Annotated in this window: 52 protein-coding genes (2 of these 52 only partly in view); 38 read left to right on the forward strand and 14 right to left on the reverse strand. The window is 38.9% G+C overall.

Annotation, left to right across the window (positions count from 1 at the left end; all coding sequences use genetic code 11):
* From infB to nlpI, 6 genes are all read left to right on the forward strand, one after another.
* Positions 1-968: the 3' portion of a translation initiation factor IF-2 gene (gene infB, locus AC2INI_RS02385; protein WP_122036673.1), read on the forward strand. Its footprint begins 1,708 nt before the window's first position; 968 of the gene's 2,676 nt are visible here — the last part of the coding sequence; its start codon lies off the left edge, out of view; it ends in the stop codon at positions 966-968.
* Positions 969-1,080: 112 nt separating this feature from the next.
* Positions 1,081-1,488: a 30S ribosome-binding factor RbfA gene (gene rbfA / locus AC2INI_RS02390; protein ID WP_486305261.1), complete on the forward strand. Its 408-nt coding sequence runs from the start codon at positions 1,081-1,083 to the stop codon at positions 1,486-1,488.
* The gene (truB, locus tag AC2INI_RS02395; RefSeq protein ID WP_122036675.1) at positions 1,488-2,444 is read left to right on the forward strand and encodes a tRNA pseudouridine(55) synthase TruB; all 957 of its coding nucleotides are present in this window, start codon (positions 1,488-1,490) and stop codon (positions 2,442-2,444) included. The genes rbfA and truB overlap by 1 nt, the downstream gene beginning before the upstream one ends.
* A gap of 163 nt (positions 2,445-2,607) precedes the next feature.
* Positions 2,608-2,877: a 30S ribosomal protein S15 gene (rpsO, locus tag AC2INI_RS02400; protein WP_060992441.1), complete on the forward strand. Its 270-nt coding sequence runs from the start codon at positions 2,608-2,610 to the stop codon at positions 2,875-2,877.
* Between the two features lie 351 nt (positions 2,878-3,228).
* A complete protein-coding gene (pnp, locus tag AC2INI_RS02405; RefSeq protein WP_122036676.1) occupies positions 3,229-5,358 on the forward strand; it encodes a polyribonucleotide nucleotidyltransferase in 2,130 nt (709 codons plus the stop codon).
* 110 nt (positions 5,359-5,468) lie between these two features.
* Entirely contained in the window at positions 5,469-6,428 is a 960-nt protein-coding gene (gene nlpI / locus AC2INI_RS02410) for a lipoprotein NlpI (RefSeq protein ID WP_122036677.1), read from the forward strand.
* Positions 6,429-6,531: 103 nt separating this feature from the next.
* Here nlpI and AC2INI_RS02415 read toward each other — a convergent pair whose 3' ends face one another.
* From AC2INI_RS02415 to AC2INI_RS02425, 3 genes are all read right to left on the reverse strand, one after another.
* A complete protein-coding gene (locus tag AC2INI_RS02415) occupies positions 6,532-7,410 on the reverse strand; it encodes a U32 family peptidase (RefSeq protein ID WP_122036678.1) in 879 nt (292 codons plus the stop codon).
* Positions 7,411-7,419: 9 nt separating this feature from the next.
* The gene (gene ubiU, locus AC2INI_RS02420; RefSeq protein WP_122036679.1) at positions 7,420-8,421 is read right to left on the reverse strand and encodes a ubiquinone anaerobic biosynthesis protein UbiU; all 1,002 of its coding nucleotides are present in this window, start codon (positions 8,419-8,421) and stop codon (positions 7,420-7,422) included.
* Positions 8,422-8,638: 217 nt separating this feature from the next.
* Positions 8,639-10,666 (reverse strand): sensor domain-containing protein, encoded by a 2,028-nt coding sequence (locus tag AC2INI_RS02425; RefSeq protein WP_486305262.1) that lies wholly within the window; start codon positions 10,664-10,666, stop codon positions 8,639-8,641.
* 218 nt (positions 10,667-10,884) lie between these two features.
* Here AC2INI_RS02425 and ubiT point away from each other — a divergent pair, with 218 nt between their 5' ends.
* Positions 10,885-11,403, forward strand: coding sequence for a ubiquinone anaerobic biosynthesis accessory factor UbiT (gene ubiT / locus AC2INI_RS02430; protein WP_122036681.1), 519 nt, complete (start codon positions 10,885-10,887; stop codon positions 11,401-11,403).
* The gene (locus tag AC2INI_RS02435; protein WP_486305263.1) at positions 11,393-11,896 is read left to right on the forward strand and encodes a GNAT family N-acetyltransferase; all 504 of its coding nucleotides are present in this window, start codon (positions 11,393-11,395) and stop codon (positions 11,894-11,896) included. The genes ubiT and AC2INI_RS02435 overlap by 11 nt, the downstream gene beginning before the upstream one ends.
* Before the next feature lie 46 nt (positions 11,897-11,942).
* Here the strand turns inward: AC2INI_RS02435 and AC2INI_RS02440 are convergent, their stop codons facing one another.
* Positions 11,943-12,407 (reverse strand): hypothetical protein, encoded by a 465-nt coding sequence (locus AC2INI_RS02440; protein WP_486305264.1) that lies wholly within the window; start codon positions 12,405-12,407, stop codon positions 11,943-11,945.
* Between the two features lie 167 nt (positions 12,408-12,574).
* On the opposite strand from AC2INI_RS02440, the gene AC2INI_RS02445 reads away from it, so the two are divergent.
* From AC2INI_RS02445 to deoD, 10 genes are all read left to right on the forward strand, one after another.
* On the forward strand, positions 12,575-12,976 hold the full coding sequence (locus AC2INI_RS02445; protein ID WP_486305265.1) for a DNA polymerase III subunit psi: 402 nt from the start codon (positions 12,575-12,577) through the stop codon (positions 12,974-12,976).
* Entirely contained in the window at positions 12,966-13,412 is a 447-nt protein-coding gene (gene rimI / locus AC2INI_RS02450; protein ID WP_122036685.1) for a ribosomal protein S18-alanine N-acetyltransferase, read from the forward strand. Before AC2INI_RS02445 ends, rimI begins: the two co-directional genes overlap by 11 nt.
* An 85-nt stretch (positions 13,413-13,497) precedes the next feature.
* Positions 13,498-15,078, forward strand: a complete 1,581-nt coding sequence (gene prfC, locus AC2INI_RS02455; RefSeq protein ID WP_486305266.1) for a peptide chain release factor 3 — start codon at positions 13,498-13,500, stop codon at positions 15,076-15,078.
* 216 nt (positions 15,079-15,294) lie between these two features.
* Positions 15,295-16,071: a TatD family hydrolase gene (locus AC2INI_RS02460; RefSeq protein ID WP_486305267.1), complete on the forward strand. Its 777-nt coding sequence runs from the start codon at positions 15,295-15,297 to the stop codon at positions 16,069-16,071.
* 199 nt (positions 16,072-16,270) lie between these two features.
* Positions 16,271-17,527 (forward strand): NupC/NupG family nucleoside CNT transporter, encoded by a 1,257-nt coding sequence (locus tag AC2INI_RS02465; protein WP_122036689.1) that lies wholly within the window; start codon positions 16,271-16,273, stop codon positions 17,525-17,527.
* A gap of 273 nt (positions 17,528-17,800) precedes the next feature.
* Positions 17,801-17,971, forward strand: a complete 171-nt coding sequence (locus AC2INI_RS02470) for a XapX domain-containing protein (protein WP_122036690.1) — start codon at positions 17,801-17,803, stop codon at positions 17,969-17,971.
* Between the two features lie 265 nt (positions 17,972-18,236).
* Positions 18,237-19,013: a deoxyribose-phosphate aldolase gene (gene deoC, locus AC2INI_RS02475; RefSeq protein WP_122036691.1), complete on the forward strand. Its 777-nt coding sequence runs from the start codon at positions 18,237-18,239 to the stop codon at positions 19,011-19,013.
* Positions 19,014-19,128: 115 nt separating this feature from the next.
* Positions 19,129-20,460: a thymidine phosphorylase gene (gene deoA, locus AC2INI_RS02480; RefSeq protein ID WP_122036692.1), complete on the forward strand. Its 1,332-nt coding sequence runs from the start codon at positions 19,129-19,131 to the stop codon at positions 20,458-20,460.
* Between the two features lie 10 nt (positions 20,461-20,470).
* Positions 20,471-21,691 (forward strand): phosphopentomutase, encoded by a 1,221-nt coding sequence (locus AC2INI_RS02485; RefSeq protein ID WP_122036693.1) that lies wholly within the window; start codon positions 20,471-20,473, stop codon positions 21,689-21,691.
* A 71-nt stretch (positions 21,692-21,762) separates the two neighbouring features.
* Positions 21,763-22,479: a purine-nucleoside phosphorylase gene (gene deoD / locus AC2INI_RS02490; RefSeq protein WP_105054054.1), complete on the forward strand. Its 717-nt coding sequence runs from the start codon at positions 21,763-21,765 to the stop codon at positions 22,477-22,479.
* Positions 22,480-22,545: 66 nt separating this feature from the next.
* On the opposite strand, the gene AC2INI_RS02495 is transcribed toward deoD, so the two are convergent.
* A complete protein-coding gene (locus AC2INI_RS02495; protein WP_122036694.1) occupies positions 22,546-23,142 on the reverse strand; it encodes a YtjB family periplasmic protein in 597 nt (198 codons plus the stop codon).
* Positions 23,143-23,275: 133 nt separating this feature from the next.
* Here AC2INI_RS02495 and serB point away from each other — a divergent pair, with 133 nt between their 5' ends.
* The gene (gene serB, locus AC2INI_RS02500; protein ID WP_486305268.1) at positions 23,276-24,244 is read left to right on the forward strand and encodes a phosphoserine phosphatase; all 969 of its coding nucleotides are present in this window, start codon (positions 23,276-23,278) and stop codon (positions 24,242-24,244) included.
* 73 nt (positions 24,245-24,317) lie between these two features.
* Here serB and AC2INI_RS02505 read toward each other — a convergent pair whose 3' ends face one another.
* Positions 24,318-25,400: a phosphatase PAP2 family protein gene (locus AC2INI_RS02505; protein ID WP_486305269.1), complete on the reverse strand. Its 1,083-nt coding sequence runs from the start codon at positions 25,398-25,400 to the stop codon at positions 24,318-24,320.
* Positions 25,401-25,626: 226 nt separating this feature from the next.
* On the opposite strand from AC2INI_RS02505, the gene AC2INI_RS02510 reads away from it, so the two are divergent.
* Genes AC2INI_RS02510 through AC2INI_RS02575 form a run of 14 tightly spaced genes read left to right on the forward strand, consistent with a single transcriptional unit; the run spans position 25,627 to position 37,061 of the window.
* Positions 25,627-25,842 (forward strand): Flp family type IVb pilin, encoded by a 216-nt coding sequence (locus tag AC2INI_RS02510; protein WP_486305270.1) that lies wholly within the window; start codon positions 25,627-25,629, stop codon positions 25,840-25,842.
* A gap of 13 nt (positions 25,843-25,855) precedes the next feature.
* Positions 25,856-26,293, forward strand: a complete 438-nt coding sequence (locus AC2INI_RS02515; RefSeq protein WP_486305271.1) for an A24 family peptidase — start codon at positions 25,856-25,858, stop codon at positions 26,291-26,293.
* 7 nt (positions 26,294-26,300) lie between these two features.
* Positions 26,301-27,113, forward strand: coding sequence for an RcpC/CpaB family pilus assembly protein (locus tag AC2INI_RS02520; RefSeq protein ID WP_486305272.1), 813 nt, complete (start codon positions 26,301-26,303; stop codon positions 27,111-27,113).
* A 5-nt stretch (positions 27,114-27,118) separates the two neighbouring features.
* On the forward strand, positions 27,119-28,423 hold the full coding sequence (locus AC2INI_RS02525) for a type II and III secretion system protein family protein (RefSeq protein ID WP_486305273.1): 1,305 nt from the start codon (positions 27,119-27,121) through the stop codon (positions 28,421-28,423).
* Positions 28,420-28,890, forward strand: coding sequence for a hypothetical protein (locus tag AC2INI_RS02530; protein WP_486305274.1), 471 nt, complete (start codon positions 28,420-28,422; stop codon positions 28,888-28,890). Before AC2INI_RS02525 ends, AC2INI_RS02530 begins: the two co-directional genes overlap by 4 nt.
* A 33-nt stretch (positions 28,891-28,923) precedes the next feature.
* Positions 28,924-30,159: a CpaE/TadZ family protein gene (locus AC2INI_RS02535; protein WP_486305275.1), complete on the forward strand. Its 1,236-nt coding sequence runs from the start codon at positions 28,924-28,926 to the stop codon at positions 30,157-30,159.
* Between the two features lie 5 nt (positions 30,160-30,164).
* The gene (locus AC2INI_RS02540; protein ID WP_486305276.1) at positions 30,165-31,448 is read left to right on the forward strand and encodes a TadA family conjugal transfer-associated ATPase; all 1,284 of its coding nucleotides are present in this window, start codon (positions 30,165-30,167) and stop codon (positions 31,446-31,448) included.
* Positions 31,449-31,450: 2 nt separating this feature from the next.
* The gene (locus tag AC2INI_RS02545) at positions 31,451-32,368 is read left to right on the forward strand and encodes a type II secretion system F family protein (protein ID WP_486305277.1); all 918 of its coding nucleotides are present in this window, start codon (positions 31,451-31,453) and stop codon (positions 32,366-32,368) included.
* On the forward strand, positions 32,368-33,243 hold the full coding sequence (locus AC2INI_RS02550; protein WP_486311220.1) for a type II secretion system F family protein: 876 nt from the start codon (positions 32,368-32,370) through the stop codon (positions 33,241-33,243). The genes AC2INI_RS02545 and AC2INI_RS02550 overlap by 1 nt, the downstream gene beginning before the upstream one ends.
* Positions 33,236-33,979, forward strand: a complete 744-nt coding sequence (locus AC2INI_RS02555) for a hypothetical protein (protein WP_486305279.1) — start codon at positions 33,236-33,238, stop codon at positions 33,977-33,979. Before AC2INI_RS02550 ends, AC2INI_RS02555 begins: the two co-directional genes overlap by 8 nt.
* A 4-nt stretch (positions 33,980-33,983) precedes the next feature.
* Complete coding sequence (locus AC2INI_RS02560; RefSeq protein ID WP_486305280.1) at positions 33,984-34,469, forward strand: TadE/TadG family type IV pilus assembly protein; 486 nt, start codon at positions 33,984-33,986, stop codon at positions 34,467-34,469.
* Positions 34,444-34,992 (forward strand): tight adherence pilus pseudopilin TadF, encoded by a 549-nt coding sequence (gene tadF, locus AC2INI_RS02565; protein ID WP_486305281.1) that lies wholly within the window; start codon positions 34,444-34,446, stop codon positions 34,990-34,992. The genes AC2INI_RS02560 and tadF overlap by 26 nt, the downstream gene beginning before the upstream one ends.
* Before the next feature lie 2 nt (positions 34,993-34,994).
* Entirely contained in the window at positions 34,995-36,383 is a 1,389-nt protein-coding gene (locus AC2INI_RS02570) for a TadE/TadG family type IV pilus assembly protein (protein ID WP_486305282.1), read from the forward strand.
* A 15-nt stretch (positions 36,384-36,398) separates the two neighbouring features.
* Positions 36,399-37,061: an OmpA family protein gene (locus AC2INI_RS02575; RefSeq protein ID WP_486305283.1), complete on the forward strand. Its 663-nt coding sequence runs from the start codon at positions 36,399-36,401 to the stop codon at positions 37,059-37,061.
* A 46-nt stretch (positions 37,062-37,107) separates the two neighbouring features.
* Here AC2INI_RS02575 and AC2INI_RS02580 read toward each other — a convergent pair whose 3' ends face one another.
* The 3 genes from AC2INI_RS02580 to AC2INI_RS02590 all read right to left on the reverse strand — a co-directional run bounded on the left by AC2INI_RS02580 (position 37,108) and on the right by AC2INI_RS02590 (position 41,582).
* Positions 37,108-38,445 (reverse strand): ATP-binding protein, encoded by a 1,338-nt coding sequence (locus AC2INI_RS02580; protein WP_486305284.1) that lies wholly within the window; start codon positions 38,443-38,445, stop codon positions 37,108-37,110.
* 1 nt (position 38,446) lies between these two features.
* A complete protein-coding gene (locus AC2INI_RS02585) occupies positions 38,447-39,127 on the reverse strand; it encodes a response regulator (RefSeq protein WP_486305285.1) in 681 nt (226 codons plus the stop codon).
* A 109-nt stretch (positions 39,128-39,236) separates the two neighbouring features.
* On the reverse strand, positions 39,237-41,582 hold the full coding sequence (locus tag AC2INI_RS02590) for a PilZ domain-containing protein (RefSeq protein ID WP_486305286.1): 2,346 nt from the start codon (positions 41,580-41,582) through the stop codon (positions 39,237-39,239).
* A gap of 114 nt (positions 41,583-41,696) precedes the next feature.
* Here AC2INI_RS02590 and radA point away from each other — a divergent pair, with 114 nt between their 5' ends.
* Positions 41,697-43,076, forward strand: a complete 1,380-nt coding sequence (radA, locus tag AC2INI_RS02595) for a DNA repair protein RadA (RefSeq protein WP_486305287.1) — start codon at positions 41,697-41,699, stop codon at positions 43,074-43,076.
* A gap of 193 nt (positions 43,077-43,269) precedes the next feature.
* Entirely contained in the window at positions 43,270-45,354 is a 2,085-nt protein-coding gene (gene fusA / locus AC2INI_RS02600) for an elongation factor G (RefSeq protein WP_122036714.1), read from the forward strand.
* Positions 45,355-45,494: 140 nt separating this feature from the next.
* On the opposite strand, the gene AC2INI_RS02605 is transcribed toward fusA, so the two are convergent.
* The 5 genes from AC2INI_RS02605 to mutS form a co-directional block, all read right to left on the reverse strand.
* A complete protein-coding gene (locus tag AC2INI_RS02605; protein ID WP_486305288.1) occupies positions 45,495-45,734 on the reverse strand; it encodes a VF530 family protein in 240 nt (79 codons plus the stop codon).
* A 112-nt stretch (positions 45,735-45,846) separates the two neighbouring features.
* Positions 45,847-47,124, reverse strand: a complete 1,278-nt coding sequence (locus AC2INI_RS02610) for a cytosine deaminase (RefSeq protein WP_486305289.1) — start codon at positions 47,122-47,124, stop codon at positions 45,847-45,849.
* A gap of 10 nt (positions 47,125-47,134) precedes the next feature.
* Positions 47,135-48,376: a cytosine permease gene (codB, locus tag AC2INI_RS02615; RefSeq protein ID WP_486305290.1), complete on the reverse strand. Its 1,242-nt coding sequence runs from the start codon at positions 48,374-48,376 to the stop codon at positions 47,135-47,137.
* A 428-nt stretch (positions 48,377-48,804) separates the two neighbouring features.
* Complete coding sequence (locus tag AC2INI_RS02620) at positions 48,805-50,481, reverse strand: AMP-binding protein (protein WP_122036716.1); 1,677 nt, start codon at positions 50,479-50,481, stop codon at positions 48,805-48,807.
* Between the two features lie 223 nt (positions 50,482-50,704).
* Positions 50,705-53,239, reverse strand: a complete 2,535-nt coding sequence (gene mutS / locus AC2INI_RS02625; RefSeq protein ID WP_486305684.1) for a DNA mismatch repair protein MutS — start codon at positions 53,237-53,239, stop codon at positions 50,705-50,707.
* A 140-nt stretch (positions 53,240-53,379) separates the two neighbouring features.
* Here mutS and AC2INI_RS02630 point away from each other — a divergent pair, with 140 nt between their 5' ends.
* The 3 genes from AC2INI_RS02630 to alaS form a co-directional block, all read left to right on the forward strand.
* Positions 53,380-53,877 (forward strand): CinA family protein, encoded by a 498-nt coding sequence (locus AC2INI_RS02630; protein WP_486305291.1) that lies wholly within the window; start codon positions 53,380-53,382, stop codon positions 53,875-53,877.
* Positions 53,878-54,017: 140 nt separating this feature from the next.
* Positions 54,018-55,061, forward strand: coding sequence for a recombinase RecA (gene recA / locus AC2INI_RS02635; RefSeq protein ID WP_122036719.1), 1,044 nt, complete (start codon positions 54,018-54,020; stop codon positions 55,059-55,061).
* Positions 55,062-55,305: 244 nt separating this feature from the next.
* Positions 55,306-57,671, forward strand: partial view of an alanine--tRNA ligase gene (gene alaS / locus AC2INI_RS02640; RefSeq protein ID WP_486305292.1) — the 5' portion only. Its footprint extends 214 nt past the window's final position; the window shows 2,366 of its 2,580 coding nt (coding positions 1-2,366); it begins with the start codon at positions 55,306-55,308; its stop codon lies off the right edge, out of view.

Here is a 57,671-nt window from a genome sequence, read left to right on the forward strand (position 1 = left end):
TTGTTGAATCTCGTCTAGATAAAGGCCGTGGCCCAGTTGCTACTGTTCTTGTTCAGTCAGGTACACTAAACAAAGGCGATATCGTTCTTTGTGGTCAAGAGTACGGCCGTGTTCGTGCAATGCGCGATGAAAACGGTAAAGACATCGAATCAGCAGGTCCATCTATTCCTGTAGAAATTCTTGGTCTTTCTGGTGTTCCTGCATCAGGTGACGAAGCAACAGTTGTTCGTGATGAGCGTAAAGCGCGTGAAGTTGCTAACTACCGTCAAGGTAAATTCCGTGATGTTAAACTAGCTCGTCAACAAAAAGCGAAACTAGAAAACATGTTTGCAAACATGGAAGCTGGTGAAGTTGCTGAATGTAACGTTGTACTTAAAGCTGACGTTCAAGGTTCTGTTGAAGCAATCGCTGATTCACTACTGAAACTGTCTACTGATGAAGTAAAAGTTAACATCATTGGTTCTGGTGTTGGTGGTATTACTGAAACTGATGCAACACTTGCAGCAGCATCTAATGCAATCCTTCTAGGCTTCAACGTTCGTGCTGATGCGACAGCTCGCCGTACAATTGAAAACGAAAACTTAGACCTTCGTTACTACTCAATCATCTACCAGTTGATTGACGAAGTTAAACAAGCGATGGGCGGTATGCTTGCTCCTGAGTTCCGTCAAGAAATCATTGGTCTTGCACAAGTACGTGAAGTATTTAAGTCTCCTAAACTTGGCGCTATCGCTGGTTGTATGGTTACTGAAGGTACTATTAAGCGTAATAACCCAATTCGTGTTTTACGTGACAATATCGTAATTTACGAAGGCGAACTAGAATCACTACGTCGTTTCAAAGACGATGTTGCTGAAGTTAAAAATGGTTACGAGTGTGGTATCGGCGTTAAGAACTACAACGATGTTCGCGCTGGCGACCAAATCGAAGTATTCGAAATCATCGAGATTCAACGTACTCTTGATTAATTGACTATAATTACTTCTATTATTCAATGAAATAATGGAGTAATCGGTTGTTAAATACACCATGGGGGGCTGGTAATTACCACGCCCCCCATCTTTCTAAGTGAGAAATGATATGTCAAAAGAATTTAGCCGCGCACAACGTGTGTCGCAACAGTTACAAAAAGAATTAGCGGTAATCTTGCAACGTGAAGTTCGTGATTCACGTATCGGTATGGTTACTATTTCAGATGTTGAAGTATCTCGTGACCTTGCTTACGCAAAAGTGTTCGTTACTTTCTTCTGTGTTGGTGAGCAAACACCAGAAACATGCCTAGCTGCATTGAAAGAGCATGAAGTTCCAGTTCGAATGATGCTTGGTAAACGTATCCGTCACCGTCTAACTCCTGAAGTTCGTTTTACTTACGACAATACTCTTGTTGAAGGTATGCGTATGTCTAACTTGGTAACAGACGTGATGAATACCGATAAGCGTAAAATGGCTGAATCAGGCCGTACTGAATCAGACGAAGGGGAAGAGTAATGGCTCGTCGTCGTAAGGGTCGTCCTATTGATGGCGTTATCTTAATTGATAAACCGGCAGGAATTACGTCGAACGATACATTGCAAAAAGTAAAACGCATCTACTTTGCAGAGAAAGCGGGCCATACTGGTGCGCTTGATCCTCTAGCTACAGGTATGTTGCCTCTTTGTTTTGGTGAAGCGACGAAGTTTTCTCAGTTTTTATTAGACTCAGATAAACGCTATCGTGTGGTAGCGAAGCTTGGTGAACGTACTAATACGTCAGATTCTGATGGTGAAGTGGTTCAAACTCGTGAAGTGAAGGTTGATCGTGGTCAGCTTGAGCGTTGCATCGCTAAGTTTCGTGGTACAACAGATCAAATTCCATCAATGTTTTCAGCGTTAAAGCACGAAGGTCGCCCTTTGTATGAATACGCACGTGAAGGCATTGAAGTACCTCGTAAATCTCGTAAAATCACGGTTTATTCAATTGAATTAATTCGCTTTGAAGGTCATGAAGTTGAGATGGAAGTGCATTGTTCTAAAGGCACTTACATTCGCACAATTACAGATGATCTAGGTGAGATGTTAGGCTGTGGTGCTCATGTAACCTATTTACGTCGTACGGGTGTATCAAATTACCCATATGAGAATATGGTAACGATTGAGTATCTTGAAGCTTTACTAGAACAAGCTCATCGTGAAGATATTGCACCGCGTGAGTTACTTGATCCGTTACTAATGCCTATGGATTCAGCAGTTCAAGATTTACCTGAAGTAAACATGATCCCAGAATTGGCTGATCATGTTTTACATGGACAACCAGTTCAAGTGTTTGGGGCTCCTCAAGAGGGGATCGTACGAATGACTTCGGGTGAAGAGCGTTTATTTATTGGTATTGGACATATTGATAATGACGGTCGTGTTGCACCAAAGCGTTTAGTTGTTTTCCGAGATGAAGTCGAAGAAGATAAATAAACACTCTTGAGTGTCTTGATTAAGAAAGAGCAAAGGCCTTGTGGTTTTTGCTCTTTTTTTTATTGCTTTATTATTGTTCATCCGTATAATTCGCCCTTCGCGTAGTGGCTGAATCAGAGATTGGCTGCTACATATATTAAACAACTCTTATCAGGAGAGCATTATGTCTCTGAATGCAGAAACTAAAGCAGCAATCGTTGCAGAATACGCACAATCTGAAGGCGATACAGGTTCACCAGAAGTACAAGTAGCACTACTTACTGCTTCTATCAACCACCTTCAAGGTCACTTCGCTAATCACAAGCACGATCACCACAGCCGTCGTGGTCTATTACGTATGGTTTCTAGCCGTCGTAAGCTTCTTGATTACCTAAAAGGTAAAAACAGCGAGCGTTACCAAAATCTAATCAAACGTCTAGGCCTACGTCGCTAATTTGCGATGTCTGTAAAGACAGTTTGACAAAAAGGAGCGTTTATCGCTCCTTTTTTTGTATCTGCAATAAACACATAGCTTGGTATAACTCTCCTTTTTCATTTCTGAACCTCGCATATTGCCCTAATTGGGGTATACTATGGCCGTTGAAATCGCAGTGTGCGTTTTTAACTCTATAATTTTGTTCATCTATTACAGTCACCGAAGTCGGCCACTAGGTCGCGACTATTACAAGTTATCTTTTATTAAGTAAATTTGTACTAGTCGCGATTGGTAATAGATTGAATTATCACTTAAATTTTCTTAATTTCAGCCAGAAATGGTTTGAGCGTTAAGAATAAAGGAAAAATAATGTTCGCGAATCCAGTCGTAAAATCATTCCAGTACGGTAACCATACCGTAACTCTTGAGACGGGCGTAATGGCTCGTCAAGCAACTGCTGCTGTTATGGCAAGCATGGACGATACTTCAGTATTCGTTTCTGTTGTTGCTAAAAAAGACGCAGTACCAGGTCAAGATTTCTTCCCACTAACAGTAAACTACCAAGAGCGTACATACGCTGCTGGTAAAATCCCTGGTGGTTTCTTTAAGCGTGAAGGTCGTCCTTCAGAAGGCGAAACTCTAACGGCTCGTCTAATCGACCGTCCAATTCGTCCACTTTTCCCAAGTGCGTTTAAAAACGAAGTTCAAGTTATCGCTACGGTTGTTTCTATCAACCCTGACGTAAACCCAGATATGATCACTATGATCGCAACGTCTGCTGCACTTTCTATCGCTGGTGTACCATTCAATGGTCCTATCGGTGCTGCACGTGTTGGTCACATCAATGGTGAGCTAGTTCTTAACCCATCAAACACTGAGCTTGAAAATTCTAAACTAGACCTAGTTGTGTCTGGTACAGAAGGCGCAGTATTAATGGTTGAATCAGAAGCTGATAACCTATCTGAAGAAGAAATGCTTTCTGCTGTTGTATTTGGTCACGACCAACAACAAGTAGTAATTAAAGCTATCAACGAATTTGCTGCTGAAGTTGCTACTCCTGCTTGGGATTGGACTGCTCCAGAAGTAAACGCTGAGCTTAAAGCACAAGTTGCTGAGCTTGCAGAAACTCGTCTTTCTGAAGCGTACCAAATCACTGAGAAAATGGCGCGTTACGAGCAAGTTGGCGTAATTAAAAACGAAGCTGTTGAAGCACTTCTAGCTCAAAATGAAGAACTAGACGAGCGCGAAATCCGTGGCATGCTTGGTTCTCTAGAGAAAAACGTTGTACGTAGCCGCATCATTGCTGGTCACCCACGTATCGATGGCCGTGAAAAAGACATGGTTCGTGCGCTAGACGTACGTACTGGTGTTCTTCCACGTACACACGGTTCTTCTCTATTCACTCGTGGTGAAACTCAAGCACTTGTTACTGCAACGCTTGGTACACAACGTGATGCGCAAATCATCGATAGCCTAATGGGTGAGAAGAAAGATCACTTCCTTCTACACTACAACTTCCCTCCATACTGTGTAGGTGAAACTGGTTTTGTTGGTTCTCCTAAGCGTCGTGAAATTGGTCACGGTAAACTAGCTAAACGTGGTATCCAAGCGGTTATGCCTTCTGTTGAAGAATTTCCATACACAGTACGTGTAGTATCGGAAATCACTGAATCTAACGGTTCATCTTCAATGGCTTCTGTATGTGGTACTTCTCTAGCACTTATGGATGCTGGTGTTCCAATTAAAGCATCTGTTGCTGGTATCGCTATGGGTCTTGTTAAAGAAGGCGACGATTTCGTTGTTCTTTCTGACATCCTTGGCGACGAAGATCACCTAGGTGACATGGACTTTAAAGTAGCAGGTACTAATGCTGGTATCACTGCACTTCAAATGGACATCAAGATCGAAGGTATCACGAAAGAGATCATGCAGATCGCTCTAAACCAAGCACAAGGCGCGCGTAAGCACATCCTTACTGTTATGGATGAAGCAATCTCTGGTGCTCGTGAAGATATCTCTGAATTCGCTCCACGTATCCACACAATGAAAATCAGCTCTGATAAGATCAAAGATGTTATTGGTAAAGGCGGCGCGGTTATTCGTGCTCTTTGTGAAGAAACTGGTACAACTATCGAAATCGAAGACGACGGTACTATCAAAATCGCTGCGACTGAAGGTGCTGCTGCACAAGAAGCAATTCGTCGTATCGAAGAGATTACAGCTGAAGTTGAAGTAGGTAAGATCTACCCAGGTAAAGTAATGCGTATCGTTGATTTCGGTGCATTCGTTACAGTTCTTGGTCCTAAAGAAGGTCTAGTACACATTTCTCAAATTGCTGAAGAGCGTATCGAGAAAGTAGCTGACCACCTACAAGTTGGTCAAGAAGTACAAACTAAAGTACTAGAGATCGACCGTCAAGGCCGTATCCGTCTAAGTATCAAAGAAGCAAATGCTGAGCTAAACCCAGCAGCTGCTGCAGAAGTTAAAGACGCAGAATAATCTGATTGATTACAGTCTTTTGATTTAAAGCGTGTTATAAAGGGAGCAGAAATGCTCCCTTTTCTTTTAACTGTAGTTAGAAGAAGTCAGCTTATCATAGGAGAAAATGAGTGAATTGGATTCGAGTTGCGTTAGTAGGCGCAGTATTAGTTATATCAGGATGTGCATCAAACTCCTCTGGATGGGGCACTCCACCAATGGCGGTTCCTTTGCAGCCAAGTATTCAGCAAGAGATCCAGCTGTCTCGTTTGGACCAACTGTTATTACGACCAGATGTCGATAATATTACTCGTGCAAAAATGTTCTATGAACGTGGTTTAATTAATGACAGTTTAGGTCTACGTGATTTAGCTCGTGTAGACTTCACCCAATCTCTTAATTTAAAGCCAGATCAAAGTGATGTTTTTAATATTTTGGGTGTGTATTACACGCAAAATACTGACTTTGATGGTGCTTATGAAGCATTAGATTCTGCATTAGAACTCGACCCAACGAATCAATTTGCAGAGCGTAATTTAGCTATCGCCCTTTATTATGGCGAGCGTTACGATCAAGCTTATGAGATAGCAAAGAAACATTATAATGATGCACCAACAGACCCATATCGTGCGATTTGGCTCTATTGGATAGGTCTTGAAATTGATCCTATTGCAGCAACAGAAGAATTTAAAGTTCAGTATCAACAACGAACTGACGGTGATTTTGGTTGGGAGTTAGCTGGCGTTATTTTAAAAGAAACATCAGAAGATGAATTTTTAAAAACAATACTTAGTACTACCCGCAATAATGTTGCTTTAGCTGAAAAGTTGACAGAAGGTTACTTCTATCTTGCTAAGCGTTATCAACACGAAGGTGATTATCCAAATGCAATTGCTCTGTATAAATTAGCAATGGCGGGTAATGTCTATGAGTTTGTTGAACATCGTTATTCATTTGTTGAGCTTGGTAAAATTTACCAATCATTACGAGCGATACAAGAAGAGAAACTGAAACAGCAACAAGCGTTAGAAGTAAAATCAGCGCCAGAACAACCAGAAAAAGAAGTGTTAAAAGACGAAGCGACCGAATAATAGTCGTTCGACTCAGTTAAATAAAAAGCCCTTACTTATACTCTTAGTTTAAAGTGTATAAGTAAGGGCTTTTTGTTATCTTAATAACGCTATTTGGGCGATATTATAACTGTATATCAAGGCCAGCAATGTTATGCCAATAACCATTACAGTGACGAGCATCTTTTAAAGAGAATTTTTCTAAGCCTGTTTCATTGGCTTTAAATTTAGAAACTTCACTGAATGTTTCAACACTTAAAGGACTTAATCGCACAACATCAACCAGTTCATTCATACTTGGTAGATCGTTAATTAAGTTGTAGCAATAACCCGATTGAGTTTGAATGCCGTTTAAGGTGAAGACTTCTTGTCCCTCTTGGCTGTTTACCGTGATGCCATTTGGGTACTTAATACAGCAAGTCTCACATTCATCTTTGGGTTTATTTTCCGCTCTTGCGGTAAAGCAGCGAGCTGAATATGCTAATGGCAGATAACCATAGCTGAACACCTCAGTTTCAAACTTATCGCGGATCCCAAGGTCGTCACATTGAGTTAATACGTTCTGTAACCATTCACGTGATAGTTCAACAGGCATACACCAACGAGTCATACCTTGCTTCAAAAATAAGTTTAAGGTTTGAGCGTTATAACAGTTAACCGCTGGTCCAACGACGAAAGGAACTTTGCTTTCTGAAGCTAATTGAATCGCTGAAACGTCATTAGCCTCAATAATGAAATCACCATTATCAATGTACTTTTTCATGGCATTGACTTCACTTGGGGCTTCTAAGAGCGCCATAGTCGATAAAACGACTTGCTTGCCAGAGTCAGAAATATCTTTAGCAATAGCAAACCAATCTTTTGGTTTCATTTCACGACGTTTTGAACAAACACTCTCGCCCAAATAAATAATATCTGCTTCACTGCTTATCGATTTCAGATAAAAAGATTCAATATTCTCTTTAGACCAAAAGTATAAAAGTGGACCTAATGCATATTTCATAATGTTCTCCTATTGCCACTTCTTATGATAAGCACCAAGGGTTGTTTGAGTCCCCTCAGATACATTTGCCAGAGTTGCATCCCATTTAGGTTCAACAGAATAACCTTCAGGATTTGCTTTATAATGATCAATGGCTGCTCGCCAAGTTCGCGTTACTTGTTCGACATAAGCAGGACTACGTTGACGACCTTCAATTTTTACAGAGGCCACATTAGCAGCGAAAAGTTCAGGCACAAGAGATAAGGTATTTAAACTGGTAGGCTCTTCTAATGCATGGAATGTTTTTCCTTCTACATCAAAGCGGCCCTTACAAAGTGTTGGGTAACCTGCATTCTCACCTTCACCATAACGATCAATAAGAATATTATTCAATCGTGATTCAAGGCCATTTTCTGTTTCTTGCCAACGAACATATTTTGCTGGAGAGCAAGCACCAACGGTATTTGGTGATTCTCCTGTCATATAAGAAGATAAGTAACAACGACCTTCAGACATGATGCATAAGCTACCAAAGGCGAAAACTTCTAAATCCACATCAGAGGTTAGATTGCGTGATAGTTGTTTTACCTGATGGATTGAGAGAACTCGTGGCAAGACAACACGCTTGATATTGAAATTCTTTTTATAGAAATCAATCGCAGCAACGTTGGTTGCAGAAGCTTGAACTGATAAGTGTAGTTCTAAATCTGGATAAGTGTTCGCCGCGTATTCTAGAACCCCAATATCTGAGATAATTAATGCATCAATCCCCATAGCTGCCGCATTATCGACGGCTTTAGTCCAACGGCTAAATCCATCTGGGTGAGCAAATGTATTTAAAGCGACGTGAATGTGCTTATTATGGTCGTGAACGTATTGCACTGCTTTCTCAAGCTTTTTACCGGTGAAATTTAAACCTGCAAAATGGCGAGCATTAGTATCGTCTTTAAAACCGATATAAACCGCATCGGCACCGCAATCAATTGCGGTTTTTAGAGCAGGTAAATTACCAGCTGGGCAGAGGAGTTCCATAAGAATACCTAGTTACAAAAATCTGATGCTCTATGATAATGATAAGATAAATTTGAAACTTGATTTAAGGCAGGTTTTTTGTTCTTTTGTTGTCTTAATAAAGCCTTGGCATTAAATAGTATTAAAGATGACTTTTTTTGATTTAATTTTACATAATAGGTTGTAATACCTAGAAAGTGGCAGGCACTATCTAGGTGTTAAGTAGGCAAGTATTTGATTATCTTGAACGTTTATTTTGTACTAATAGCGCTTCAATCTCATGTTTTGGTTGAGGTTTGTGGAAGTGGAAGCCTTGAATGGAATCACAGTTTAAACTTGATAGCAGCATCGCTTGTTGTCTTGTTTCTACACCCTCAGCAACGATATCCATGTTCAAGTTTTTACCTAAATTAATCACATTTTCAATAATAGTAATTTGTTTGGGTAGTGTATCTATTTCATTAATGAAACCACGATCAATCTTTAATTCATCGAGTGGGAAGCGAGCAAGGTAAGCTAAAGAGGAATAACCAGTACCAAAGTCATCAATAGAAAGGGTAAACCCAAGTTTTTTAATCGCATCAAGCATTTGAATGGCATGCTCACCATCACTCATTACTGCGCTTTCTGTTAACTCGAGAGTGATGTCGTTTGGATCCACTTGAGTTGTTTTTAATAGTCGCTCCATATATTCAAGCAACAGAGGGTTGCCAAATTGTTCTGGTGACAGGTTGATGGCAATTCTTCCCGGTAAAATACCTTGGCTTCTCCATTCTTTAACTGTCTGGAATACTTCACGCATAACCACTTTGCCTAGCGTTTCAATCAAGCCTGAACGCTCAGCAACGGGAATAAATCGAGCAGGGCTGATATAACCTTCTACAGGGTGCTTCCAACGCACAAGAGCTTCAGCACCATTGATTCTGAAATCACGAGCACTTACTTTTGGCTGATACCATACTTCAAGGCCATTGTTTTGTAAGGCTTTTTGTAATTCAATTTCTAACCATAAACGCATTCTTGCTTCTTTGTTCATTTGGTCATGAAATTTGATTAATCGATTTCGGCCACGATCTTTGGCTTCGTACATTGCGGTATCTGCATTTTGTAGCAAGCTTCGAGCATCTGTCCCATCGGTTGGGTATTGAACGCTACCAATAGAACAAGCGAGTCGTTTAGAGAAATGAACCAGGTCAAAAGGTTGATTGATCAGCTTTATTATCTTTTCAGCCAGTTGTTCAAGGATTTGGTTGTGTTCAGGCTTTGGAAAAAGAATACCAAACTCATCTCCGGCTAGATGACCAACCACTGCGTGTTTTGGAAGTAATTTCTGTAAGCGAGTTGAAATTTCTTTTAATACTCTATCGCCAATGTGATGGCCTAAAGAGTCGTTAATGTTTTTAAAGTTATCGATGTCCAAATAGAGCATGAAAAAGGGAACATCTTCTTTAATCATTTTTTCAATAACGTGAGTAAAACCGTGTCGGTTATAGATCCCCGTTAATAAATCAATTTGGGATGCGGCAACTTGGCTTACAACTGCAGTCTGTTTTTTATTTTCTTTTACAATAACTAAATGAGCAGGGCTACCTAAAATGTGTGTTTCTTCAACGGTTAAGGTTAGCTCTATTCGCGTACCACAATTAACGGTCGTTCTCACAATTAATTGTTGTTCCGACGCTAGAGTGATAATGGCTTCTGATAATGATTGGTTTTTATTTGCAGGAGTTAACAGTTGCTCAATACTTTCACCGATAAATTCACTGGCTTTATTAAAACCAAGTACTTTAGCTGAGGCGGTATTTGCGGAGACAATAATGTCACCTTCAATTAAGAAGACCGCGTCATTAAGCAGTTCGGTGAGTTTATGATATTTTGATTCACTCTCTTTCAAAGAGCTAAGTAGTTGCTGCCGCTCAGAGGTATCGACAGCGTGAAAAACAATATAGGTATTATTATCTTGTTCAATAGGGAATAGACTGAAATGAAGACTGGTATCAAAGCGGTGGTCATCGAGAGTGATTTCAGCTTCAATTTTCTCTCCATTTAGCGCTCTATTATAATACGCTTTAAGTGACGAGTAGAAATGAGCTCCTAAAATATCGCTATCAGATCGACCGTATAACTCTTCTCTATTTAATCCACTGATTTCGCAGTAACGATTATTTACGGTCACATAGTTATGATCCGAGTCCAAAATAGCAAACAGAAATGGACTATTATCTGTCAGTAAAGGAAGCCAATGTTGTATTTGAGAAAGAGACATAGTGTTACCGCTTTTTAGTAAAAAGAAGACCAATAACTTCCAGAATTAATAATAATCATCAGTATTTATAAGTCGAACAATAAAATATACATTGAATGAATCCCTATTTTCTACCTTAAATTGTAATAAGTGCTTTTTTTGATAAGAAACAGGTTAGATATCGGGCAATCAATTTATACTTGCTTACAGTTATCGACCAAATGTAATGGAAATTAAGCGTGATTAATCAAATTCGTTCAAAAATAGTAAAAAATGCGGCATCGATCTTAAAAACACCGGCAAAGTTAGTTCCTGTTTCAATGCAACAGAAGGTATTGCTTGAAGGGTTAAAACAAGTATTTCATGAAGCGCTTGAAGATGGTGATTTTGAGTTTTTAGAAGATAAATGGTTAAAAGTTTCAATTACTGATCTCGAATTGCACTGGTTTATCAGTTATCAAGATGAAAAGCTGATAGTCTCAGGCAACATCGAGAGTGATGATGTGAGCTTTAGCGGACAGTTAAATGATTTAATCTTGATTGCTGGCCGTAAAGAAGATCCTGATACTCTATTTTTCCAACGTCGCTTGAAAATTGAAGGTGATACAGAGCTTGGGTTAGAAGTGAAAAACTTGATGGACAGTGTAGATCTTGATTCATTACCAAAGCCTTTAAATCAAGCATTAATGACGTTGGCTAATTTTGTCCAACAGGGCTTGCAGAAGCCTGAAGTAAAAGAGACGATAAATGCTTATTAGAACTGAAGCTCCAGCGGATATTTTAACGATTGATCGATTAGTTCGTACGACATTTGAAACAGAAGCAGAAGCTAGCTTGGTCATGTCCTTACGTGAAAATAGCCATTTAACTTTATCATTAGTGGCTTGTACGGATGAAGGTGAAGTGATTGGACACTGCTTGTTTAGCCCTGTAATGCTTAATGGTGAAGATCTTAATTGGCAAGGGCTCGCTCCTTTGTGCGTTAAAGAAGAATACCAAAAACAAGGCATAGCCCAGGACCTAATTAAAGAGGGGTTAGAAACACTGACCGAACTCGGTTACCCTGTTGTTGTTGTGTTAGGTGATCCTGCCTATTATCAACGCTTTGGTTTTGAAACGGCCAAAAATCATGATATGGAATGCAAATGGGAAGTGCCAGAAGAGGCATTTATGATTAAAGCGTGCTCACCCGAATTCATAGAAGGGAAAGCAGGCTTGATCGAATACTGCCCTGAGTTTGATTTACTATAATGAAGTCATGGAATGCTCATATTTACTAATGGGCATTCATTTTTATTTATCGTTTTAGTCCCCAGACCTCTATCTTTGCTTTTTTGACGACACCTGCGGTGTTTAAGGCTAAGCTTCCCCAGCTTTTATATTCTAACTCAAGAAAATCAAATTTCGCTTTTTCTGAACCTGGAAGCTTGTAAACTCTGGTCGACATGCCTTTGGTTAAGGTACCTAATGTACTTAATTTTTTAGTCGCCCCATCCGTCATAGTGACATTCATGCTTTTAATGTTTACCGTACCTTGGACACACTTTACTTTTATTTTTGAAAACTTTCTTTCGCTGACAAAAGCAAGAGGTTCAACGGTATCTGTTTCTTCTTCAAAGTTAACTACTTTATCGCTGATTAAAACCCATTCATTTTCATTGGCATAGGCAGTATTTACAGAGGCGACATTAATCAATATTACCAATAGTAAAAACGTGATTAATGAGCAAATACCAGCAGCGGTGAGTAATTGTTTTTTCATGAATATGGCCTTAAGTCAGTCGGGTCGCAGAGACTATAAAATGAAGATAATGCCAAAGTCAGGGGGAGGTCAAATCCATCAGATGTTTATTATTTAAGACACTTCAAGTGGCATCAATACTGGAATGTTGATAGTATTCTTCCCCTTAGATTGACAGGTGAATTGATATGCCACAGCAAGCGTTACAGTTTTTAAATGAAATGAATATTTCGGTTTGGCAAGTTCGTCAACCTGAATTCTTTCCTGCATTAGAAGCAAGCACAATATCGCTACCTGAAACTTGTCAGTTGTTATTTGTAGCTCCTGCTATTCCTACTGAACGTGATGCTTTTCTCTTTGGAAAGGTACTTGCGAGTATGAAACTATTACCAGAGCAGGCGTTATTTCTTCCTTCTGAGTCGTTAGAGTATTTAGCTGAGCATCATTTAACATGGTGTTGGTTCTCAGGTGTGCCTGTTACTGAATTGGAAGAAGTAAAAGCATTAAGTTCACCGCTTCTTTCTGAAATGCATGCTAATACCCAATCACGACGCGATTTATGGCGACAAATTTGTTCTTATGACCATTAATATTCAATGCATTTCTGATGCTCACCTAGATGATATTTGGCGAATTGAAAGAGCGGCACATTCACACCCTTGGGCTGAATCAATGATCCGTGATTTGAATAGTCGCTGCGCGCAACACCGAGTGATGCTAGAAAACGATCAAGTTGTTGGCTATTTCTATGCTCAAAATGTGGTGGGAGAAGTCACTTTACTTAATATAGCGATAGATCCTGCGTATCAAAGAAAAGGGTTTGGTCGTAAATTGACGGAGTTTTTTATTGATATGTGTATGGAACAAAGCGCTGAGTCTGCTTGGCTTGAGGTGCGTGAAAGTAATGTTAACGCGATTTCTTTATATGAATCTGAAGGGTTTAATGAAGTGACTCGACGCCACGATTACTACCCAACAGCTAATGGTAAGGAAGATGCCATTATCATGAGTTATATATTCTTTTAATTCGGCGCTTTAGATAATCAACGTCTTTGAGTATAATCTCGCCTAATTACATCCTTTCTGAAATCTTACAGGATTATCAACGCTTATGTCTTTTTTACAAGAAGTGGGTAAACGCAGAACGTTTGCCATCATTTCTCACCCGGATGCGGGTAAAACAACCATTACTGAAAAAGTATTATTATTCGGAAACGCGATTCAAAAAGCGGGTACGGTAAAAGGTCGTGGTTCAAACCAGCACGCAAAATCAGACTGGATGGAAATGGAAAAAGAACGTGGTATCTCGGTAACTACGTCGGTAATGCAATTTCCATTTAACGGTTGCCTAGTTAACCTTCTTGATACTCCTGGACACGAAGATTTCTCGGAAGATACCTACCGTACATTAACAGCGGTAGATTCATGTCTAATGGTTATCGATGCGGCGAAAGGTGTCGAAGACCGTACTCGTAAACTAATGGAAGTAACACGTTTACGTGACACACCAATCGTTACGTTTATGAACAAATTAGACCGTGAAGTACGTGATCCAATGGAAGTGCTTGATGAAGTAGAAAGCGAGCTAGGAATGGCTTGTGCACCTATTTCATGGCCTATCGGTTGTGGTAAAGAGTTTAAAGGTGTTTATCACATTCATCGTGATGAAACGATCTTGTATGAATCAGGCCATGGCCATGAGATCCAAGAAGTTCGCACCATTAAAGGCTTAGATAACCCTGAATTGGATGCTGCAGTAGGTGCTGAACTGGCTGCAAGTGTGCGTGAAGAGTTAGAGCTTGTTATTGGCGCATGTCCTGAGTTTGATCTTGAATTATTCTTAGCGGGCGAGCTAACACCGGTTTATTTTGGTACTGCACTAGGTAACTTTGGTGTTGACCATATGCTAGAAGGCTTAACTGAGTGGGCTCCAGCACCACAAACTCGTGAAGCGGTAGAGCGTTCAGTAGAAGCTACAGAAGAGAAGTTCTCAGGCTTTGTATTTAAGATCCAAGCAAACATGGATCCTAAACACCGTGACCGTATTGCTTTCATGCGTATCGTGTCTGGTACTTATACTCAAAGCATGAAAATGAATCACGTCCGTACAGGTAAGAACGTTAGTATTTCTGATGCAGTAACCTTTATGGCAGGGGATCGCTCTCGTGCTGAAACGGCTTATGCAGGTGACATTATTGGTTTACATAACCATGGTACGATCCAAATCGGTGATACGTTCACGCAAGGTGAAAACTTGAAGTTCTCAGGTATTCCAAACTTTGCCCCTGAACTATTCCGTCGTATTCGCCTAAAAGATCCACTAAAACAAAAGCAACTGCTAAAAGGCCTTGTTCAACTTTCAGAAGAAGGTGCTGTACAGGTTTTCCGTCCACTACAAAACAATGATTTGATTGTTGGTGCGGTTGGTGTACTTCAGTTTGATGTGGTTGTTTCTCGTTTGAAATCTGAATATAACGTTGAAGCTATTTATGAAGGTATCAGTGTCGCAACCGCTCGTTGGGTTGAATGTACCGATGGTAAAATCATGGACGACTTCCAACGTAAAAACCAAACTAACCTAGCGTTAGATGGTGGCAATAACTTAACGTATATTGCACCGACGATGGTTAATTTGAATTTAGCGTCTGAGCGTTTCCCTGAGGTTCAATTCAGAGCAACTCGCGAACACTAATTAGCTATTTATCAAATAAATGAAACGGAGTCTTAATGGACTCCGTTTTTGTATCTATAGTTTACTTAGTCGCTGTTTTTAGTTTTGAAGTTAGAGGTGAGTTATGTGGAAAATTATTAAACAATGGATTAAAAAATATGATGCATGGTGCGAGTCTCTTGGCTTAACACCTGAAAATAAGCGCAGCTGTGTACCATATAAAAAAGAAGGTGAATAATGTCATTTGAATTTATTGACTCTCATTGTCATTTGGATTTTTCTCCTTTTTCTGAAAATGAACCGTATTATCTTCAAAAAGCTCAAGCGAAAGGCGTCAGCAAATTTATTGTTCCTAGTGTTAATCAATCTAATTGGGCTAACGTTGTCTCCTTATCACGTCAGAATGCATCAATTTATTATGCTTTAGGCATTCATCCTCTCTTTATCTCAAATGATCATCAATCTGAATTGGCCTCATTAAAGCTATTTGTCAACGAACATAGAGATAAGTGTGTTGCTGTTGGTGAGTGCGGCTTAGATTTTTGGGATAAAGAAAGTAATCGAGATATTCAAATTGATGTCTTTAGAGAGCAGTGCCTATTAGCCAAAATCCACCAACTTCCTTTAATTGTTCACAGTCGAAAAAGCCACGATCATGTTTTTAAAATACTGCGAGAAATAAAACCAGAGAAAGGGGGCGTTATCCATGGCTTTAGTGGCAGCTTGCAACAAGCAGAACAATTCATTTCTTTGGGGTTCTTGATTGGTGTTAGCGGAGTGATCACTTATGAGCGTGCAAAAAAAACAAGAGAGGTGATTGCTCAAATACCACTTGAGATGATTTTATTAGAAACTGATTCTCCAGATATGCCAATTAATGGATTTCAAGGGGAGCCCAATTCGCCAGATAAAGTGCTAAGTATCTATGAATACTTGTGTTTGCTTAGAAAAGAATCAAAGCAAACGGTTGCAAAAGCTGTTTATAAAAATACCACCTCTTTGTTTGGGATTTGAGTTATTTGTCATTACTTTAGGTGTAATTGATGAATATTTAGATTTCAATTAGTGATAAGAGTCACAATTATGAGTGAATACATGATGTACGGACGACGAATGTGTGACAACAGCATTACTTTATTGGTGCTTCAGTGAGTATAATCGCCCCCGCTAATTTGAAACACGCCAACAATCAATTTTAGGGAAACTTTTAACTATGAGCCTGTTAATGAGCTTGGTTGGGATTGTAGCACTGCTTGCTTTTGCAGTACTTCTATCTGATAACCGCAAAGCAATCAATCTACGTACTGTCGGTGGCGCTTTTGCCATTCAATTTCTTTTAGGTGCATTCATACTTTATGTACCTGTGGGTCGTGATGTACTTTTAGGTGCATCTGAAGCGGTTGCTAATGTAATAAACTACGGTAACACAGGTATCGAATTCTTATTCGGTGGCCTAGTATCGGGTAAAATGTTTGAATTATTTGGCGGCGGCGGTTTCATCTTCGCACTGCGTGTTCTTCCTGTAATCGTATTCTTTGCATCATTAACTGCGGTACTTTATTACCTTGGTATTATGCAAGTCGTGATTAACTTCCTAGGTGGTGCTCTTCAAAAAGCACTAGGCACTTCTCGTGCGGAATCACTTTCTGCTACTGCGAACATTTTCGTTGGTCAAACAGAAGCACCTCTAGTAGTTCGTCCATTCATTCCAAAAATGACTCAATCTGAATTGTTTGCAGTAATGTGTGGTGGTCTTGCTTCTGTTGCTGGTGGTGTACTTGCTGGTTATGCTTCTATGGGCGTGCCTCTAGAATACCTAATCGCGGCATCATTCATGGCTGCACCTGGTGGTCTTCTATTTGCTAAAATTCTTAAACCAGAAACGGAAACTCCGGTTGATCAATTTGATGCTTTAGAACAAGAAGGCGCAGACAAACCTGCAAACGTAATTGATGCCGCAGCTGCTGGTGCAGCAACAGGTATGCAACTTGCGTTAAACGTAGGTGCAATGCTTCTTGCATTCATCGGTCTAATCGCTCTAATCAACGGTATCCTTGGTGGTGTTGGTGGTTGGTTCGGTATGCCAGACATTACTCTAGAGCTTATTCTTGGTTACATCTTTGCTCCAGTTGCATTCATTATCGGTGTGCCGTGGGAAGAAGCGACAATCGCAGGTTCATTCCTTGGTCAAAAACTGGTAGTTAACGAATTCGTTGCTTACCTAAACTTTGCACCGTACCTAGCTGAAGGCGCTGAAGTAGTTCTTTCTGAGAAAACAAAAGCAATCATTTCATTCGCATTATGTGGTTTTGCTAACCTTTCTTCTGTAGCGATTCTACTTGGTGGTTTAGGTAGCCTTGCTCCTGAACGTCGTCATGATATCGCTAAGATGGGTATGAAAGCTGTTGCTGCTGGTACATTATCAAACTTAATGTCTGCAACAATCGCAGGTCTATTCCTATCTCTATAATCATTATAGAGTAAGTTAGATACCTAAAAACCCGCATTCAATGCGGGTTTTTTTATATCTATAGAAAAGAAAAAATTGTGATGTCTGAATGAATCGTTTTCACACTTTTTAGGTAAAAAGTTTGAGATGCAAACCGATTGCGTTACTCGTTAGAAACATAAGCAGTAAATTAACTTGGTATAATGTGAGGCATAGTAAAGAGAAACACAGCTAGATTATCAAAAATAAACTATGTTTAATGCATACATATAATGAGAATCTAGAGAGTTAATTATGAATGAAGTTCTATTGTCTATATTTGCAGGTTTGATTGTTGGCGTTGTTTTTTCAGCAATTAAATTACCTATTCCAGCACCACCTGTTTTATCAGGAGTGATGGGGATTGTCGGTGTTTACGCCGGTGCAGTCGGTTATCAATGGATAATTGAACGTTTCTTTTCATAATCTCTGTGTCTTTATATGGAAACATGGTTTCACTAGTGACACTAGAGAAGTATTGGTAAAATGAACCATGTTTCAACGGCGTCTCATGATGAGATGTTAGAGCGGTACTCATTCATACTATTGAAGTAAGTACTGGCGGCAAAATGGATATTGATTGGGCGTTATGCGCTCAAGTCTTCAGGGAATCAAGTCCGCTCATTTGCTGTTGAACTTAATATATGAACAGCAAAACTATCAAAGAATTTATTCTATTTTGGAGATAACAATGAGCGATTTAAAAGCAGCGGCACTACGTGCATTAAAATTAATGGATCTAACGACGCTTAACGATAACGATACAGATGAAGCGGTAATCGCATTATGTAAGAATGCGAAAACAGCAGTAGGTAATACAGCAGCTGTTTGTATTTACCCGCGCTTCGTACCTATCGCTAAGAAAACGCTGCGCGAGCAAGGCACACCAGAAGTACGCATTGCAACGGTAACTAACTTCCCACACGGTAATGACGATATTGCTATCGCTGTTGCTGAAACTAAAGCCGCTGTTGCTTACGGTGCTGATGAAGTTGATGTGGTATTCCCATACCGTGCATTGATTGCTGGTGACGAAACAGTAGGTTTTGAACTGGTTAAACAGTGTAAAGAAGCGTGTGGTGATGTTCTGCTTAAAGTAATCATCGAAACGGGTGAGCTAAAAGAAGAAGCATTGATCAAAAAAGCGTCTCAAATCTGTATTGAAGCAGGCGCTAACTTCATTAAAACATCAACAGGTAAAGTGCCAGTTAACGCAACACCTGAATATGCACGCATGATGCTAGAAGTAATTCGTGATATGGGCGTAGCTAAAACAGTTGGCTTTAAGCCTGCTGGCGGCGTTCGTACTGCTGAAGATGCACAAGCATACCTAGCAATGGCTGATGATATTTTAGGTGGCGATTGGGCTGATAACATGCACTACCGTTTTGGTGCTTCAAGCCTACTGACTAATCTTTTAAATACATTAGAAGTAACAGAAGAAACAGCTGACCCATCAGCTTACTAGTTTCTCGTTACTTGATTTATAGCTAAAAAATAAATCGACTTAGGTGAGGCATTACCGTCTCACCTACCTCAACCCTACCTATATAAATTACCCAACCAAGATTGGGGAGGCACTAATGTATCTACCACAAGAGATTATTCGCAGAAAACGTGACAATAAAGTACTAACAACAGAAGAAATTAACTTCTTTATTCAAGGGGTTGCAAAGAATACCGTGTCTGAAGGTCAAATTGCAGCTTTTGCAATGGCGGTCTACTTTAATGAAATGACAATGCCAGAACGTATCGCATTAACGTGTGCAATGCGTGATTCAGGCATGGTGATTGATTGGAGTCACATGAACTTTGACGGACCTATTGTTGATAAACATTCAACAGGTGGCGTTGGTGACGTGACTTCATTGATGCTTGGCCCTATGGTGGCTGCGTGTGGTGGCTATGTTCCAATGATCTCTGGCCGTGGTTTAGGTCACACTGGCGGTACTCTGGATAAACTTGAATCTATTGCTGGTTACAACATTATGCCAAGCAATGAGATTTTTGGAAAAGTAACTAAAGAAGCTGGTGTGGCGATTATTGGCCAAACAGGTGATTTAGCTCCTGCTGATAAACGTGTGTATGCCACTCGTGATGTAACAGCAACTGTTGATAATATTTCATTGATCACGGCCTCTATCTTATCTAAGAAATTAGCGGCAGGTTTAGACTCGTTAGTAATGGATGTTAAAGTCGGTTCTGGTGCATTTATGCCAACTTACGAAGCATCTGAAGAGTTAGCAAAATCTATCGTAGCAGTAGCAAATGGAGCTGGAACTAAGACAACGGCACTGCTTACTGATATGAACCAAGTATTGGCCTCTACAGCCGGTAATGCATTAGAAGTACGTGAAGCGATTCGTTTCTTAACTGGTGAATATCGTAATCCTCGTTTATACGAAGTAACGATGGCACTATGTGCTGAGATGCTAGTAATTGCTAACTTAGCAAAAGATGAAAAAGAAGCTCGAGCTAAATTACAAACGGTATTAGATAATGGCAAAGCAGCAGAATGCTTTGGTAAAATGGTATTTGGTCTTGGTGGTCCAAGTGACATTATTGAAAATTACGATAACCACTTAGAAAGCGCACAAATTATTAAACCTGTATTTGCAGATAAAGCCGGTTTCGTTAATGCAATGGATACTCGTGATTTGGGTATGGCAGTTGTAGGTATGGGCGGTGGCCGTCGTGTTGCAACCGATACTATTGATTATGCGGTTGGTTTAAGTGATATGATCCGTCTTGGTCAAACAGCAGATACAGAACAACCACTAGCGATGATCCATGCTCGCAGTGAAGAACAATGGCAACAAGCCGCGGATGCTGTAAAAGCAGCAATCGTGATTAGTGATGAACAACCAGAAATGACTCCGGAAGTTTATCGCAAAATTCGCCCTGAAGATGTGTAAGGAAGAAAACATGAAACGTGCAATAATTTTAGTACTAGATTCATTTGGTATCGGTGCCGCAGGCGACGCTGAAAAATTTGGCGATGTAGGTTCAGATACTATGGGTCATATTGCTGAGCAGTGTGATAAAGGCCTAGCTGACAACAGTAATCGTCAAGGACCTTTAACTCTTCCAAACCTTTCTAAGCTTGGTTTAGCGATGGCGGGTAAAGAATCAACAGGTCAATTTGCAGCAGGTTTAGATGCGAACGCTGAGATCATTGGTGCTTACGGCCATGCGGCTGAATTGTCTTCAGGTAAAGATACGCCTTCAGGTCACTGGGAAATCGCCGGTGTTCCAGTATTGTTTGATTGGGGTTACTTTTCTGATAAAACAAACAGCTTCCCTAAAGAACTGACTGATCGGATTCTTGCTCGTGCAAATCTTTCTGGTTACCTAGGTAACTGCCATGCATCAGGAACTCAAGTACTTGATGATTTGGGCGAAGAGCACATGAAAACAGGCATGCCTATTTTCTATACCTCTGCCGATTCAGTATTCCAAATTGCCTGTCATGAAGAGACATTTGGTTTAGATAATTTGCTAACGCTTTGTCAGATTGCTCGTGAAGAACTTGCTGATTACAATATTGGCCGTGTAATTGCGCGTCCATTTGTTGGTGAAGGCAAAGGTAAATTTGAGCGTACAGGTAATCGTCGTGATTTATCACTAGAGCCACCGGCAACTACCGTGCTGCAAAAATTAGTTGAAGAGAAGAATGGCCACGTTCATTCAATTGGCAAGATCTCTGATATTTACGCAGGTTGCGGTATTACTCAAAAAACCAAAGCGACAGGTATCCCTGCATTGTTTGATGCGACTAAAGACGCGATTGAAACGGCAGGTGATAACACTATCGTATTTACTAACTTTGTCGATTTCGATTCAGCGTATGGTCATCGTCGCGATGTGGCAGGTTATGCCGCAGCATTAGAATATTTTGATGGTCGTCTTCCTGAGATCATGGATATGCTAAAAGAAGATGATATTCTTATTCTAACGGCAGATCACGGTTGTGATCCAACATGGCCAGGAACCGATCATACACGTGAACATATCCCAGTGATTGTTTATGGTCATAAAGTACCTGCTGGCTCATTAGGGCGTCGTGATACATTTGCAGATATTGGTCAAACCTTAGCAGAGTACTTTGAAACCTCTGATATGGAATATGGAAAATCTTTCCTATAAAAAATGATAAGCAGTAGGGCCCTCTCTACTGCTTTTTTCTATTTAACGTTAAATAAGCAAGGATATAAATTATGGCTACTCCACATATTAATGCTGAAATGGGTGATTTTGCAGACGTAGTACTGATGCCTGGTGACCCAATCCGCGCAAAATACATTGCTGAGACATTCCTTGATGATGTAGTTCAAGTATGTGACGTTCGTAATATGTATGGTTTTACGGGTACTTATAAAGGTCGTAAGATTTCTGTTATGGGCCACGGTATGGGTATTCCATCATGCTCAATCTACATGACAGAGTTAGTAAAAGATTTTGGCGTTAAAAAAGTGATCCGTGTAGGCAGCTGTGGTGCTGTGAATGATGGCATCAAACTACGTGATGTTGTTATCGGTATGGGCGCATGTACTGATTCAAAAGTGAACCGCATCCGTTTTAAAGATCATGACTTTGCAGCGATTGCTGATTATGAAATGGTTCGTAACGCAGAGTTAGCAGCTCAAGCACGTGGTATCGATGTAAAAGTAGGTAACCTTTTCTCTGCTGAGTTGTTCTATACGCCAGATCCAAGCATGTTTGATCTTATGGACAAATACGGCATTGTAGGCGTAGAGATGGAAGCCGCAGGTATGTACGGTGTGGCTGCTGAATACGGTGCAAAAGCATTAGCAATTTGTACAGTATCGGATCACATTAAGACCGGTGAGCAAACAACATCAGATGAGCGTGCAACGACGTTTGATGAAATGATGCTAATCGCACTAGATTCAGTATTACTTGGCGATAAATAATATCAATTGCTAAGTTAACGCTTAGATATAAAAAGGCGATGAGGGTGACTTCATCGCCTTTCTTTTTTATGATTTTCCACCAAATAAAGTAGTGATAGGTTTATTTGAGTTTTTACGTTTTCGAAGTAGAGCCATAATGAGCATTCCCGACACTAAACTTATCGCTAACATACCAAACATTAAGCGATCACTTTTACGGTAATGATGATTAGCAAATCCTGTCAGGGTTGATTTCTCAAAGGTAATCCTTAAAAAGCCCATTAGATGATTATCTTTTGTGATTGGCTCTATTAACTGTTGGCGGCCAATACCATCAATAGAAAGTGGGGTGTTTAATCCTGTAATTTGAGAGGCAGTAAGTGCATTGTCACTTTTAGCTAAAATGCCGCCTTCCGCATCATAAATCGTTGCATCGAATACTAGAGGCTCTTTGGCTAAATTGTTAGCCAGTTGCAGTAACCCTTCATGATTATCTTGTTTGATATTATCAACAGAAAAGAGGGCAGCTTGGCGAGTCATTGTTCGACTTAAATCTTGTAACTGTTTATTTTGAATGACTTGGTTGCTGTCACTGATAACGGTACTGTTGATTAAAATAAAATAACTGAATGCCAAAAGAGAAAGTAACATTATACTTTTGGTGACAAAATTTTGAGAAAGCATCGTTAGCACCACAAAAATAAGAATGACGGAATTATACCCAAATTTAAAAAAAATAGCAGTTTATGTCTTAACAGGCTTGCTCAATGTAGTTTCAATCGGTATTTTTGAGACAGGATGAGTAAGGAAATAAATCATGGATACGATAGCGCCATTTTCAATTAAGAAGCAAGCCACATTAGTTAGCCGCTTTAGAACATCAGTAACAGCCTCTCAGTTAGAGATAAAGAGTGTTGGATGGGTCATTTATGGGCCACACCTTTCACCTCTTCATTTTAAAGATATCGACTTTTTTGTTGGTATGACAACCACCATCGTTAGAACCTGGAAAGTTGGCAATTATGAAGTTGCTGCCATTGCTGGTGATATTACGCCTGAATATAAAATCATTGTTGATGAACTAGGCTTAGATTACGTCGAGATCAAAGATATTCCAGATCTTTCAACGCCAGGGATCATTCTTTTTGATATGGATTCGACAGCAATAGAGATCGAATGTATTGATGAAATTGCGAAACTAGCAGGTGTTGGTAAGCAAGTATCAGAAGTCACAGAACGAGCAATGCAGGGTGAACTCGATTTTAAAGAAAGTTTGCTTCAACGTGTAGGAAGCTTGGCAGGTGCAGATGAAGCGATCCTTGCTAAAGTTAAATCTGAACTTCCTTTTATGCCTGAAATTAGAGAACTGGTCGCAACGATGCAGAAGTATGGTTGGAAAGCGGCAATTGCTTCTGGCGGCTTTACTTATTTCTCGGATTATCTAAAAGAAGAATTAAATTTAGTACACGCACAATCTAATCAACTTGAAATCCTTAATGGAAAGCTGACAGGTAACGTTATTGGTGACATTGTTAGTGCTGAAACAAAAGCAGAGATCTTAGTTGAATTAGCTGATAAGTATGACATTGAGATCAGCAATACAGTCGCTGTCGGTGATGGTGCCAATGATCTGGTCATGATGGAGGCTGCAGGCCTTGGCATTGCTTATCATGCAAAACCTAAGGTTCAACAACAAGCTCAAGCAGCCATTCGTCATGCTGATTTAGGCGGAGTCGCTTGTATTCTTTCAGCTTCGTTGTTATTGAATAAGAAACTAAGTTGGTAAATCTCAGATAAGAATAGATAGGTAAATGGACTCTTCATTTTAAGTTGAGTCCATTTTTTGTATATGACCTAGATTATGAGGGATTCAATTGGTAAGTTTTTTCCTTTGAATTCATTACGTAATGTACTAACTTCCAAATTATTATGGTTAATAATATACTTAAATAGCCATCGATAGCATAGTGCCAGCCCAAGTGAACAGAACCAATCATAATGATTAAGCAATAAGGCCAGAAAATAAGACCCCACCATTTATTCTTTTTTGTCATACCAATAGCCATCAGTGTTGCCATTGATACATGCATACTAGGACACGCTGAAATCCCACTACCTAAATGAAACCCGCCTTTAAGATAGCTTTCCCACAACGTAACTTGGGTCTTTAATGCCCAAAGTGTAATGCCACTGCCATTATCGATTAATTGTTGATTTTGCTCATTAAGTAAATTCATTAATGGTTGAAAGTAATCATTACCACCATTAATTAAGTGATAGAAGCAAGGACCAACAGAGGATAAGCCAACGGCAATGAAACCACCATTGACAACCCAACACAATACAAAGCTGATTAGGTATTGTTGTCTGAGCTTCTCACTTTTTATTGAGATCAAAAAATAGAAGGCAACTACCCAAACGATGAAAAACCATAGGTTGTACATTAAGTTAATAAATGAAGACGCTTCAATAGAGCTAAATAACGTATGGGTTATTTCCCAAGGATCTCTACCGAAGTGAAGCCACCTATCAAGTTGCATTAATTCATTATCCAGCCCATTTGTATATGGGTGGATTAATGGGATCAAACTTTTTAACGTTGTATAGCTAGATAAGGATAGAGATAAAAAGAGCATCATCACAACAGCCCTGATGATCTGTTCAACGCTTACTTTTCTAACTTGGTTGATATATTGACTGATTGGTTTTGGGTGCAGTTGGCAGATCAAATAAATAAAATACCCGATAGAGTAGATAAATAAAGTTAACGCTGCAGCGATCAAAAATTTATTGTAATAAGCCAGAAGATCAATGTGGTTTGATTGTTCAAAAGAGTAAGCGATTATTGACACAGTTAAAGTTAACGCACTACAAAGTAAATAGATCCAACAGTCTCTATATAATAGTGTCTTTATTTGAGCTATTACTTTTTTCTTTAACATCTATATCACCAGAGTTACGTTAATTTTGTGCATTATTACCTCCCTTAAAGACTGATCTCAAGCATTTATGTGATATTTGTCACGTATCTGAATGGAAGCTGAATGAGAATTACATTAATGTCATGGAAATGTCATAGCGCCTGTCATTAAATTGACGGGTGTTGGCTGGTCGAATAATATTCAGCTTGTTCACTTCGAACAGATATTAATCAATTAAGGGTTTATTATGTTAACTAAATTATTCGTAAAATCTCAACTTGCTCTTCAATCTTTCAAAAACGATGAGCGCGGCGTTACAGCAATTGAATATGCAATTATTGGTGTGTGTATTTCAGCGATCGTTCTTGCAGTATTTAATGGCACATTACGTGACGCATTAGAAGGCGCAATGAGCACAATCTCTAGCAATATTGAATCTGCAAACTCGGCACCAAAAGTTTAATATATAAACTAATATGAAAATACAAACTTGGTTGTTTTGTTTTATTTTAATTACCAATGTCTATATTGTTTTTCATGATATTAAGAATAGAAAAATATCTAATAATGTCATTGCTTTAATCGTATTGTCTGGATTTTTTTCTATTTTTATTAAAGGTGATTTAAGTTTTTTAATTTCACCTTTAATAATATTAACTATCGGATTTATTTTATTCTATTTTAATGTAATAGCGGCGGGTGATATAAAATTATTCTCTGCATTGTCATTAATGATTAAGCAAGAGTATATGTTATTAGTTATTTGTATTGTTTTATTTATTGGAGGAATACAAGCGTATTGCCAATATAGTATGTACAAATTAACAAGTAATGAAAAATGGGTAAGTAGGGGCGTACCTTACGGTCTTGCTATCTGTGCTGGTAGTGTCTTTGGTATTCTCGCATCAATATAGGTGAATTATGAAATCAAAAGTAATATTAGTATTGGCAATAATTACAATGTCAATTGGCCTTTATGGAATACTTAATGCACCTAAAATAGCACCGATTCAAACGTTACCCAGTGAGATTCATAACGAAGAACCTATTCCAACAGTTGTTGTATGGGTAGCTAAAAGTGATTTGCCATTAGGTTCAAGATTAAAAAGAGAAGATCTTGAGATACAAAGAATTAGTCAAATTCAAGCCGATCGTATTGGGTTGCTAAACAATACAGAGTTTGATTTTAAAAATAAATTGCTTATTAATAAAGATATATTATCAGGTGACTTCGTGACGTCTGAAGATGCTTTGTCTTCTGGAGATGAAGGTTATTATAATCTTGTTGTTGAAGATGGTTACGTGCCATTTAATTTAACCATTGATCGCGCAGATATGCTTGGTGGGATTATTTCTACTGAAGATAATGTAGACGTGGTTTCTATATCATCGATAAAACAAAATCTAGCAGACAGCAGCGGAATTGATGATATAACAACATTAAGAATGAAACCACTTCTTACCAATGTTCGCGTTCTTGATATTATACAAGAAGAAAAAGTTATTAATTTAACGAGAAATAAATATAAGTCAGAAGTGAAAATTGTTCTTCAATTAACACATAGAGAATTAGCTAAAATAATTATTGCACAAAGAATATCAGAGATTGAAGTCTATAAATCAATTGGAGCTGAATATTCAAGTGAGTTACATGCTGACTCAAGTGATGTTATTTCAATTCCGTCCTCTAAAAGCCATCGTACTACGAAGGCAATACAAGAATTAAGAGGGTAATAAAGATGAGACGTTTAACTAAAATCCTGTTCGTATTAAGTGCATTATGTTCGAATCTTGCTTTTTCTCAAGAGGTTGAAAATTTATCAGAAGGCAATGCTAAAAGCATAACCATGAACTCTGATGTTTCTTCTGTGTTCATTTCTAATCCTAAAATTGCTGATTATAAAGTCATCGATAAACGAACCATTGTTTTATTTGGTCGTTCCGTTGGTGAATCAACGTTTATGGCCTTTGATAGCCAAGGTAAAGAATTAGCAAATAGAAAAATTGTGGTGAGTCGTAGTTATTCAGGTATTGAGCAACAAGTTAAATTACGATTTCCAACATCGAAGATTGATATTTACGCCATTGGAACCAACGCGGTGGTGAGTGGAACTGTCTTAAATGAAGAAGATCGCGATAAGATTTATGAGTTAGTTGGCACCTTACTATTTGATGACAGTGATCTTGACGATCAAGGTGTTCGTACTGAACTTACCTACATGGATAAGCTTAATTTTGAAGGTGTTGTGAATCAAATAGAAGTTGCACGCACTAAGCAGGTAAATGTGAAGCTTACGATTGCTGAAGTTTCTCATTCTTTTATGCAAGATTTCGGAATTAAAGTAGGTAGCAATGGTCAAGCGGGTATTTTTGTTGACCAGTTAGTTCATTTTAGTGCGAGCGATATAGTGTCAGTCATTACCGCTGTGGGTACTGATTCGGTCGGGCAAGTATTAGCTGAGCCTAACTTATCAGTGATTTCAGGTGAAGATGCAAGCTTTCTTGTTGGTGGTGAATTACCCGTAGTCACTGTGATTGATGGCGCTACCAATGTTCAATACAAAGAGTTTGGTGTGAAGTTAGACCTAACCGCTAAAGTGGAGCGAGACGATAAAATCAAATTGGCTTTAGCTCCAAGTGTGAGTTCATTAGACGCACAATATTCTAACGATGCTTATGATTTACCGTCATTAAAAACACGCAGTGCGAGAACAACGGTTGAACTTGGTGATGGACAAAGTTTTGTTCTCGGTGGGTTATTAAATAGCGAAGAGAGAGAGTCGTTAACCCGAATTCCATTTATTGGAGATATTCCAATTCTAGGCGCGTTATTTCGACATACAGGAACAGAGCGAAATCGAACAGAATTAATTATTGTGGCAACGGTAAATCTTGTTCAACCGGTTAAAGCAAATCAAATCCAACTACCAACGATGCAAAAGACGAGCACATTACGACGCTTCCTTGGTATGGGCAGTGATTACGATAGAGCTGAAGATAAGTGGGCTAGTGAAATATTAAATGCAGGTGGATTTAGAAAATGAAAAAAACACTAACAATTTTATTTCTGTTGCTCTTATCTGGCTGTGCTGATCATATAAATGAGAAGCAAGGAAGCCATATTAATGTGGTTCCAATTACTTATTCGATATCGATTAATAGCCAAGATTCTGCTGTTGTTCAGAGTGCTATTTATCAATTTATTGAAAAGCATGAGATTAACAATAAAAAAGGATATTGGGCCCTCTCTATCGAAAAAAGTGAAGTGGCGAGATTAGAGAGTATTTACCAAGGATATCTTAAAGAATTCGGTTATGACTTAAATCAGATGAAGACTGAGATTGTGAATAATAAAGCCCACTTTAAAGTGACGCTCTCTTTTTCAACTCAGCGAATAGAATATGAAGTTTGTAACTATGAACAAATTGATTATTACGGTTCAACAAATCTTGGCTGTTACACCGAAAATAACCGTTGGCATTCAATGGTTAACCCTGAAAAGGCAATGTAGAAACAACATTCATTTGATGTTATTGGAGCGGTTATGTTTGATTTAGTTGAACGTTTAAATGTAAAAAAAGAAGACAATAATCAGTCTAAAGATAATTTAAAGACAGTACTTTTTTATCAAACAGATGAATGTCGTTCATTAATTAATGAGTCTTTCCGTTTTGATGGTAATTCAGAGCCTCAAAATAATAAGAATAAAGATGATGAGATACGTCAGTTAGATTTATCTAACCCACCAAGTCTTATAATTTTAGAACTTAATACCAGTACGAATGTTGTTCAAGATGCACAACGAATTTCTCATTTATTACCTAATAATGTGTCGGTTGTTATTATTGGTTCTGAAGATGCAATTTCAACTATTCGTTTACTAAAAGAGATGGGCTTTTATTACTTATTTTGGCCTGTTAGCAAGCAAGAGTGCTCAGATTTTATGCGTCATGTTGCGAGTAATCATGAAGAGCATAAAGGTGTTGGTGAGAATAGAAGAGCAAAACGTGTTGCTATGGTTGGCGTTAAAGGAGGGATGGGGACGTCTCTATTGAGTAGTGAAGTTGCTCGCTCCCTCTCTTTTGACCGAGGTGTTTCAACCTTATTGGTTGATCATAATTACCATGGTGGAAATCTCGATATCTTCATGGGATTAAAGCAATTTCAAAAACGTCCTTTGCAAAAAGGAATGCTGTTCTCGGATATTGATGGGGCTTACGCTTCTGGTCTTATCAAGAAAATAACACCCATGCTATCTATTTTGGCCATTGAATCAGAGACCCTAACCACCCAAGAATTAACGGAATACACGCAAGCAGTGCAGAAGCAGGCATTATCTTACTCAAGTGTAATGATAGAAGATCATGCTCAACTAGTTCGTAACGCTACGGATATTAATAAGCTCGTTGATGACGTTGATGTCATCGTGTTTACTCTTGATTCTACGGTATCGGCGCTACGTGAATACAACCGCTTATACCAATTGGTAGTGAGTAAGAATATTGATAAAAAAGTAAGAGTTATTACGGTGATGAATGCGGTTCGTCCTCATAATTCAGGTTCGGTCTCTTTTGAGGAAGTTGAGAAATACACAGGGCATCGACCTCATATCGTCGTACCTTACGATAACAAGGCATCGCAGTATGTTTTGGAAGGCGCTCAAATTTTGAAGACAAAGTCAGTGATGGCTCATTCTATTTCAAATTTGATTTCATTGATTTTGGGTGAAGAGATGAAACAAGAGAAAAGGCCGTTATTTCGTTTCTTTTCTAAAGGGTAAATTCAATGAGTACGAAAGCATTATATATCCAATTAAGAACACAAATATTTAATGCGTTAGAACCAGAAGCATTAAATAAATTAACCAAGCAAGAGTTAACTCAGCAGCTTTTAAATGCGGTTGACTTACTAAGTGGTAGAGAGCAATTACCTATCACTCTTATCATGAAAAATGAATTTGTGGAGCGCTTGGTTAATGAGCTTATAGGGTTAGGGCCACTGCAAAATTTAATGGATGATGATTCGATTACAGACATCATGATTAATGGTCACGAAAATGTCTTTATCGAACGAAATGGATTCGTTGAAAAAGTCTCAGTAAATTTTATCGATGAGAAACAACTGCTTGATATCGCAAAACGTATAGCAAGCCGAGTTGGTCGTCGAGTTGATGAATCAACCCCTACTTGTGATGCTCGATTAGAAGATGGTAGCCGTGTAAATATTGTTATACCACCTGTTGCAATTGATGGGACATCGGTATCGATTCGTAAATTTAAAAAACAAAGTATTGGCTTTGCAGATTTAGTTGAATTTGGCGCCATGAGCAAAGAAATGGCTCAGTTATTAATGGTTGCTTCGCGTTGTCGTTTAAATATTTTGATTTCTGGTGGTACCGGCTCTGGCAAGACAACTATGTTGAATGCCTTGTCTCAGTTCATCTCAGAAGGTGAACGTATCGTAACAATAGAAGATGCCGCTGAATTACGACTGCAGCAGCCTCATGTTGTGAGATTAGAAACAAGAACGGCAGGCATTGAGGGGACAGGGGTTATTTCTCAAAGAGATTTGGTAATTAATTCATTACGTATGCGCCCTGATCGGATCATTGTTGGGGAGTGCCGTGGTGAAGAAGCGTTTGAAATGCTGCAAGCGATGAACACAGGACATGATGGGTCAATGTCTACACTTCATGCTAACTCTCCAAGAGATGCGTTAGCTCGTGTGGAAGCTATGGTAATGATGGCCACTAATAATTTGCCGTTACAAGCGATTAGACGAAGTATTGTGAGTGCGGTTGATATCGTAATTCAAATTAGCCGATTGCATGATGGAACTCGAAAAATAATGAGTATTTCTGAAGTGGTTGGGTTAGAAGGTGACAATGTGGTACTTGAAGAAATTTTTAAATTTCAACCAAGTAAAATTCAAAATGAAACTAATAAAGTTCAAGGCCATTTTTTAACGTCAGGTTTAATGCAACGATCTGTATTAATGGAAAAAGCGCGATTCTTTGGTATGGAAGATACTATACAGGCGGCATTTATTCCTTCTTATATTGAGGAGTAAGTATGTATTGGATAGCAGTTGGTATTGGTTTGTTATTGGTGTTTTTATTAATAGATAAAAGCCCAGTTAAAAAGAGTCAGTACTTAGAAATCAACAAGACAACAAATTTGGTTAGTAGCCTAAGTCATAACAATCAAGCGATTAACTTAAATTCATTAACAGATAAAAAATCACGACAAAAAATACAACAAAAATGGCATAAGGTAGAGCGTCAGTTAGGGCACTTTGCTTGGTTTAAGGTGTTGGCTTTACTCTGTGTATTAGCGATCTCAGGCTTTATTATTAATCAAAAAATGCTGAGAATATCCAATGTAGTCGCAATAATATTAACGGTTATTCTTGGACTTACCTGGGCCTATTTATGGTTACAGGAACGAGAGAAAAAACAGTTTAATGAGCAATTTCCTGATGCGCTAAATATGTTAGTCAGTGCAGTGACTTCGGGTGAAAGTATCACTCACGCTATTCGATATGTTGGCAATAAACTGGAAGGTAATATAGGAAAAGAATTTAAATTAATGGGAGAACGATTACAGCTTGGAGAGAATCCTGATGAGGTATTTAAAAAGTCATGTGCTCGATATCCTTACCCTTCATTTCAGTTCTTTGTTATTACGCTAAGAGCCAATATGAATCGTGGTGGCCAGCTTAAAGATGTTATTACCCGTTTAAATCGTTTAATTTTTGATGCAAGAGCCATTGAGAGAAAGAAATACGCATTAACCTCAGAAGCGCGTATATCAGCAAAAATAGTCTGTGCGACACCTTTTTTCTTTCTGTTTGTTTTGCAATTTTTAAGCCCTGAAAATTATGATTTTGTCATGTTTAACTCTGAAGGCCGACCTATCTTATATTACGTTGTTATCAGCGAACTTATAGGAATGTCGATAATTTGGGGCTTACTAAAAAAGGCTAAGTAATGTTTGATATTAATCGATTTATTTTTATTGCTTTGTTTTCTACTGGCTTCATGCTTGTTATTTATCTTGGGATTACTCGGGTATTTCGCTCGAAACAGTTAGCTCTTCTTACAAGGAGAAAGAGCAAGGGTAGAGAGAAAACATTTATTACTCAGTGGTTAAAAGAAAAAACAGTGATATTGAGTAGTAATGATGTTGATATAAAAAAGAAACTTCAACAAGCAGGGATTATAAATACTCAATATTCACACCTTGTTATGCCAATGAAATATGCGGTAGTTGGATTAGGGGAGTTAGTCGTCGGTGGGTTGTATTTTTATTCTTATATCAATGTAACGTATTGGGTGGTTCTTGCTGCATTATGGGGAATGTTGATTATTCTTTTTCCGGATATTTATCTGCAATCAAAGATAAAATCTCGTATTCAGCGGGTATCAAACCAAATGCCTTATTTAATTGACTTAATGGCTGTGTGCGTTCAAACCGGAATGACGATTGAAGCTTCTTTAAATTATCTTGCCAAAGAGATGGAAGGATTTGATAAAGACTTAACGCTTGTTCTTAACAAAATGAATGAGCGATCTAGAGTTATAGGGTTAGAAGCTAGTTTGGAAGAAATGTATCAACAAGTTCCTTCTAATGAAATGCGAAGTTTTGTGATGACCATAACACAGAGCATGCATTATGGTTCCTCGATTTATACTGTATTAACAACATTATCTTCTGATATTCGAGAGGTCCAAATGTTGGAGTTAGAAGAGCGAATAGGGAAGTTAGCCGCAAAAATGTCAGTGCCATTGATCGTCTTTATTATGGTCCCTATTGTTATTTTAATCGCAGCTCCAGGTGTGATGAGGTTGATGTTAAATGCTTAAAAAAATACTCCTAGTCTGTACTGTTCTTTTATTGTCTGCATGTAGCTCTCGACAATATAGCCAGAGCAGTTTGATTGATTCCAAAGTTGATATTTATCAGCAAACTCATAACTATGTTGCCTTGGTTGATTTATATAAAACTCAATTAAAAGAAAATGATAATCCTGAATTAAGGGAAGATTTAGCTGAGAATTTATTAAAACTGGAAGACCCAGATAACGCCTTGTTCTATTTAAAACCGAACCTAAAAGAGGATCCAAGTGGTAAAACACTTTTCTTACAAGCAAGTGCGTTAGGTGACTTAGGCCAGTACCAAGAGGCGATATCAACGGCGTTAAAAGCGCTAGATGAAGAACCTGAAAATGCCAAGACAGAAAATTTATTGGGCATCTTGTATGGGCATGAATATCAATATGAAAAAGCGCGTCGTTACTTTAATAAAGCAAAATTACATTTCTATGATAGTAATACCATCGCAAATAATTTAGCAGTATTAGATATTGCAGAAGGAAAATACAAACAGGCTGCTCGTCGTTTATTACCTATCTACCGTACAGGTCAAGCTGACGAACAGATTATAGCTAATTTAGTATTAAGCATGGCAAAAGAAGGGAATAAAGCGTTTATTGAATCGGTTCTTGCTGAATCACACAGCAAGCAAGAGATTGAACATATTTACCAGTCCTTACAAAAAGTAGATGGCTTCTCATATGAACAAGTTATTCAAGAGCAGTAATAGTATGAAGTCAAAGCAAAAAGGGGTGGCTTCTATTGAATTTGCGATGGGCTTTCTTGCGTTTTGGTTTATGTGTATGGCTTGGGTTGAAATGAGCTATATGTCATATATTTCTGCGATTAATGATGTGGCTATTTCAGAAGCATCTCGCAGTGCCAAAAAGGGAGAAGGGGAATATTTGAAAATTATAGATGGTGTTCTTCATCGAGAAAAAAGCATTTGGAACACAGTAACCTCTGCAGATAATTTTAGAATCGCCATTCATTATTTACCCTCTATGCCTGTATTAGAAGGGGTAGTTGATGGGTGCAAAATTCCTGATGGAAAAAGAACAAGAGAATGCGGAGAAGAAACGAATAATGCTCTGGCTATCTATCGAATTGATTATCAATTCACGCCTATTTTCTCTTATCTATTTAGTAAAAATGCAAACTTAAGTCGTGAAATGATAGTGGTGCAAGAGTATGAACGGTCTAAATTTGAAATCTAAACAGCGTGGTGTATTCAGTATTGAATTTGCCATCATTGGGGTTGTTTTTAGTTTGCTACTGGCTTTTAGTGGCGATGTGATTATGAAAATATCGATAAAAGGCAAACTGGACCGCCTCTCTTATTCTTTAGTTAACGTTTTAAAAGAAAGAACGCAATTATACGGCGCTGATTACCAACTCACGGCAGGCGAAGTGACATCATTAAATAATATCGCCAAGCACTCATTAGCAAGAACCTTTAATGTGTTTGATGAAGCTAATTATGGTTTTTTAGTTGAAGAGTTGAGTTTTGCAGATCTGGATACTCCTAATCCAATGATTAGTGAACACCGTGGAGCAATTCGTTGTCGAGTTGATCAATCTATTGATGAGCTTGAAAAATTAACGGTGTTAAGTGTTAGAGGGCGAAAGATGCCTCTATATCGAGTCGCTATTTGTTATGAAAGTAATAATTGGTTTGGTGGCCTAGTTGGAAAGAATTACACACGAGTCATGTCTGACTCTATTGTGATAGGAAGGTAAGCATGAAATCGATACAGAAACAATCAGGCCATGCTGCCATTTTATTTGTGATGTGTATTCCTATTTTATTTGGCGTATTTACCTTGGCTTCTGATGGTGCTAGAGCACTTCAATCAAAAGCCCGATTGGAAGATGCAGCCGAAGCGGCGGTACTTGCTGTATCTGCTTATGGTGAAGAAGATGCAGTATCGACCCAAACGGGTAAAGACTATATCGACCATTATCTTCATGATATGGATAACTTAGTTGATATTAACGTCGAAAAACTAGAGTGCTCTGAAATTGCAGAATGCACGGCAGATGATAATAAAAGGCCTTTTGTTGAGTATCGAGTAGCAGGACGAACACAGCATCTATCTTGGTTTCCAGGGAACGATATAACCATTGGGTTTGGTGATACTTTTGATGTCACAGGCTCTTCAAAAGCGCGTAAGTTTCAAAGTAGTCAGCCAATGGATATCACTTTCATTCTCGACTTTTCAGGCTCAATGAATTATGACTGGAAAGGGCATGCTCCACCTGATATGGCCGAAGAGGTTCCAAACGTTCCTGGTCGATTTTCACCACCATCGCGGTTGAGTGAGTTAAAAGATGTGGTGCAAATGGTGACCGATGAACTGCAAGTTTATAATGATTCAACATCAGGGCCAAAGCATCGAGTATCAATGACAGGCTACAATCGACGAACTGTCAATCAGGGTAATAATGGTAAGTTTATTGTAAGAGATCAACGTATTATCCAAAGTACAGGGCAATACGATAAAGATGATGTGGTCAATTTTTCTAAAACTATACAACAGCAATTTAAGCCAAAAGGTGAAGCTGGGAGAATACCTAATGGTGATGAACTTGCAGAGTTTAATGATATTAATTATACCAGTGATTTTGCGACGTTTAACAGTCAAGTAAAAGGCTTCAAAGCTTACGGGGGGACTGCATCATTACAGGGGCTAATTCGAGCAAGCCAAATTGTCTCTTATCATGTAACTAAAGATAAAGAGGAGGCAAATCCTAAGCAGTTAATTATTATTTTATCTGATGGTGTCGATCAACCTCATTACTTAACTCAAATACAGAAACTGGTAAATAAGGGGATATGTACCAATTTAATTAATGCTATTGAAGGTGGTCCCGTTACTGCGAATGATAATACGGCGGATAAAGTCGATTTTTCTGGTGGGTACAGTTCAGGACTGCCGACAAATACGGGAGAAGATCCTAGCGCAAGAATTGCCATGATTGGTTTTGGTAATGGTTATGATATTCATGATAACACTGGCTTACTAAACTGTGTTGGTGAAGAAAATGCATTTAGTGCTAATGATAAAGATGAAATTTTGAATTTGATTATGTCGTTGGTATCAGAAGAAGTCGGGCATTTAGCTCAATAACGTCGAGAGAAAATAATGAAAAAAGTAAGTTTATTGTTGGCGCTAATGTCGACGTTCAGTGTTGCCAGCCAAGAAGCCGTAGATACAACCGATATTAACCAGGCGTTAAATTATTATTGCGCAACAAACAGTTCTGAGTATCAAGAGCAGGTTGTGGTTGGCGAAGGAAAGCAGATTTTATTTCATCAAGGGCCTTTTATGCAAGTGAGTACAACTCTTGATTCTAAAACGATAAAAAAAGCGTTGGGCGAAGAGTTAAAAAATACCAGGGTAGATACTCAATGCAGTGAATACTTACTAACTTATGCAGAAGTGAAAGACGATAAAGTGAGTCAGAAGTATCTAGCAAGGGTATTGTTTAATTTTGATAAATACTCTTTAACTGAACGTTCAAAATATATTTTAAGTCAAATATCACAGCAGTTAACTCAGCAAGACGATGTGGTTCTTTTAGATGGTAATACTGATAACAAAGGTAAAGAAAGTTATAACATGACTCTTGGATTGGCTCGTTCTGAAAGTGTTAAGGCATATTTAGTAGAGTTGGGTGTCGATGAAGCATTGCTTAACGCAGATTCATCGGGAGAGATTAATGCAATTGAGGATAATGACACTGTTTCTGGACGTCATCATAATCGTCGCGTTGATATGACAAACGTAGATGAACCTGAAGAATAAACTGATTTGTTGAAAAAAGGAGAATACAGTATGTACTCTCCTTTTTTTAATTTTGATGTGGTAAGAATATTTCCAATCGTGTACCTATATCTTGGGCTTGGAACCAGATCTGCCCATGATAACTAGAGATTATTTCTTCACATACCGCAAGGCCAATACCTGTACCTGGGTTCTTTTCATCAGCTCTAACGCCACGCTGAAAAACGGAATTAATTTTATTTTCAGGTAATGCTTCTCCGTCATTTTCAATGTGTACACTAAAGCCTTCGCTACGCTCAACAATAGACAAAATAATGTAGTTATTTGCAAAGCGATAACTGTTTTCTAAAATATTGCCTAGTACTTCCATTAGGTCATTATAGTTAATGGGCAGCGTTTGGTCTTTTTCATAGTTATGGATAAATTCGATGGATTTCGCTTGGTGGATCTTGTTAAACATCTTGGTCAGTTTTTCTATAATAGGCGAAACTTGAGTATGGTGTTTACTAATGCCTCTAGAACCCATTAATGCGCGTTTTAATTGGTGTTGAATCACTGAATCCATATCATGAAGCTGTTCTATAATTTCAGAAATAGGCGGTTGCTTCTGATATAGCAGAGCATCACAAGTTGCTACTCGTGTTTTTAAGCTGTGTGCTAAATCATCCATCGCTTTTTTGTATTTCTCGGATTGTTGTTCTTGTTGATCTAATAATCGATTGATCGTGTTTGCTATTGGTTCTAATTCTGCAGGGTATGAATAAATTAACTTTTCTTGAGTATCATCTTTGATTGATTTTAATTCTCTATGAAGTTTATTTAAAGGGTGAAATGAGCGTTTGTATCCCCAAAGAACGCCAAAAATAGCGATTAAAATAATGATGGAATAAGCAATGATAAGCGTTAATTTTAGGCTTTTAAGTGATTCTATTTGAGTGTCCATTTTTTGGATGATCACTAAGAATCTTCCTGGTGCAATATTATCAGCTGGGAAGTAGGCTTTATAATATAAAAAACTTGAACCACTTGGTTTTGTCTCTAAGATCGGAGTATCTAACGTTGTTGGGAATTGAGCGCATAGGTTTTTTACGTGTTTTGGAGAGCCATTAGAAAAACTATGCCAAAGAATATTATCTTTTTCATCACATATAACCGTTGCTACATTTGCTGCTTCTGAGTGGTAGATCCCAGAGCTAGGTGTTATAGGAGGAATGAGTCCAGATACCATTACTTCATTAATTACTCCAGGAACGTCTTTGAATAATGCGGTAATACTTTTTTGTATGAATAGCTCTTTTTTTTGGTTATAGCGTAAATAACCGTTTAGTGCTAAAAAACAGATAACCACCGCTAAAAAGCTAAATAGAATCCGTCGTCTAAATTGGTTTTGAACTAAACGTTTCATATTATTTGGCCTTTATCTGAAATTGGTAGCCTTGTCCTCTAATTGTACTTATTAATTCTTTATGGCCCACGGCTGCAAATTTTTTTCTTAATCTTGAAATTAGTACTTCAATGTTGTTTAGTTGGGACTGATCGCCATCTTGGTACAAGGCATCTACAAATTGTTGTTTTGAAATTATTTGTAAACTATTTTTGATTAAGTAAGCGATAATATCGTATTCAAATGAGGTTAAGTTTAGTGGAGAATTATCGACAAGTATGATTTTTGCCTTCGTATCTAGAACAATATTATCAGCAACGATGTTTGATTGGCTAAATCCGGCAGAACGACGGGCAAGAGCATGAAGTCTCGCAACTAGCTCTTCTGATTGAAAGGGTTTAACAAGGTAGTCATCTGCGCCAACTTCTAAACCTTCTACTTTATCCTGCCAATTACCACGCGCGGTTAGTATTAAAATTGGTGTTGTGATTTCTTTTCGACGAATTTGTTTAATCAGCGTCATACCATCAAAATCTGGTAATCCAAGATCAACAATCATTACATCAAGTAGTTCTTTTTTTTGTGCAGTTTGAAGAAAAGCAGAAGCGGTTTTATCTGAATAGACAACGTGTCCAAGATCTTTTAAGTAACTGGTTAAATGATGATTGAGTATTTCATTGTCTTCAACAAGCGCTATTTGCATAATTTTATCGCCAAACTAATGATAGATAATAATTAATAGCATTTATCATTTTGTTTATAAAGAACAAAGCCGACTAATTGTCGGCTTTATTATAAATAAATCAGGCTAATTACCCTAATTCTAAGCGGATAAGAACTTCATCAGTGATGTCTGCAATTTCACCACAACCAACAATACTAGATAGCTCATCTTCTAAAGCTCTTGCGTAGTGTATTGCGTATTGAGCTAACTGACTTAACTCTATCTCTGAAGTTGTTGATAATGGATTCTTAACTGCAGTTGTAGTTACTCGTATCGCTAAAAATTCACCGTGTTCTTTCGCTTTTCTTATAAAAGTAATACGGTCATTATAAGAGGAGAACTCTTGCAGCATTCGAGTAAAGACCGATTTTATTTTCCCATCACGAATCACAACCGCAAGATAAATCTCGTGATGGTGAGAACGCTGATTCGCAGGTGTTCTCAATGGTTCAACGAGTAGTCTCTGCATTCTTGATTTAAAAATAGGCTCTAAATTTAAGTGCTGTTCATCGCCTAAATGCTGCCAAATTTTATTTAATCGATTAAGAGGGAAGTTAACCCCAATACAACGAGTTTTTAATTTATGGTCATCCTTCTCAATAAAGAACGGTGTTGTCGTTAATTTATTGAGTAATAACTGATGCATAATTCTTAGCATATCCATTGATGGAAGTTGTTCATAGTCCATCGGTAGCTTTTCTATATTATGTTGAATTAAGCGACCTAAGAAGGCTTTACTTTTTTGGGTCTGTAAGCTGTCTTCAATATGCAACTGAATGTTTAGACCATTAGAGGCCACTTTCAATACGTGATAACCAATACGACTCAATGGCGTATTTTTGTCTAAATTTTGTAAGTCATTGAATGTGATCTTTACATCTGATTTTTTTGTTAACAGCGCTGGCTTGTCTAAATGAATAGAGAGACCGTTGGTTGATATATCTAACGTTTTACCTGTGATTTCACCGAAATTCGGATGAGAAAGCGTAATTAAGGTTTGATAATTAAATCTTGGTTCTGTGCGACGTGGTGCTGAATCAAAATAGAGTGCATGCGCCTGACTGATTGGTGCAGTGGCATGACGATATGGGTTTAACTCTTTAGGCGCAAGACTTGGCTTATCTGTTAAAAGATAATCTTTTTGTGTTTCAGGTAAGCTGATCTCCGTTAAGATCCCCATATGGGTTAGCGTTTCAAGAACACCTTCCATTTCAGGAGCAACGGTTAATAACCTTTCTTTGTCACCTTGCTCTAATTCAAAAAGAGATAAGCGAATAACCTTCCAACTCTTTCTTTTTGCGCCAACATGCCAGAATAACTGACGTTCTTGCTGTGAGCCTTCTGATGACATCATTGAGTAAAACAGCTCTCTGTCTTCATGGTCGTGTTTAAAGCTGTAAAAATGCGTACGACTGGCTTTTAATCCAGGTTTGGTCAAAAACTGCATTCGATCTGCTTTAAAAAGATGATTAATAACCGGCTGGTTTTTTTCATCATGCCAATGCTTCCAAAGTGTTTCATTGTGATCGGTAATAATGGCGTACTTTAGGCTATCCCCAGAGAAAAATAGAGGGATATTGGTCGTGTGTTTTAAAAAACAGTGCTCATAGCCTTGAGTTCGGGCTCTCACAATTTGATCTTTTTGATCATGCTGAGTTCGACGTTTGTTTTTATTTAGTTTCTCATCGATAGCTGCCGCAATAACATCATGATCAGATTCCATTTTTAGGCGTAGCCAGCGATAGCTATCATTTTCTTCACTGTCGTGAATACCTAAAATACGATAAGGAAAATCACCATTAAGCTCTTTAATGCCGGTATCTTTAGCAAGGCTTGGAAAACTAACCTGAATAATTTGGCCTAATCCATATTCAAAAGCGGTAGGGACTTTGATCCTCGCTCCAGAAGAGGATAGATCACTGCTTGTTCCATGGATAAGATTGCCATTGGGTAAAAGAACCGTCACTTGTGTAGACATGCGTAAGCGGTTTTCACTTCGAGTGAGATAATGGCCAAAACGAACTAATTTTGCTTTAAAAGAACCACTTTCAATTTTCTCATCAGAAGGGCTGTCGATTTCTTTATTCTTATGCAAAACACGAAAATTATTACGGGTATTGGTCAACGCTTCCCAAACCCCTTCGGTATAGCTTCCGTAGCGTTCTATTGTTTTGTGATAGGTATTGATTGCGACATCATCTAACCAATGTGTATAGCCATCAAGTTCGTATTGATGGCACTCTCCTTTTACACGGCCACGTAAATCAATGCTCTTTATGCAAGGCGTCATAATACGCTTCAGTTCAATCTTAACGATTAAATGAACTGAAGGGTGTTCATGTGCCATTACTTGGCCGCACACCAGTTCAAAATCTGGTTCGCCAAAAATTGGGATAAGTTGATCTACGTAGCTTTGATATTCTTCTTGCTGCATGATTTCTGGTACAGTAATAACAATCTAATGGGTTTATCGGCAGATTTGCTAAAATATTTAACATTATACGTTAAATAATACCCATCACTTTAATAACATTTATGTCGGTGATATATGGCAAAAGCAAAACGAGCCTACGTTTGTAATGATTGTGGGGCAGACTTCCCTCGTTGGCAAGGACAGTGTAGTGCTTGTGGGGCGTGGAACACGATAACAGAAGTTCGCTTAGCGGCTTCGCCACAAGTCGCACGTAATGAGCGTTTGGTAGGATATGCTGGTTCATCAGCTGAATCTCAAGTTCAAGCCTTATCAAGTATTGATCTTCAAGAAGTTCCTAGATTTACCACTACGTTTAAAGAGTTTGATCGAGTGCTGGGTGGCGGCATTGTTCCTGGAGCGGCTATTTTGATTGGCGGTAATCCGGGGGCGGGTAAATCAACGCTATTATTACAAACTATGTGTCAGTTAGCGGCACATATGCCAACCTTGTATGTAACGGGTGAGGAATCTTTGCAACAAGTGGCAATGAGAGCGTCTCGCTTAGGATTGCCAAAAGATAATTTAAAAATGTTATCTGAAACCAGCATTGATAAAATTTGCCAGATTGCTGAAAAAGAAAAACCTAAAATAATGGTTATCGATTCAATTCAGGTAATGCATGTCGATGATGTACAGTCTTCTCCTGGTAGTGTTTCTCAAGTGAGGGAATCAGCAACGACATTAACGCGTTATGCAAAGCAAAATAATGTATCTATTTTCCTTGTTGGACACGTAACAAAAGACGGTACATTAGCAGGGCCAAAAGTTCTCGAACATATTATTGACTGTTCAGTATTGCTTGATGGTAGTGCTGATAGCCGTTTTAGGACATTACGCTGCAATAAAAACCGTTTTGGTGCAGTGAATGAGCTGGGTGTGTTTGCAATGACAGGGCAGGGGCTTAAAGAAGTTAATAACCCATCAGCTATTTTCTTGTCTCGTGGCGAGGAGGAAACTTCTGGCAGCTCTGTTATGGTGGTATGGGAAGGGACTCGACCTTTATTAGTAGAAATTCAAGCGTTAGTTGATTACTCCCAATTATCCAATCCGCGTCGAGTATCGGTTGGCTTGGATCAAAATAGATTATCTATGTTACTGGCTGTGCTGCATAAGCATGGTGGGTTACAAATGGCTGACCAAGATGTATTTGTAAACGTCGTTGGTGGTGTCAAAGTCGCTGAAACCAGTGCCGATTTAGCCTTAATTATGGCTTTACTGTCTAGCTTTAAAGATCGCCCATTACCAAAAGATGTGGTGGTATTTGGTGAAGTTGGGTTGGCTGGTGAAATCCGCCCTGTACCTAGCGGACAAGAACGATTGATGGAAGCCTATAAACATGGATTTAAACGTGCAATAGTACCTGCGGCAAATATGCCTAAAGGTGGTATTGAAGGTATGCAGATCCATGGTGTAAAGAAGCTCTCAGAAGCAATTGATGCCTTTGATGAGTTATAAACGACAATAATTATGGATTTACACTATTCTTTGCATTTGAAATTGTGTAAATTCGACTATAATTTGCAAAAGCAGAAAATAAGCAGGGGTTAATTGGGCTAAATTCTATCCAAAAATAGAACAAAGCATATACCAATTGACAGTTTGTGTTATACTCTGCGCGCATTTTCTATCCTATTAATAGAGTAAAACAATGACTGATTTATCAAAATACAGAAATATTGGTATTTTCGCGCACGTTGATGCGGGTAAAACTACCACAACTGAACGTATCCTAAAACTTACTGGTCAGATCCACAAAACTGGTGAAGTTCATGATGGCGAATCTACTACTGACTTCATGGAACAGGAAGCTGAGCGCGGAATTACTATCCAATCAGCAGCTGTAAGTTGTTTCTGGAAAGATCACCGTTTTAACGTTATCGATACTCCTGGACACGTTGACTTCACTGTTGAAGTTTATCGTTCTCTTAAAGTACTTGACGGTGGTATCGGTGTATTCTGTGGTTCTGGTGGTGTTGAACCTCAATCAGAAACTAACTGGCGTTACGCGAACGAATCAGAAGTTGCACGTATTATCTTCGTTAACAAACTAGACCGTATGGGTGCTGACTTCTTCCGTGTTGTTAAGCAAACTCAAGACGTACTAGGTGCTAACCCACTAGTTATGGTTCTTCCTATCGGTATCGAAGACGATTTCGTTGGTGTTGTAGACCTTCTAACTCGTAAAGCATACGTTTGGGATGACTCTGGTCTTCCTGAAAACTACGAAATCACTGATGTTCCTGCGGACATGGTTGATCAAGTAGAAGAATACCGTGAGATGCTAGTTGAAACTGCTGTAGAGCAAGACGACGATCTAATGGAAGCTTACATGGAAGGCGAAGAGCCAACTATTGAGCAACTAAAAGCATGTATCCGTAAGGGTACTCGCACAATGGATTTCTTCCCTGCATTCTGTGGTTCTGCGTTTAAGAACAAAGGTATGCAACTAATCCTTGATGCTGTTGTTGATTACCTACCTTCTCCAACAGAAGTAGATCCTCAACCGCTAATGAATGAAGAAGGCGAAGAAACTGGCGAACACGCTATCGTTTCTGTAGACGAAACATTCAAAGCGCTAGCATTCAAAATCATGGATGACCGTTTTGGTGCTCTAACTTTCGTTCGTATTTACTCTGGTAAACTGAACAAAGGCGACACAATTCTTAACTCATTCACAGGTAAAACTGAGCGTGTTGGCCGTATGGTTGAGATGCAAGCGAATGATCGTAATGAATTAACTTACGCACAAGCTGGTGATATCATCGCTATCGTAGGTATGAAAAACGTTCAAACTGGTCACACTCTTTGTGATCCTAAGCACTCAGTAACACTTGAGCCAATGGTTTTCCCAGTTCCAGTAATCTCAATCGCAGTAACGCCTAAAGATAAAGGCAGTACTGAGAAAATGGGTATTGCTATCGGTAAAATGGTTGCAGAAGATCCATCTTTCCAAGTTGAAACTGACGAAGAAACTGGCGAAACAATCCTTAAAGGTATGGGTGAGCTTCACCTAGACATTAAAGTTGATATCCTTCGTCGTACATACGGTGTAGACCTTACTGTTGGTCAACCTCAAGTTGCTTACCGTGAAACTATCACTCAACCTGTTGAAGATAGCTACACGCATAAGAAACAATCTGGTGGTTCTGGTCAGTTCGGTAAGATCGACTACATCATGAAACCAGGTGAAGTTGGTTCAGGCTTCTTATTCAAGTCTTCTGTAGTGGGCGGTAACGTTCCTAAAGAATTCTGGCCTGCAATCGAGAAAGGCTTCAAAGGCATGATGGATACTGGTGTTCTTGCTGGCTTCCCTGTTCTTGACGTTGAAATCGAACTTCTAGATGGTGGTTTCCACGCAGTCGATTCATCTGCAGTAGCATTTGAAATCGCAGCGAAAGGCGCATTCCGTCAATCTATGCCAAAAGCTGGTGCTCAACTTCTAGAACCAATCATGGCTGTAGACGTGTTTACTCCAGATGACCACGTTGGTGATGTAATCGGTGACCTTAACCGTCGTCGTGGCATGATCAAAGACCAAATGGCTGGCGTAACTGGTGTTCGTGTTAAAGCTGACATCCCTCTTTCAGAAATGTTTGGTTACATCGGTTCACTACGTACAATGACTTCTGGTCGTGGTCAGTTCTCTATGGAGTTCTCTCACTACGCACCTTGTCCAATGAACGTAGCAGAGCAAGTAATTGCTGACGTTAAAGAAGCTAACGCTAAGAAGTAATTCTGGCTAACGCTCTTTAATTAAAAAAGCCCCGTAAGTGCAAACTTACGGGGCTTTTTGTTTTTAATCGATTGAATATTTAAGTTACGATTTAAACCAGTAGAACGATTAGATAATTACTGGAATTGGTATTATTCAGATTAATTTATTTTTTCTGCTTTTTCTTTATGACGTTGAAGTTTCAAATAGATATTTTCTACTCGAACTCGAGCCCATTCGGTTTTTCGCAAAAATTTCAAACTTGATTTAATGGTTGGATCAGATTTAAAACAATTGATGTTAACCATGTAGCTTAATTCCTCCCAACCGTAATGTTCAACTAATTCTGTTAAGATTGCCTGCAGGGTCAAACCGTGAAGCGGGTTATTTTGCTGTGTCATAATATCGCCATTTATCTTGAATTAGGGTAAGTATAGCATTCACCCTTAAAGAATATTCATAAAAAATGGGAGCACAAAGGCTCCCATCTATATCTGATTATTGAGCGTCCAATTAACGCTTAAATGAAACCACTTCTGGTTTATTTAAAGTGATGGTCGTTGTTGCTGGTTGAGTTTCTGAAATCACATTACCTTGACGGATCGAGTAACGAACAGGAACTTGGCGACGAAGTGCATCAAAGCCATTTTCTGCAGGTAAAATAATTAAGTTACCTGGCTTACCTTCTTCAATACCATAGTTATCTTGAATATTTAGCGTTCTTGCTGATTTATAGCTAATTAGGTCAAGACCTTGGTTAATTTGCTCATAACCCATGATTTGACATACATGCAGCCCCATATGCAGTACTTGTAGCATATTTGCTGTACCTAATGGATACCATGGGTCAAATACATCATCATGACCAAAGCAGACGTTGATATCACTTGCAAGCATCTCTTTAACGCGGGTAATACCACGACGTTTAGGGTAGTCATCAAAGCGCCCTTGTAAGTGAATATTCACTAATGGGTTTGCAACAAAATTGATGCCTGACATTTTTAATAAACGGAATAAGCGAGAAGCGTAAGCACCGTTGTAAGAGTGCATTGCTGTGGTGTGGCTTGCTGTTACTTTTTCACCCATATTAAATTTATGAGCAAGTGCCGCTAGGGTTTCAACAAAACGTGATTGTTCATCATCAATTTCATCACAATGAACATCAATTAAACGATCGTATTTTTGTGCCAGTTCAAAAACGTAATGTAGAGATTCAATACCGTATTCACGAGTAAATTCAAAATGAGGAATTGCACCAATAACATCAGCACCAAGTTGAACCGCTTCTTCTAATAACTCTTTACCATTTGGGTAAGAAAGAATGCCTTCTTGAGGAAAAGCGACGATTTGGATATCAACCCATTCTTTCATCTCTTCTTTTACTTCAAGCATTGCTTTTAGTGCGATTAATGTTGGATCAGACACGTCTACATGGGTACGAACGTGTTGAATGCCATTCGCGATTTGCCATTTTAGTGTTTGTTTAGCACGGCTCTTAACATCTTCAATGGTTAGAAGTTTTTTACGCTCAGACCAACGTTCAATCCCTTCAAAAAGAGTTCCTGAGATATTCCAGCTTGGCTCACCTGCAGTTTGAGTCGTATCTAAGTGAACATGAGGCTCACAAAATGGTGCATTGGCAAGGCCGCCCTCAGCATCTAAGGTATCACCTGAAAAAGCAAGATCTTGCTCATTTGATACGATAGTTTTGAATTGACCATCTTGGATCAAGATTTGGAATAACCCTTCTTGATCTCGTAATGCCACATTTTTAATTAATAAATTAGTCATAAGAATTCTTCTATGCAGCTTCTGTTTTAGATGCTTTTTCTTTGTTTAAAAGAGGGTTAAGTACTAGATAACTTAGTGCGCCACCAAAAACGGCGTTTACAGGAACAACACCAGGTAAGAAATTACCAGCGGCAACCCCAATAGCAACAGCGATTATACCTGTCCAGTTAATCGTTTGAAATTTTGCGTTTTCAAAATCCATGTAACGCTTACGATTCATGAAGAAGTCAGCGATGATAACCCCTCCAATTGGTGGGATAGCTATTGATAGGAAAGTTAACCAGCCAACAAAGTTATTATATAACCATAATGCGCAAACAGTACCAATTAAACCATTAAGCATTGAAATATACTTACTTGGTAAGCCTGTGATATTTGAGAAGCCAAGGCCTGATGCATAAAGGGCGTTATCGTTAGTTGTCCAGATATTTAAACCTAATACGATGATTGCTGGGATCAGTAGACCTTGAGCTATCATTACTTCAGAAATATCAGACTGACCAGTTACCGCTGCACCAGCAGCACCAAAGATGAACATTAATGAGTTGCCGATAAAGAAGGCAATCATTGTGATAGCAACAGCGCCCATTGGCTTCTTACCAAATCGCACAAAATCAGCGGTTAATGTACCAGCACTAATGAATGAACCGACAACCATTGCAAGTGCAATAGAGAAGTTCATTGGTTCTTCAGGTTGAATTTTTTGTAATTCTGCAATACCACCAATACTGTCAACGGCGGTAAACACAGAGTAGCCACCTAAGACGGCAATGGCAGGAACCGCAATCATGGAAAGAACCATTAATGCTGAAATACCAAAATAAACAGTAACCGTCATTAATAGACCTGATATTACGATTAATGCGTTGGTATCAATGCCTGTCGCTTTATGGACGGGGATTGCGAACATTGCAACACCAACACCAAACCAGCCGATTTGAGTACCGCCAAGAAGTAAAGAGGGGATCCAAGAACCTTTAGAACCAAAAGAGAAACGAGCAAGGAGGTGGGTAGATAAGCCAGTTGAAGCGCCGATGTAACCAAGAAAAGAAGTATAAATGCCGAGAATTAAATTACCAATGAGAACAGCAAGGAAGAAATCATCAAAAGAGAGCCCCGTTCCTAACGATCCCCCTGTCCACATACTTGCAGAGAAAAAGGTGAGTCCAAGCATTACTAAAGTAAGTGAAACAACGCCTTTTCTTGCGGTCTTAGGTACTGGACCTAAGCTATAATCGTTATCGTGAGACATGTGTGAACCTCGTCTGTTTTGAATTTTTTGATCAGGATTTTGATAAACGGACAGGAGTCTAAAGGGATTATTAATAATGTCAATAAGGCTTATTTGCTGTTTTATAAGTAGATTATGGTTATCCTATTGATTTTAAATGCTTTGTCTGTTTTAAAATTAGCAATTATTTTTAATTACAAACGGTTGCCCTGTCTTTAAATATATAAAAACTAACCGTTGGTGGGGAAAACCTACTTTAGGTGAGGTATTTAAACTTACATGATTATCGCTAGGGTGTTTACTTGTTTTTATTGGTTAGAGCCCCACCCTGGGAATGCTATGTTATTTAATTTGTTTAAAAAAAGACCTTAAAGCTTTGTTTATATGGCTTTAAGGTCTTTATTGTAATTAGATTGCTATTTTAGTTGGTAAATTAGCTCTATTTAGGACTATTCCCAGATTATTTTTTTATCTGTTGGCCAAGAAGATGCAAATTCGTGGTATTTTTTCTCTAGAATATGACGTTTTATCTTTAATGTTGGAGTTAAAATTCCATTTTCGATACTCCATGGTTCTTTGATCATTAAGATGCCTTTTAGCTTCTCATGAGACTCGAGACCACTATTAATGGTCTCTAAGTTTTTTAGCGCGGTTCTTTCATACCGTTCTTGGTCAAAATTAGGATACGAGTGAGGGATAGCCAATAGAATTGGACCAGGAAGCCCTGAACCAATAAGGCACATCATTTCTAAATTACTAAGATCAAAAATTCGCTTTTCAATAGGTACAGGAGCAACGAATTTTCCTTTTGCTGTTTTAAATGTGTCTTTTTTACGACCTTGTATTGTTAAGAACCCTTCAGAATCAATGGAGCCAATATCTCCAGTATGTAGCCAACCTTCTTGATTAAACGTTTCTGCCGTGGCTTCATCATTTTTATAGTAGCCCGCAAAGAGTCCGTCACCTCGAACTAAAATCTCTTCATCTGCTGCTATTTTCAATTCAACGCCAGGACCTGCAGAGCCAACCGTTCCAACTTTATCTGAACGGTAAGGGTGGTTGAGGGTGCTATAAGCAAAAGTCTCTGTCATTCCCCACGCTTCAGTAATATTTAAACCAATGCTTTCATACCATTTTAATAATCCGGCAGAGACAGGGGCGGAACCACAACCTAGAACTCGAGCTTGATCTAAGCCTAAGCCATCAGCCAATTTACGTTTGATTAAGCCATTAACAAACGGGATTTTGAGTAATATATTGAGTTTTTTCTGAGGCAATTTATCTTGAATTCGTTGTTGGAAGACCGTCCATAATCGGGGAACTGATATAAATAAAGTAGGACGATGCATTTTTACATCATCAATGAAGGTATCTAAGGATTCAGGAAAGGCGGTTTGAATGCCTCCGAAAAATGCAGAGCCTAAGATGTATACACGCTCGGTTATATGAGCAAGAGGCAAGTAGGAAAATAAACGATCATCGGGTTGCATCCCAATATGATTAACGAGATGTTTGGACGAACGACTAAAGCCGCCAAAGGTTAACATTGCCCCTTTTGGTAACCCTGATGTTCCTGAAGTATATACAATAGACATTAACGTATTGTCGTTATGGTCAGGTCTGAATTCGGAAGGCTGATGTTCTTTAATTAGGTCTTCAAATTGATACTGAGATTGAGCCGCTGAGTCATAATCAAAAGCAATGGTAGAAAGGTGAGGAAGGTTTTTTATTGCTTGAGTGGTCGCTTCATTATTATCGAGTTTACCAACAATGAGCGCTTTACTATCACTGTGCGTTAAACAATGTTCAATGGTATCTAACCCTGCGGTTGGAAAGATAGGAACACTAACAAAATCCCCAAGCATTAGAGCTAAATCAGTAATAAACCATTCTGCACAATTTTTAGAAATTAAGGCAACGCGATCTTTTGGTTGTATCCCCATACTTTGTAATGCGGTCACTAAGCGTAGCGCCTTATCAACCACTTCAGAGAAGGTATAGTCAACAAAGTGCCTCTCCTTTATTTGACGAAGGAAAATTGAATTTGGTTTTTTCTCGGCCCATTTAAGCATCGCTTCATGAGGGAGTTGAGGGTTGGTATTGTGATCGAATAATGGCTGACTCATGGCGGCATCCTGCAGGTTGTTGTAATTATTATTGTTAATTTTATGTTAAGTTAAATGCCTTTTGAGTAAATAGTCAAATTTGGTTCGAAATAATGAGAGGTAATTTGTTTATTTTGTAGTTCTAGAATGAGTTTAAGGGATGACTTGTTTAGGGAGATTCAAAGAGGAGAAAAGAAGGCGAAGGAAAAGTAAGGCAGTAGAGCTACTGCCTTACTCAGTATGATTACAGTAACGCTTTTAGACGATACAGCTCTTCTAACGCTTGTCGTGGTGTTAGATCATCTGGGTTTACATTTGCTAGTGCTTCTTCAACTTCACTTGGCTCAGGAATAAGAGAGAGTTGATGCTCTTGTTTTACTTGAGTTGTCGCTAATGGTTGGTTTTTAGGCTGACCATTTTCAAGTTGTTGAAGTTTTTGTTTAGCTTTTTTGATTACCGTTTTTGGAACCCCCGCCAGAGAAGCAACTGCTAGACCGTAAGATTTATTGGCAGCACCATCTTGAACTGCATGCATAAAGGCAATTTCATCGCCATGCTCTACAGCGTCTAAATGTACATTCGCTAAACCATTAAATAGGTTTGGTAATTCAGTCAGTTCAAAGTAATGAGTTGCAAATAATGTCATTGCATTAATTTTTGTTGCTAACCATTCAGCACTTGCCCAAGCAAGAGAGAGTCCATCATAAGTACTTGTACCGCGACCAATTTCATCCATTAACACTAAGCTGTGTTTGGTGGCATTGTGCAGGATGTTTGCTGTCTCTGTCATTTCAACCATAAATGTTGAGCGTCCAGAAGCAAGATCATCTGATGCTCCAATACGGGTAAATATACGATCTAATAGGCCAATTTTTGCTGAATTAGCGGGAACATAACAACCAACATGAGCCATTAAAGCGATCAATGCAGTTTGGCGCATATAGGTTGATTTACCACCCATATTTGGTCCAGTAATGATCAACATTTTTCGGTTGTCGTTTAAATTGATTGGGTTGGCAATAAACGGATTACTCATCACTTGTTCAACAACAGGGTGACGGCCACCTTCAATTTGCATCCCTATCTCTGATGATAAGGTAGGGCGGCAATAATTTAAGCTATCAGCACGTTCAGCAAGGTTGCTTAATACGTCTAATTCAGAAATCGCATTGGCCATTAGTTGAAGTTGTTCTAAGTGAGGCAGAAGTTGATCAAACAATTCTTCCCACAGTTTTTTCTCTATCGCTAAGGCTTTTGATTTTGAGCTTAGCACTTTATCTTCATGCTCTTTCAGCTCAGGAATAATGTAACGCTCTGCATTTTTCAATGTTTGACGACGAACATAGTGAGCAGGTGCTTTGTGACTTTGACCTTTGCTGATCTGGATATAAAAACCATGAACGTTGTTATAGCCGACTTTTAGGGTATCAATATCATGACGTTCGCGTTCTTCTTGCTCAAGTTTCTCTAAAAATAACGTCGCACCATTAGCGAGATCTCGCCATTGATCGAGCTCTTCATTATAACCATCAGCTAATACGCCACCGTCACGAATAACAACAGGAGGGTTCTCTTTCACTGCGCGTTCTAATAGTTCGCAAATTGAGTCTATAGGCTGCGCAAGTGAAGCCAGTTCTAATAAATGAGTTTGTTCAAATTCTTTGGTGCTTTGTGCAAGCTCAGGCAGTTGTTGTAATGCGCTACGTAAACGAGCTAAATCTCTTGGACGAGCAGAGCGTAATGCTAAGCGAGCAAGAATTCGCTCTACATCACCAATTTGCTTTAGTTGGGGAGCTAGCTCTGTGAATAATCCGCTTTCTTTTAATTCTCCAATCGCATCAAGACGTTGATTTAAAACTTGATGAGTTCTAACTGGTTGATGTAACCAGCGCTTTAGAAGACGGCTGCCCATTGCGGTTGATGTGTGGTCGAGCACTTCTGATAGCGTATGATTAAAACCACCCGCTAGATTTTGGGTTATTTCTAAATTACGGCGTGTTGCTGCATCTAAGATCACTGAGTCATCTTGATGATCCATCACAATAGAACGAATGTGAGGTAAGGTTGTACGTTGTGTGTCTTTTACATACTGAATAAGACAGCCAGCCGCACATAAACCAAATTCCGCTTTTTCTACTCCAAAACCAATTAGGTCACGTGTGCCAAACTGTTGGTTCAATTGTTGTTTAGCGGTTTCTAGTTCAAATTCCCATACTGGGCGACGACGATTACCACTGCGTTTCTCTAATAAATGAACAGGTTCGAAATCTTCACTAAACAAAAGCTCTGTAGGGGAGGTTCGTTGCAACTCAGCCAACATTGCTTCTTCTGTGCCTGGTTCTGATACTTTAAATCGACCAGAAGTAATGTCTAATGTGGCATAACCAAAGTGACCTTTATGATGAAAAATAGCGGCAATAAGATTATCGAAACGCTCTGGAAGAAGAGCCTCATCGGTTACAGTCCCTGGAGTTACGATACGAACCACTTTACGCTCAACTGGACCTTTACTCGTAGCTGGATCTCCAATTTGCTCACAGATAGCAACAGACTCGCCCTGCTGAACTAATTTGGCTAAATAACCCTCAACGGCATGGTAAGGAAGACCTGCCATTGGTATTGGTTCACCTGCTGAGGAGCCTCGTTTAGTTAACGATATTTCAAGAAGCTGAGAGGCTCGTTTGGCATCATCATAGAAAAGCTCATAGAAGTCGCCCATACGATAGAACAGTAAGATATCCGGATTTTCAGATTTTAAACGCAAGTACTGTTGCATCATTGGGGTGTGTTTTTCAGTTGATTTTGTTGCCACAACGAGACCTAATGAGTGTTGAGAATATTTGTTGCTAAGAATACGTGAATCAAAGCGGCAATCAAAGATAGAATCAATAAAATTCGAATCAAGACAGGAAGAATTTAATGAATATGACAAAAAATGCTCAACTCGCGCAAGAAGTTGGCGAGCTATTAATGCAACAAGGCAAAACGATGGCTTGTGCAGAATCGTGTACTGGTGGTGGTGTTGCTTTTTGTGCGACAGAGAATGCAGGGAGTTCTGCTTGGTTTGAACGTGGTTTTGTGACCTACAGTAACGAAGCAAAGCAAGAGTCATTGGGTGTTAGTTTAGATATGTTAAGTGCTTTTGGTGCGGTAAGCGAAGCGGTAGTTAAAGAGATGGCAATAGGGACGTTACACAACAGTCATGCTGATATTAGTGTGTCTATTAGTGGCATTGCAGGCCCAGGAGGAGCAACAGAAGATAAGCCTGTTGGGACTGTGTGTTTTGGTTTTGCAGATAAAACTAATTGGCATCAAGAAACTACTGTATATTTTACTGGTGATCGTAGTGAAGTAAGGCAAAGTGCGATCGAATATGCATTTCTCACAATAAAGACTAGGTTGTTAGAGTTTAATTAATTCAATGGTTTATGGTTGTTTTTCTTAAGTCGCAATAGAAAATTTAATAAAAAAACTAGCAAGCCTATGGACACTGTATGAATAGACAGTATACTACTAATCATTAACTGATTTAGTGATCTAGAAATCTGGAGAATCAAATGGACGATAACAAGAAAAAAGCACTGGCCGCAGCATTAGGTCAAATTGAAAAACAATTTGGTAAAGGTTCAATTATGAAGTTGGGCGATAACCGCACAATGGATGTTGAAACTGTGTCTACTGGTTCTTTATCTCTTGATATTGCTCTAGGTGCTGGCGGTTTACCAATGGGACGTATCGTAGAAATCTACGGTCCTGAATCATCAGGTAAAACAACACTAACTTTGGAAGCGATTGCTCAAGCACAAAAAGCAGGCAAAACCTGTGCATTTATTGATGCAGAGCATGCTCTAGACCCAATCTACGCTCAAAAGCTGGGGGTTGATATTGACCAATTACTATGTTCTCAACCAGATACTGGTGAGCAAGCATTAGAAATCGTTGATGCATTAGCACGCTCTGGAGCGGTTGATGTAATCGTAGTCGATTCAGTTGCTGCACTAACGCCAAAAGCTGAGATTGAAGGTGAAATGGGCGACAGCCACATGGGTCTTCAAGCTCGTATGCTTTCTCAAGCAATGCGTAAGTTAACGGGTAACCTAAAACAATCAAATTGTATGTGTATCTTCATCAACCAAATTCGTATGAAAATTGGTGTGATGTTTGGTAACCCAGAAACGACAACCGGTGGTAATGCACTTAAGTTCTACGCATCTGTTCGTCTTGATATTCGTCGTACTGGCGCAGTAAAAGATGGTGATGAGGTTGTTGGTAACGAAACTCGAATCAAAGTAGTTAAAAACAAAATTGCAGCACCATTTAAGCAAGCGGAAACTCAAATTCTATATGGTAAAGGCTTTAACCGTGAAGGTGAGCTAATTGATTTAGGTGTTAAGCATAAATTAGTAGATAAAGCAGGTGCTTGGTATAGCTACAATGGCGACAAGATTGGCCAAGGTAAAGCAAATGCTTCTAAGTTCATGCGTGAGAACGTAGAAATTGCGACTGAATTAGACCATAAACTGCGTGAGATGTTATTAACACCAGCAGAAGAGCAACCTGAAATCGAAGAGAAAATTGAAGAAGAAAACGAAGAGTTTTAATTTATTCAATTTTTAGTGAAATAATAGAAAGCCAAACCATCGTGTTTGGCTTTTTTACGTCTATAAAAAGAGACTGCCCTAATCACAAATAGAATTATTTCTCTTTCCTTACTTGATCGCTCTACTCAATCTATATTTCGCTCTCATTTGCGTATACAATGTTCGAAATTCTGTCTAAAAAACACTGCTTGTCTTAACTGAGTACAAGAGTGAGTTAACCTACGATTCAATCAGGAATATCCACATGTATATGAGCACTGACGAGATCCGCCGTGCGTTTCTTGCTTTTTTTGAAAGCAAAGGACACCAAATTGTTGAGAGTTCTTCTCTAGTTCCAGCAAATGATCCAACTCTTCTATTTACCAATGCCGGTATGAACCAATTTAAGGATTGTTTCCTAGGTTCAGAGAAGCGTAACTATACTCGTGCAACTACCGCTCAACGTTGTGTTCGTGCTGGTGGTAAGCATAACGATTTAGAAAATGTAGGCTTTACTGCTCGTCACCATACTTTCTTTGAAATGCTAGGTAACTTTAGCTTTGGTGATTATTTCAAGCAAGACGCAATTAAATACGCATGGGAATTCCTAACAGAGCGTTTAGATCTTCCTGCAGATCGTCTATTAGTGACTATCTACGAAACAGATGACGAAGCATTCGAAATCTGGAATAAAGAAATGGGTATCCCTGCGGACCGTATCGTTCGTATTGGTGATAACAAAGGCGCACCTTATGCATCAGATAACTTCTGGCAAATGGGTGACACTGGTCCTTGTGGTCCTTGTACTGAAATTTTCTACGATCATGGTGAGCACATTTGGGGGGGCCGTCCAGGTACTCCTGAAGAAGATGGTGACCGTTTCATCGAAATTTGGAACAACGTTTTCATGCAGTTCAACCGTCAAGCGGATGGCACAATGGAACCACTTCCAAAGCCATCAGTAGATACAGGTATGGGCATTGAGCGTATTGCAGCAATCATGCAAGGCGTACACTCAAACTATGAAATTGATATTTTCCAAACACTAATTAAAGAAACAGCAAAAGTTGTTGGTTACGATGATCTTTCAAACCAATCTCTACGTGTTGTTGCTGACCACATCCGTTCTTGTTCTTATTTAATCGTTGATGGTGTTATGCCGTCAAACGAAGGCCGTGGTTACGTATTACGTCGTATTATCCGTCGTGCAGTACGTCACGGTAACAAGCTAGGTGCTAAAGGTTCTTACTTCTATAAATTAGTAGGGCCATTAGCTGAAATCATGGGTACGGCTGGCGAAGAGCTTAAAAAACAGCAAGCGCTAGTAGAAAAAGTACTTAAGATCGAAGAAGAAAACTTTGGTCGTACGCTTGAACGCGGCATGGTAATTCTGAACGAAGCGTTAGATAACCTAGAAGGCACCGTTCTTGACGGCGAAACTGTATTTAAACTTTACGATACTTACGGTTTCCCTGCAGATTTAACCAATGATGTTGCTCGTGAGCGTGAATTAACTATCGATGAAGATGGTTTTGAGAAGGCGATGGAAGAACAACGTCAACGTGCTCGTGAAGCTGGTCAATTTGGTACTGATTATAATGCAGTGATCAAAGTTGAATCTGAAACAGTATTCCATGGTTATGATTCGACTGAAGCAAAAGCAACGGTATTAGAAATCTTCCGTGAAGGTGAAGCAGTTGAGACTCTTTCTGCTGGTGATGATGCGATTCTAATTTTAGATGCAACGCCATTCTATGCTGAATCAGGCGGTCAATCTGGTGATGCGGGTATTATTACAGTAGAAGCGGGTAAGTTTGTTGTTACTGATACTCAAAAAGTAGGTAATGCGATTGGTCACTACGGTAAGTTAGTTGAAGGTGTGTTATCAACGACTGATAGTGCAATGGCTCAAGTTGATGAAGAGCGTCGTACTGCGATTACTTTAAATCACTCAGCAACCCACTTATTACACGCAGCACTTCGTGAAGTATTAGGTGAGCACGTAACTCAAAAAGGCTCATTAGTTAAAGCGGAAGGTTTACGTTTTGACTTCTCTAACCTTGAAGGCGTAAAAGCTGATGAATTACGTAAAGTTGAGCGTATTGTTAACCAACAAGTGCGTTTAAACCATGAGATTGAAACAAACCTAATGGACATTGATGCTGCTAAAGAAAAAGGCGCAATGGCTCTATTTGGTGAGAAATACGACGATGAAGTTCGTGTACTTTCTATGGGTGAATTTTCTACTGAGTTATGTGGTGGTATTCACGCATCAAGCACTGGTGATATTGGCCTATTTAAAATTACGTCAGAAAGTGGCATTGCAGCGGGTATCCGCCGTATTGAAGCCGTTACTGGTGAAGCAGCATTAGATGCGATTGAAGCACAACAAAAATCAGCAGATAAAAAGCTGAATGAAGCGGCATCAAAAGCAAAACAACTTGAGAAAGAGATCCAACAGCTTAAAGATAAGCTAGCGTCTCAAGAAGGTGCAAGCCTGATCAATCAAGTTCAAGACATTGCAGGAACAAAAGTACTTATTGCTCAGCTAGATGGTGCAGAGAGTAAAGCGCTTCGTGGCATGATAGATGAGCTTAAAAATCAAATCGGCAGCTGCGTTATCATGTTAGG

This window comes from Aliivibrio friggae, assembly GCF_057368515.1.

Coding starts and splice junctions, on each gene's coding strand:
- rbfA (WP_486305261.1), top strand. CDS start 1,081: ATGTCAAAAGAATTTAGCCGCGCACAACGTGTGTCGCAACAGTTACAA.
- truB (WP_122036675.1), top strand. CDS start 1,488: ATGGCTCGTCGTCGTAAGGGTCGTCCTATTGATGGCGTTATCTTAATT.
- rpsO (WP_060992441.1), top strand. CDS start 2,608: ATGTCTCTGAATGCAGAAACTAAAGCAGCAATCGTTGCAGAATACGCA.
- pnp (WP_122036676.1), top strand. CDS start 3,229: ATGTTCGCGAATCCAGTCGTAAAATCATTCCAGTACGGTAACCATACC.
- AC2INI_RS02415 (WP_122036678.1), bottom strand. CDS start 7,410: ATGAAATATGCATTAGGTCCACTTTTATACTTTTGGTCTAAAGAGAAT.
- ubiU (WP_122036679.1), bottom strand. CDS start 8,421: ATGGAACTCCTCTGCCCAGCTGGTAATTTACCTGCTCTAAAAACCGCA.
- AC2INI_RS02425 (WP_486305262.1), bottom strand. CDS start 10,666: ATGTCTCTTTCTCAAATACAACATTGGCTTCCTTTACTGACAGATAAT.
- AC2INI_RS02435 (WP_486305263.1), top strand. CDS start 11,393: ATGCTTATTAGAACTGAAGCTCCAGCGGATATTTTAACGATTGATCGA.
- AC2INI_RS02440 (WP_486305264.1), bottom strand. CDS start 12,407: ATGAAAAAACAATTACTCACCGCTGCTGGTATTTGCTCATTAATCACG.
- AC2INI_RS02445 (WP_486305265.1), top strand. CDS start 12,575: ATGCCACAGCAAGCGTTACAGTTTTTAAATGAAATGAATATTTCGGTT.
- rimI (WP_122036685.1), top strand. CDS start 12,966: ATGACCATTAATATTCAATGCATTTCTGATGCTCACCTAGATGATATT.
- prfC (WP_486305266.1), top strand. CDS start 13,498: ATGTCTTTTTTACAAGAAGTGGGTAAACGCAGAACGTTTGCCATCATT.
- AC2INI_RS02460 (WP_486305267.1), top strand. CDS start 15,295: ATGTCATTTGAATTTATTGACTCTCATTGTCATTTGGATTTTTCTCCT.
- AC2INI_RS02465 (WP_122036689.1), top strand. CDS start 16,271: ATGAGCCTGTTAATGAGCTTGGTTGGGATTGTAGCACTGCTTGCTTTT.
- AC2INI_RS02470 (WP_122036690.1), top strand. CDS start 17,801: ATGAATGAAGTTCTATTGTCTATATTTGCAGGTTTGATTGTTGGCGTT.
- deoC (WP_122036691.1), top strand. CDS start 18,237: ATGAGCGATTTAAAAGCAGCGGCACTACGTGCATTAAAATTAATGGAT.
- deoA (WP_122036692.1), top strand. CDS start 19,129: ATGTATCTACCACAAGAGATTATTCGCAGAAAACGTGACAATAAAGTA.
- AC2INI_RS02485 (WP_122036693.1), top strand. CDS start 20,471: ATGAAACGTGCAATAATTTTAGTACTAGATTCATTTGGTATCGGTGCC.
- deoD (WP_105054054.1), top strand. CDS start 21,763: ATGGCTACTCCACATATTAATGCTGAAATGGGTGATTTTGCAGACGTA.
- AC2INI_RS02495 (WP_122036694.1), bottom strand. CDS start 23,142: ATGCTTTCTCAAAATTTTGTCACCAAAAGTATAATGTTACTTTCTCTT.
- serB (WP_486305268.1), top strand. CDS start 23,276: ATGGATACGATAGCGCCATTTTCAATTAAGAAGCAAGCCACATTAGTT.
- AC2INI_RS02505 (WP_486305269.1), bottom strand. CDS start 25,400: ATGTTAAAGAAAAAAGTAATAGCTCAAATAAAGACACTATTATATAGA.
- AC2INI_RS02510 (WP_486305270.1), top strand. CDS start 25,627: ATGTTAACTAAATTATTCGTAAAATCTCAACTTGCTCTTCAATCTTTC.
- AC2INI_RS02515 (WP_486305271.1), top strand. CDS start 25,856: ATGAAAATACAAACTTGGTTGTTTTGTTTTATTTTAATTACCAATGTC.
- AC2INI_RS02520 (WP_486305272.1), top strand. CDS start 26,301: ATGAAATCAAAAGTAATATTAGTATTGGCAATAATTACAATGTCAATT.
- AC2INI_RS02525 (WP_486305273.1), top strand. CDS start 27,119: ATGAGACGTTTAACTAAAATCCTGTTCGTATTAAGTGCATTATGTTCG.
- AC2INI_RS02530 (WP_486305274.1), top strand. CDS start 28,420: ATGAAAAAAACACTAACAATTTTATTTCTGTTGCTCTTATCTGGCTGT.
- AC2INI_RS02535 (WP_486305275.1), top strand. CDS start 28,924: ATGTTTGATTTAGTTGAACGTTTAAATGTAAAAAAAGAAGACAATAAT.
- AC2INI_RS02540 (WP_486305276.1), top strand. CDS start 30,165: ATGAGTACGAAAGCATTATATATCCAATTAAGAACACAAATATTTAAT.
- AC2INI_RS02545 (WP_486305277.1), top strand. CDS start 31,451: ATGTATTGGATAGCAGTTGGTATTGGTTTGTTATTGGTGTTTTTATTA.
- AC2INI_RS02550 (WP_486311220.1), top strand. CDS start 32,368: ATGTTTGATATTAATCGATTTATTTTTATTGCTTTGTTTTCTACTGGC.
- AC2INI_RS02555 (WP_486305279.1), top strand. CDS start 33,236: ATGCTTAAAAAAATACTCCTAGTCTGTACTGTTCTTTTATTGTCTGCA.
- AC2INI_RS02560 (WP_486305280.1), top strand. CDS start 33,984: ATGAAGTCAAAGCAAAAAGGGGTGGCTTCTATTGAATTTGCGATGGGC.
- tadF (WP_486305281.1), top strand. CDS start 34,444: ATGAACGGTCTAAATTTGAAATCTAAACAGCGTGGTGTATTCAGTATT.
- AC2INI_RS02570 (WP_486305282.1), top strand. CDS start 34,995: ATGAAATCGATACAGAAACAATCAGGCCATGCTGCCATTTTATTTGTG.
- AC2INI_RS02575 (WP_486305283.1), top strand. CDS start 36,399: ATGAAAAAAGTAAGTTTATTGTTGGCGCTAATGTCGACGTTCAGTGTT.
- AC2INI_RS02580 (WP_486305284.1), bottom strand. CDS start 38,445: ATGAAACGTTTAGTTCAAAACCAATTTAGACGACGGATTCTATTTAGC.
- AC2INI_RS02585 (WP_486305285.1), bottom strand. CDS start 39,127: ATGCAAATAGCGCTTGTTGAAGACAATGAAATACTCAATCATCATTTA.
- AC2INI_RS02590 (WP_486305286.1), bottom strand. CDS start 41,582: ATGCAGCAAGAAGAATATCAAAGCTACGTAGATCAACTTATCCCAATT.
- radA (WP_486305287.1), top strand. CDS start 41,697: ATGGCAAAAGCAAAACGAGCCTACGTTTGTAATGATTGTGGGGCAGAC.
- fusA (WP_122036714.1), top strand. CDS start 43,270: ATGACTGATTTATCAAAATACAGAAATATTGGTATTTTCGCGCACGTT.
- AC2INI_RS02605 (WP_486305288.1), bottom strand. CDS start 45,734: ATGACACAGCAAAATAACCCGCTTCACGGTTTGACCCTGCAGGCAATC.
- AC2INI_RS02610 (WP_486305289.1), bottom strand. CDS start 47,124: ATGACTAATTTATTAATTAAAAATGTGGCATTACGAGATCAAGAAGGG.
- codB (WP_486305290.1), bottom strand. CDS start 48,376: ATGTCTCACGATAACGATTATAGCTTAGGTCCAGTACCTAAGACCGCA.
- AC2INI_RS02620 (WP_122036716.1), bottom strand. CDS start 50,481: ATGAGTCAGCCATTATTCGATCACAATACCAACCCTCAACTCCCTCAT.
- mutS (WP_486305684.1), bottom strand. CDS start 53,239: ATGATGCAACAGTACTTGCGTTTAAAATCTGAAAATCCGGATATCTTA.
- AC2INI_RS02630 (WP_486305291.1), top strand. CDS start 53,380: ATGAATATGACAAAAAATGCTCAACTCGCGCAAGAAGTTGGCGAGCTA.
- recA (WP_122036719.1), top strand. CDS start 54,018: ATGGACGATAACAAGAAAAAAGCACTGGCCGCAGCATTAGGTCAAATT.